General features: G+C 71.8%; 48 protein-coding genes (1 of these 48 running past the window's edge). 28 read left to right on the top strand and 20 right to left on the bottom strand.

Features of this window, described 5'->3' with window-relative positions:
- Both BM237_RS24600 and hisC read right to left on the bottom strand, forming a co-directional pair.
- On the bottom strand, window positions 1-1,422 hold the 5' portion of the coding sequence (locus tag BM237_RS24600; RefSeq protein ID WP_093851915.1) for a cytochrome ubiquinol oxidase subunit I. It extends 90 nt beyond the left edge of the window; only the first 1,422 of its 1,512 coding nucleotides appear in the window; its start codon is at window positions 1,420-1,422; its stop codon lies off the left edge, out of view.
- Window positions 1,423-1,591: 169 nt separating this feature from the next.
- Window positions 1,592-2,668, bottom strand: a complete 1,077-nt coding sequence (gene hisC, locus BM237_RS24595; protein WP_093851914.1) for a histidinol-phosphate transaminase — start codon at window positions 2,666-2,668, stop codon at window positions 1,592-1,594.
- Window positions 2,669-3,042: 374 nt separating this feature from the next.
- On the opposite strand from hisC, the gene BM237_RS24590 reads away from it, so the two are divergent.
- From BM237_RS24590 to BM237_RS24575, 4 genes are all read left to right on the top strand, one after another.
- Window positions 3,043-4,161, top strand: a complete 1,119-nt coding sequence (locus BM237_RS24590; RefSeq protein WP_093851913.1) for a LacI family DNA-binding transcriptional regulator — start codon at window positions 3,043-3,045, stop codon at window positions 4,159-4,161.
- A 190-nt stretch (window positions 4,162-4,351) separates the two neighbouring features.
- The gene (locus BM237_RS24585; RefSeq protein WP_093851959.1) at window positions 4,352-5,437 is read left to right on the top strand and encodes a metallophosphoesterase; all 1,086 of its coding nucleotides are present in this window, start codon (window positions 4,352-4,354) and stop codon (window positions 5,435-5,437) included.
- A gap of 207 nt (window positions 5,438-5,644) precedes the next feature.
- Window positions 5,645-6,637, top strand: a complete 993-nt coding sequence (locus tag BM237_RS24580; protein WP_342746256.1) for a hypothetical protein — start codon at window positions 5,645-5,647, stop codon at window positions 6,635-6,637.
- A 41-nt stretch (window positions 6,638-6,678) separates the two neighbouring features.
- Complete coding sequence (locus tag BM237_RS24575; protein WP_093851912.1) at window positions 6,679-7,491, top strand: Mut7-C RNAse domain-containing protein; 813 nt, start codon at window positions 6,679-6,681, stop codon at window positions 7,489-7,491.
- Between the two features lie 4 nt (window positions 7,492-7,495).
- On the opposite strand, the gene BM237_RS24570 is transcribed toward BM237_RS24575, so the two are convergent.
- Window positions 7,496-8,494 carry a helix-turn-helix transcriptional regulator gene (locus tag BM237_RS24570; protein ID WP_093851911.1) on the bottom strand — a complete coding sequence of 333 codons (999 nt, stop codon included), beginning with the start codon at window positions 8,492-8,494 and terminating at the stop codon, window positions 7,496-7,498.
- A gap of 273 nt (window positions 8,495-8,767) precedes the next feature.
- Here BM237_RS24570 and BM237_RS24565 point away from each other — a divergent pair, with 273 nt between their 5' ends.
- From BM237_RS24565 to BM237_RS24555, 3 genes are all read left to right on the top strand, one after another.
- Window positions 8,768-9,940, top strand: a complete 1,173-nt coding sequence (locus BM237_RS24565; RefSeq protein ID WP_093851910.1) for a S8 family peptidase — start codon at window positions 8,768-8,770, stop codon at window positions 9,938-9,940.
- A 230-nt stretch (window positions 9,941-10,170) separates the two neighbouring features.
- Window positions 10,171-11,118, top strand: coding sequence for an SCO4651 family lipoprotein (locus BM237_RS24560; RefSeq protein ID WP_093851909.1), 948 nt, complete (start codon window positions 10,171-10,173; stop codon window positions 11,116-11,118).
- Window positions 11,119-11,185: 67 nt separating this feature from the next.
- The gene (locus BM237_RS24555) at window positions 11,186-11,758 is read left to right on the top strand and encodes a tetratricopeptide repeat protein (protein ID WP_093851908.1); all 573 of its coding nucleotides are present in this window, start codon (window positions 11,186-11,188) and stop codon (window positions 11,756-11,758) included.
- A gap of 46 nt (window positions 11,759-11,804) precedes the next feature.
- Here the strand turns inward: BM237_RS24555 and thiC are convergent, their stop codons facing one another.
- Window positions 11,805-13,586 (bottom strand): phosphomethylpyrimidine synthase ThiC, encoded by a 1,782-nt coding sequence (thiC, locus tag BM237_RS24550; protein ID WP_093851907.1) that lies wholly within the window; start codon window positions 13,584-13,586, stop codon window positions 11,805-11,807.
- A 202-nt stretch (window positions 13,587-13,788) separates the two neighbouring features.
- Between thiC and BM237_RS24545 the strand changes: the two genes are divergently transcribed.
- Entirely contained in the window at window positions 13,789-15,342 is a 1,554-nt protein-coding gene (locus tag BM237_RS24545) for a YibE/F family protein (protein ID WP_425443738.1), read from the top strand.
- A gap of 42 nt (window positions 15,343-15,384) precedes the next feature.
- Here the strand turns inward: BM237_RS24545 and BM237_RS24540 are convergent, their stop codons facing one another.
- Together BM237_RS24540 and BM237_RS24530 are read right to left on the bottom strand one after the other, a co-directional pair.
- Complete coding sequence (locus tag BM237_RS24540; protein WP_093851906.1) at window positions 15,385-15,597, bottom strand: DUF5326 family protein; 213 nt, start codon at window positions 15,595-15,597, stop codon at window positions 15,385-15,387.
- Between the two features lie 230 nt (window positions 15,598-15,827).
- Window positions 15,828-16,145, bottom strand: coding sequence for a cupin domain-containing protein (locus BM237_RS24530; protein WP_093851904.1), 318 nt, complete (start codon window positions 16,143-16,145; stop codon window positions 15,828-15,830).
- A gap of 57 nt (window positions 16,146-16,202) precedes the next feature.
- On the opposite strand from BM237_RS24530, the gene BM237_RS24525 reads away from it, so the two are divergent.
- From BM237_RS24525 to BM237_RS24505, 5 genes are all read left to right on the top strand, one after another.
- On the top strand, window positions 16,203-16,580 hold the full coding sequence (locus BM237_RS24525) for a phage holin family protein (RefSeq protein WP_093851903.1): 378 nt from the start codon (window positions 16,203-16,205) through the stop codon (window positions 16,578-16,580).
- A gap of 69 nt (window positions 16,581-16,649) precedes the next feature.
- Window positions 16,650-17,282 (top strand): low molecular weight protein-tyrosine-phosphatase, encoded by a 633-nt coding sequence (locus BM237_RS24520; protein WP_483883300.1) that lies wholly within the window; start codon window positions 16,650-16,652, stop codon window positions 17,280-17,282.
- A 50-nt stretch (window positions 17,283-17,332) separates the two neighbouring features.
- On the top strand, window positions 17,333-18,274 hold the full coding sequence (locus BM237_RS24515; protein WP_245794013.1) for a fructosamine kinase family protein: 942 nt from the start codon (window positions 17,333-17,335) through the stop codon (window positions 18,272-18,274).
- Window positions 18,271-19,452, top strand: a complete 1,182-nt coding sequence (locus tag BM237_RS24510; RefSeq protein WP_093851901.1) for a cystathionine gamma-lyase — start codon at window positions 18,271-18,273, stop codon at window positions 19,450-19,452. Before BM237_RS24515 ends, BM237_RS24510 begins: the two co-directional genes overlap by 4 nt.
- A gap of 277 nt (window positions 19,453-19,729) precedes the next feature.
- Complete coding sequence (locus BM237_RS24505) at window positions 19,730-20,284, top strand: NUDIX domain-containing protein (protein ID WP_093851900.1); 555 nt, start codon at window positions 19,730-19,732, stop codon at window positions 20,282-20,284.
- Window positions 20,285-20,398: 114 nt separating this feature from the next.
- Here the strand turns inward: BM237_RS24505 and BM237_RS24500 are convergent, their stop codons facing one another.
- The 3 genes from BM237_RS24500 to BM237_RS24490 all read right to left on the bottom strand — a co-directional run bounded on the left by BM237_RS24500 (window position 20,399) and on the right by BM237_RS24490 (window position 24,966).
- Window positions 20,399-21,157, bottom strand: a complete 759-nt coding sequence (locus BM237_RS24500; RefSeq protein WP_093851956.1) for a pyridoxamine 5'-phosphate oxidase family protein — start codon at window positions 21,155-21,157, stop codon at window positions 20,399-20,401.
- A gap of 382 nt (window positions 21,158-21,539) precedes the next feature.
- Complete coding sequence (locus BM237_RS24495) at window positions 21,540-22,880, bottom strand: globin domain-containing protein (protein WP_245794011.1); 1,341 nt, start codon at window positions 22,878-22,880, stop codon at window positions 21,540-21,542.
- A gap of 646 nt (window positions 22,881-23,526) precedes the next feature.
- Complete coding sequence (locus tag BM237_RS24490; RefSeq protein WP_245794009.1) at window positions 23,527-24,966, bottom strand: serine hydrolase domain-containing protein; 1,440 nt, start codon at window positions 24,964-24,966, stop codon at window positions 23,527-23,529.
- A gap of 264 nt (window positions 24,967-25,230) precedes the next feature.
- Here BM237_RS24490 and BM237_RS24485 point away from each other — a divergent pair, with 264 nt between their 5' ends.
- Window positions 25,231-26,238, top strand: a complete 1,008-nt coding sequence (locus BM237_RS24485; protein ID WP_245794008.1) for a restriction endonuclease — start codon at window positions 25,231-25,233, stop codon at window positions 26,236-26,238.
- A 97-nt stretch (window positions 26,239-26,335) separates the two neighbouring features.
- On the opposite strand, the gene BM237_RS24480 is transcribed toward BM237_RS24485, so the two are convergent.
- Window positions 26,336-26,815, bottom strand: coding sequence for a GNAT family N-acetyltransferase (locus tag BM237_RS24480; RefSeq protein WP_093851954.1), 480 nt, complete (start codon window positions 26,813-26,815; stop codon window positions 26,336-26,338).
- Window positions 26,816-26,937: 122 nt separating this feature from the next.
- On the opposite strand from BM237_RS24480, the gene BM237_RS24475 reads away from it, so the two are divergent.
- Window positions 26,938-27,405, top strand: a complete 468-nt coding sequence (locus tag BM237_RS24475; RefSeq protein ID WP_093851897.1) for a VOC family protein — start codon at window positions 26,938-26,940, stop codon at window positions 27,403-27,405.
- Here BM237_RS24475 and BM237_RS24470 read toward each other — a convergent pair.
- The 3 genes from BM237_RS24470 to dnaB all read right to left on the bottom strand — a co-directional run bounded on the left by BM237_RS24470 (window position 27,360) and on the right by dnaB (window position 31,205).
- A complete protein-coding gene (locus tag BM237_RS24470) occupies window positions 27,360-28,079 on the bottom strand; it encodes a helix-turn-helix domain-containing protein (RefSeq protein WP_093851896.1) in 720 nt (239 codons plus the stop codon). The genes BM237_RS24475 and BM237_RS24470 overlap by 46 nt on opposite strands.
- 73 nt (window positions 28,080-28,152) lie before the next feature.
- Window positions 28,153-28,578: a YunG family protein gene (locus BM237_RS24465; RefSeq protein ID WP_093851953.1), complete on the bottom strand. Its 426-nt coding sequence runs from the start codon at window positions 28,576-28,578 to the stop codon at window positions 28,153-28,155.
- Window positions 28,579-28,652: 74 nt separating this feature from the next.
- Window positions 28,653-31,205, bottom strand: coding sequence for a replicative DNA helicase (gene dnaB / locus BM237_RS24460; protein WP_093851952.1), 2,553 nt, complete (start codon window positions 31,203-31,205; stop codon window positions 28,653-28,655).
- 644 nt (window positions 31,206-31,849) lie between these two features.
- Between dnaB and BM237_RS24455 the strand changes: the two genes are divergently transcribed.
- Window positions 31,850-33,196, top strand: a complete 1,347-nt coding sequence (locus tag BM237_RS24455) for an MATE family efflux transporter (protein ID WP_093851895.1) — start codon at window positions 31,850-31,852, stop codon at window positions 33,194-33,196.
- 100 nt (window positions 33,197-33,296) lie between these two features.
- On the opposite strand, the gene rplI is transcribed toward BM237_RS24455, so the two are convergent.
- The 4 genes from rplI to rpsF form a co-directional block, all read right to left on the bottom strand.
- Window positions 33,297-33,743: a 50S ribosomal protein L9 gene (rplI, locus tag BM237_RS24450; RefSeq protein WP_093851894.1), complete on the bottom strand. Its 447-nt coding sequence runs from the start codon at window positions 33,741-33,743 to the stop codon at window positions 33,297-33,299.
- A gap of 18 nt (window positions 33,744-33,761) precedes the next feature.
- Window positions 33,762-33,998 (bottom strand): 30S ribosomal protein S18, encoded by a 237-nt coding sequence (rpsR, locus tag BM237_RS24445; RefSeq protein WP_027765513.1) that lies wholly within the window; start codon window positions 33,996-33,998, stop codon window positions 33,762-33,764.
- Between the two features lie 71 nt (window positions 33,999-34,069).
- Window positions 34,070-34,645, bottom strand: coding sequence for a single-stranded DNA-binding protein (locus BM237_RS24440; RefSeq protein WP_093851893.1), 576 nt, complete (start codon window positions 34,643-34,645; stop codon window positions 34,070-34,072).
- Window positions 34,646-34,755: 110 nt separating this feature from the next.
- On the bottom strand, window positions 34,756-35,046 hold the full coding sequence (gene rpsF / locus BM237_RS24435; protein WP_093657167.1) for a 30S ribosomal protein S6: 291 nt from the start codon (window positions 35,044-35,046) through the stop codon (window positions 34,756-34,758).
- A gap of 342 nt (window positions 35,047-35,388) precedes the next feature.
- Between rpsF and BM237_RS24430 the strand changes: the two genes are divergently transcribed.
- The 3 genes from BM237_RS24430 to BM237_RS24420 all read left to right on the top strand — a co-directional run bounded on the left by BM237_RS24430 (window position 35,389) and on the right by BM237_RS24420 (window position 38,097).
- Window positions 35,389-35,691, top strand: coding sequence for a hypothetical protein (locus BM237_RS24430; protein ID WP_093851892.1), 303 nt, complete (start codon window positions 35,389-35,391; stop codon window positions 35,689-35,691).
- 162 nt (window positions 35,692-35,853) lie between these two features.
- Window positions 35,854-36,972 carry a lipid II:glycine glycyltransferase FemX gene (locus BM237_RS24425; RefSeq protein ID WP_093851891.1) on the top strand — a complete coding sequence of 373 codons (1,119 nt, stop codon included), beginning with the start codon at window positions 35,854-35,856 and terminating at the stop codon, window positions 36,970-36,972.
- Window positions 36,973-37,065: 93 nt separating this feature from the next.
- Window positions 37,066-38,097: an alanine racemase gene (locus BM237_RS24420; protein WP_093851890.1), complete on the top strand. Its 1,032-nt coding sequence runs from the start codon at window positions 37,066-37,068 to the stop codon at window positions 38,095-38,097.
- A gap of 210 nt (window positions 38,098-38,307) precedes the next feature.
- On the opposite strand, the gene BM237_RS24415 is transcribed toward BM237_RS24420, so the two are convergent.
- Together BM237_RS24415 and BM237_RS24410 are read right to left on the bottom strand one after the other, a co-directional pair.
- The gene (locus BM237_RS24415; protein ID WP_093851889.1) at window positions 38,308-39,390 is read right to left on the bottom strand and encodes an inositol-3-phosphate synthase; all 1,083 of its coding nucleotides are present in this window, start codon (window positions 39,388-39,390) and stop codon (window positions 38,308-38,310) included.
- Between the two features lie 75 nt (window positions 39,391-39,465).
- The gene (locus BM237_RS24410; RefSeq protein ID WP_093851888.1) at window positions 39,466-40,077 is read right to left on the bottom strand and encodes a PadR family transcriptional regulator; all 612 of its coding nucleotides are present in this window, start codon (window positions 40,075-40,077) and stop codon (window positions 39,466-39,468) included.
- Window positions 40,078-40,517: 440 nt separating this feature from the next.
- Between BM237_RS24410 and BM237_RS24405 the strand changes: the two genes are divergently transcribed.
- The 3 genes from BM237_RS24405 to BM237_RS24395 all read left to right on the top strand — a co-directional run bounded on the left by BM237_RS24405 (window position 40,518) and on the right by BM237_RS24395 (window position 46,387).
- Window positions 40,518-43,172: a transglycosylase domain-containing protein gene (locus BM237_RS24405; protein WP_093851887.1), complete on the top strand. Its 2,655-nt coding sequence runs from the start codon at window positions 40,518-40,520 to the stop codon at window positions 43,170-43,172.
- A 236-nt stretch (window positions 43,173-43,408) separates the two neighbouring features.
- Window positions 43,409-44,935, top strand: a complete 1,527-nt coding sequence (locus tag BM237_RS24400) for a glycosyltransferase family 87 protein (RefSeq protein WP_093851886.1) — start codon at window positions 43,409-43,411, stop codon at window positions 44,933-44,935.
- Between the two features lie 102 nt (window positions 44,936-45,037).
- Window positions 45,038-46,387, top strand: coding sequence for an MFS transporter (locus BM237_RS24395; protein ID WP_093851885.1), 1,350 nt, complete (start codon window positions 45,038-45,040; stop codon window positions 46,385-46,387).
- Here BM237_RS24395 and BM237_RS24390 read toward each other — a convergent pair.
- Window positions 46,359-47,843, bottom strand: a complete 1,485-nt coding sequence (locus tag BM237_RS24390; protein WP_425443737.1) for a CCA tRNA nucleotidyltransferase — start codon at window positions 47,841-47,843, stop codon at window positions 46,359-46,361. The two genes, BM237_RS24395 and BM237_RS24390, sit on opposite strands and share 29 nt — an antisense overlap.
- Before the next feature lie 287 nt (window positions 47,844-48,130).
- On the opposite strand from BM237_RS24390, the gene BM237_RS24385 reads away from it, so the two are divergent.
- The 6 genes from BM237_RS24385 to BM237_RS24360 all read left to right on the top strand — a co-directional run.
- Complete coding sequence (locus tag BM237_RS24385) at window positions 48,131-50,557, top strand: DUF6049 family protein (RefSeq protein WP_093851884.1); 2,427 nt, start codon at window positions 48,131-48,133, stop codon at window positions 50,555-50,557.
- A 55-nt stretch (window positions 50,558-50,612) separates the two neighbouring features.
- Window positions 50,613-52,874 (top strand): murein biosynthesis integral membrane protein MurJ, encoded by a 2,262-nt coding sequence (gene murJ, locus BM237_RS24380; RefSeq protein WP_093851883.1) that lies wholly within the window; start codon window positions 50,613-50,615, stop codon window positions 52,872-52,874.
- Window positions 52,875-53,004: 130 nt separating this feature from the next.
- Window positions 53,005-54,762: a protein kinase family protein gene (locus BM237_RS24375; RefSeq protein WP_093851882.1), complete on the top strand. Its 1,758-nt coding sequence runs from the start codon at window positions 53,005-53,007 to the stop codon at window positions 54,760-54,762.
- Window positions 54,763-54,817: 55 nt separating this feature from the next.
- Entirely contained in the window at window positions 54,818-55,549 is a 732-nt protein-coding gene (gene sigM / locus BM237_RS24370) for an RNA polymerase sigma factor SigM (protein ID WP_093851950.1), read from the top strand.
- Window positions 55,546-56,514, top strand: a complete 969-nt coding sequence (locus tag BM237_RS24365; RefSeq protein WP_342746255.1) for an anti-sigma factor family protein — start codon at window positions 55,546-55,548, stop codon at window positions 56,512-56,514. Before sigM ends, BM237_RS24365 begins: the two co-directional genes overlap by 4 nt.
- Window positions 56,515-56,646: 132 nt before the next feature.
- Window positions 56,647-56,963 (top strand): NAD(P)/FAD-dependent oxidoreductase (locus BM237_RS24360; RefSeq protein WP_139238166.1); only part of this gene is annotated, 317 nt, incomplete at its 3' end.

Genomic DNA, 56,963 nt, shown 5'->3' with positions numbered 1-56,963 from the left:
GGGCGGTCCGGCCTTTATGTACTTGGCCAGGAGCTTCACCTCGATCACGGCGAGGACTGCGTACAGGAGGGTGAAGACGGTCATCGAGATCAGCACCTCCAGCTGGGAGACGCCGGGGGAGACGGCGGAGGAGGTGCGCAGCAGGCCGTAGACGACCCAGGGCTGGCGGCCCATCTCGGTGAAGATCCAGCCCCAGGCGTTGGCGATGAGCGGGAAGCCGAGGGTGAGGAAGGCGAGCTGCCAGTAGCGGCGGCTGAGGGCGGGGCCCAGCAGGCGGGTGGGGGTGAGGGCGAGGTTGGGAACCTCGTTCTCGGTGGTGCGGTGGCCTTCGGCCAGGAGGAAGCGGCGGCGGGTGAGCCACAGGCCCAGGGCGCCCAGCGCGGTGGAGGCCATGCCGAATCCGATCATCCAGCGGAAGCCCCAGTAGGCGACGGGGATGTTGGGCTTGTAGTCGCCGGGACCGTACTGCTCCTGGAGGGCGGCGTTGGTGTCGTTGATGCCGGGGACGGGGGTGTCGAAGTCGCTGTGGGCGAGGAAGGAGAGCAGGCCGGGGATCTCGATGGCGACCTTGTTGTGGCCCTCGTCGACGTCGCCGTAGGCGAAGACGGAGAACGGGGCGGGGCCCTCGGTCTCCCACAGGGCCTCGGCGGCGGCCATCTTCATCGGCTGCTGCTCGTACATGATCTTGCCGAGGTGGTCGCCGCTGACGGCGGTGAGCGCGCCGGCCGCGACCAGGGTGACCAGGCCGAGGCGCAGCGAGGTGCGCATCACGGGGATGTGGCGGCGGCGCATCAGGTGGTAGGCGGCGATGCCGACCATGAAGGCGCCGCCGGTGAGGAAGGCGGCGGTCATGGTGTGGAAGAACTGCGCCACGGCGGTGTTCTGGGTGAGCACCGCGAGGAAGTCGGTGAGTTCGGCGCGGCCGGACTCGGGGTCGATCCGGTAGCCGACCGGGTGCTGCATCCAGGAGTTGGCGGCCAGGATGAAGTACGCGGACAGGACCGTGCCGATGGCCACCATCCAGATGGTGGCCAGGTGGATCCTCTTCGGCAGCTTGTCCCAGCCGAAGATCCACAGGCCGATGAAGGTGGACTCGAAGAAGAACGCGATCAGCGCCTCGAAGGCGAGGGGGGCGCCGAAGACGTCGCCGACGAAGCGGGAGTAGTCGGACCAGTTCATGCCGAACTGGAACTCCTGCACGATGCCGGTGACGACGCCCATCGCGATGTTGATCAGGAAGAGTTTGCCCCAGAACTTCGTCGCTCGCAGGTAGACCTCGCGGCCGGTGCGCACCCAGGCGGTCTGGAGGCCGGCGGTGAGGGCGGCGAGCGAGATGGTCAGGGGGACGAAGAGGAAGTGGTAGACGGTGGTGATCCCGAACTGCCACCGAGCCAGGGTCTCCGGGGCCAGAGCCAGTTCCACAGCACTCTCCCAAAGTGGACATGGTGTGACGTAGCACACGCGCTCGTGAATGCGTTCACATTCACAAGAAGTATGACTCGCTTATCTTCGTTCCCTCCCACCGGGGGGTGGGAGGGAACGAAAGTCCTGTTCGGAGGGCCGTTGGTCCCCGGTGGGCCAGGGGTGGGGGTCAGAGGTCCCGGCGGAAGTCCTGTGCGGCCTTGAGGAAGAGGTCGTTGGCCTCCGTCTCGCCGATCGTGACGCGGACCCCCTCGCCCGCGAACGGCCGCACCATCACGCCCGCCGCCTCGCAAGTCCCGGCGAAGTCGCCCGTGCGCTCCCCCAGCCGCAGCCAGACGAAGTTCGCCTGGGTCTCGGGAACCGTCCAGCCCTGCGCGGTCAGCTCGCGCACCACCCGCGTCCGCTCGGCGACCAGGGCGTCCACCCGCTCCAGCAGCGCGGCCTCGCCGCGCAGCGAGGCGACCGCCGCGTCCTGCGCGATCTGGCTCACGCCGAACGGCACCGCGGTCTTGCGCAGCGCCGCCGCCACCGGCTCGTGGGCGACGGCGAAGCCGACCCGCAGCCCGGCCAGGCCGTACGCCTTGGAGAAGGTGCGCAGCACGCAGACGTTCGGGCGGTCGCGGTACAGCTCGATGCCGTCCGGGATCTCCTCGTCGCGGACGAACTCGCGGTACGCCTCGTCCAGGACCACCAGCACGTCGCCGGGGACGCGGTCCAGGAAGCGCTCCAGTTCCGCGCGGCGGACGGCGGTGCCCGTGGGATTGTTGGGGTTGCAGACGAAGACCAGGCGCGTGCGCTCGGTGACGGCGTCGGCCATCGCGTCCAGGTCGTGCCTCTCGTCACCGTCCAGCGGCACCCGGACGGAGGCCGCGCCGGAGATCTGGGTGATGATCGGGTAGGCCTCGAAGGAGCGCCAGGCGTAGATCACCTCGTCGCCGGGGCCGGCGGTGGCCTGGAGGAGCTGCTGTGCGACGCCGACGGATCCGGTCCCGGTCGCGATGTGGCTCATCGGCACCCCGAAGCGGTGCGCCAGCTCCGACATCAGGAGGCCGCAGGCCATGTCCGGGTAGCGGTGGAAGGAACCGGCGGCGGCGGTGGCGGCCTCCAGGACCCCGGGCAGCGGCGGGTAGGGGTTCTCGTTGGAGGACAGCTTGTACGCCGTGGGGCCGTCGGCGGCAGGGCGGCCGGGCTTGTAGGTGGGGATCCCCTCCAGCACCGCGCGCAGTTTCGGGGCCATCTCCGTCATGCCAGGTCCTCCTCGACCCTTCGGGGCCAGTCGTGGGGCGGGCGTGCCGCCGCTCGTACCACCAATGCTGCACACCTTAGAAGGATTCCCCGGAACGGCGTAGGGGCCGGAAGAAGGGGGCGCGTTCGCAGAAGTGTGCGCTGGTGGCGCGCTCCGTGGCGCGCATCGCCCGTGAAGGTGAGTTGAGACAGCTTTGAGACATCCCCACTTCTGCTGCGGCAAGCGGTGAAACATCCGCAGGAACGATGAGGTAAAAGCTCAACTTCCCTTTTTTCCATGGTCGTTACCACAGAGCGGCTTGCAGAATCGTCTCTTCTCCCATTGTTCTGTACACCCCAGCAAACGACGCGGCGCGGCCCTAGTATCAGCACGCCATGACAGCAGCAGGGAAGCACCAGGTGAGCCGGGCTCACGGCCGTCGGCTGGGGCGGGCGGGCATCCGGGACGTGGCCGCGGCGGCCGGCGTCTCGATCACGACCGTCTCCGACGCGCTCAACGGCAAGGGCCGCCTGCCCGACGCCACCCGACGCCATGTCCGCGAAGTCGCCGACCGGCTCGGCTACCGCCCCTCCGCGGCGGCCCGCACACTCCGCACCGGCAAGTCGGGGCTGATCGGACTGACGGTCACGACCTACGGCGAGGAGCCCTTCACCTTCACCGAGTTCGCCTACTTCGCCGAGATGGCACGCGCCGCCTCCTCCGCCGCCCTGGCCCGCGGCTACGCCCTGGTGATCCTCCCCGGCAGCACCCGGCAGAGCCCCTACGACGTCTGGTCCAACGTCGCCCTCGACGGCACCGTCGTCATCGACCCCTCCGACCGCGACCCCGTCGTCACCGAGCTGGTCCGCCAGGGCGTCCCCGTGGTCTCCGACGGCCGCCCCTGCGGCGACCTGCCCGTCACCGCCTGGGTCGACAACGACCACGAGGCGGCCGTCACCGGCCTGCTCGACCACCTCGCCGCCGCCGGCGCCCGCCGTATCGGCCTGCTCACCGGCACCAGCACCGACACCTACACCCGTCTGTCCACCGAGGCCTACCTGGGCTGGTGCGAACGAGCCGGGCAGGACCCGGTGTACGAGGCCTACCCCGCCCACGACCCCTGCGCCGGCGCCGTCGCCGCCGACAGACTGCTGGCCCGGCCCGACCGCCCCGACGCCGTGTACGGACTCTTCGACCCCAACGGCACCGACCTGCTCGCCGCCGCCCGCCGCTACGGGCTGCGCGTCCCCGACGACCTGCTGCTGGTGTGCTGCAGCGAGTCCGCCGTCTACGCGGGCACCGAGCCGCCCATCACCACCCTGTCGCTGAAACCCGGGCGCATCGGCACCACCGTCGTCCAGCTTCTGATCGACGCCATCGAGGGCACCGGCGGCGGCCGCCCCGTCCAGCGGATCATGCCCACCGACCTGATCGTCCGCACGTCCTCGCAGCGCCGCCGGCGGCGGACGACGGTGAGCGCCCCCCGCTCCCCCGAACAGCGCGGGCAGGCGTAGGACCCGCTCATTCCGGGGCGAACCGGCCGCTGACCGACTCCCGTCCGGGCCCGGTCCGAATTGCCGTCCCCAGGTGCGTCACAAGGCGCGACCTGCGTTCCTATGATGGGCCCACGACACCGGGACCGGCTCTCGACACGGGGCGACCCGCGGGAGGCGGAGAGAGGTCCGGCAGGTGCAGGCGCGCGCGATGGTGGAGGGGCCGATGACTCAGGGGGCCGGTCGGGGATCCGACGTGTGGCACGGCGCGGGCGTGACGGGTTCGGGCCTGGTGAGTTGGGGCGCGACGGGCCTGGGTGCGACGGGCTCGGGCGCGACGGGCTCGGGCGCGATGGGCGACGCCGAACCGCGCCCGGACGGGTACACCCCCACCCAGCGCGATCTGCCCGTCATCGGCGCGGCTCCCGCCGCCCCCACCCCCACGCTGGTCGACACCCCCTCCCCCGCCGCCGACGGCGAGCAGGGACCGCTGTACGTCGTCGGCGACGTCCACGGCTATCTGGACGAGCTGCGCACGGCCCTGCTGAACCAGGGGCTCATCGACACCGGGGACCACTGGATCGCGGGCAACGCCCGGCTGTGGTTCCTGGGCGACTTCACCGACCGCGGCCCGGACGGCATCGGCGTCATCGACCTGGTGATGCAGCTCTCCGCCGAGGCCGCCGCCGCCGGCGGCTACTGCAAGGCGCTGATGGGCAACCACGAGCTGCTGCTGATCGGCGCCAAGCGCTTCGGCGACACCCCCGTCGGCTCCGGCGCGGGCACCGCCTCCTTCCAGGCGGCCTGGCTGCTCAACGGCGGGCAGCGCTCCGACATGGAGCGGCTCCAGGAGCACCACGTCCAGTGGATGTCCCGGCTGGACGCCATGGCCCTGGCCGACGACCACCTGCTGGTGCACTCCGACACCACCGCCTACCTGGAGTACGGCGACACCATCACCGACGTCAACGACGCCGTCACCGAGGCCCTCACCCACCACGACGCCGACGAGACCTGGGATCTGTTCCGCAAGTTCACCAAGCGCTTCGCCTTCCGCGACGACGCCGGCGCCACGGCGGCCCGCGAACTGCTGGACACCTACGGCGGACGGCGCGTCGTCCACGGCCACAGCCCGATCCCCTACCTGCTGGGCGAGGTCGGCTCCGAGGACGGCGAGGACGACGCGCCCCAGGTGCACGGGCCGCACGTCTACGCCGACTCACTCGCGGTCGCCATGGACGGCGGGGTGACCATGGCCGGAAAGCTACTGGTGTCCCGGCTCCCCCTCCCGGCCTGAACGTTGTCTCCCCCGGTGTCCGCTTGATCCTCCCCGTACGCGCCCGTACACACCGCCCCGAGGGTGAACACCACCCGGTAGTGGTGCGTGTTTTCCGGAAACACCCTGTCACCGCCGGAAGGAACCGCTCTACCATCGGGTCCCTGTCTCAAGCGAGCTCTCCTCCGTTTCCGGCCCCACGGCCCTACGGAGCACCGGGGGATGCACATGAACACCGCTCCGCACCTGCGTCCTGAGGACCGCCCCGAGTTCGAACGCGTCCTCGACGAGGCCCTGCGCGCCGTACGCGACCGCCCCGAACCGGCCGCCGGAAGACGGCTGAACACCGAGCAGCTGCGCACCGCCGCGATCGGCGCGGCCGCGGCGATCGCGGCCTGCGCGGCGGCGGAGTACGAGCACTTCGTGGCGCTCCGCGACGAGCTGCGCCTCCCCGGGCACGCCCCCTCCTCGCAGGGGTCGGCGCGGGCGGCCGCGGGCGCGCCCGGGGATTCCGGTTCCGGTCCGGGCGGCGCCGGGCTGTTCGCCACGCTCTCCGTCCTGGCGCCCGTACTGGCCGGGACCGCGGCGCTGATCTTCCTCCTGGCCGGCCATCTGCTGCGGGTGATGGATCCCGAGCCGTCCATCGCCGCGCAGATGCGCGACGCGGGCTGGGCCTTCGCCGCCCTGACCGCCGTCTCGCTGCTGGCCGCGTGTGTCGGACTGCTGGTCACCGCGGTGCGCCACGGCGCCGGCGCGATCCGGGCGGGCGGCCCCAGCGGGCAGAGCGCACTCGCCGACGAGGTGGCGCGGGCGCGCACGGCCTGGCGCACGGCGCTGCTGGAGCGCGGGGTGCTGCCCTTCCTCCACGAGGCGCTGGCCGTGCCGGCCGCGGAGGCCGCGCCCGCCTCCGAGGCCGCAGGCCCCCCGGGAACCTCCGGGGTCCGGGGGGCGGGGAAGCCCGAAGCGGGGAAGCCCGAAGCGGGGAAGCCCCGGCCGGAGAGCCGCCATCCCAGGCTGGGCTACACCCATCCGGGCTTCTCCAGCCCGGCCGCGAAGACGCCCCGCGACACGGGCGCCGGGGCCCGCTTCACCAGCCCGGACTTCACCAGCCCCGGCTTCGGGGGCCCGGACTCCGGGGGCCCCGAGCACCCCCTCGACCGGTACCCGGACCGGCCCCCGACTGAGCCACGGCCGGAGCCAGGGGCCGGGGCGGGCCCGTAAAGCGGTGGGACCGGCGCGCCCGCGCTGGCATCCTGGGGAGGGTGACGGACCGACCACAGCCCCCCGGCGGCACCCCACCGCCCCGCGAACTCCTCCTCCGCGTCTCCCCCGGACTGCGGATCTTCCTGCCCTCGCGCCACCGCGGCGCCGAACTCCTCCCCGTGCCCCACGACGGCGCATCCTCGCTCGTCCACGTCGTGCAGTCCTCGGGCGTCCCGCTGACGGAGGTGGGCGCGCTCGTCCTGGAGGACACCGCCGGAAGCGGCGGGGACGGGCGGCGGGTGGAGCCCTCCTACCGCCCCGAGGCGGGGCAGACGGTCCGCGTCGAGCCCGTCGTACGCCCGCAGCGGGTCCCTCACGGGCCGCCGCGCTTCCTGCTGGACGTCCACCTGGGCACGCTGGCCCGGCGGCTGCGGCTGGTGGCGGGCGCCGACACCGCCTACCACAACGACATGGACGACCCCGCCCTGGTCGAGCAGGCCAACGCCGAGCGGCGCGTCCTGCTGACCCAGGACCGCGGACTGCTGATGCGGCGGCAGCTGTGGATGGGCGCCTACGTGCGCGGCTCGCGCCCGGACGACCAGCTCGCCGACGTCCTGGACCGGTTCGACCTGCCGCTGGCGCCGTGGACGCGGTGCACGGCGTGCAACGGGCTCCTCGCCGAGGTGCCGAAGGCCGAGGTCGAGCATCTGCTCCGCCCCGGCACCCGCCGCACCTACGACACCTTCGCCCGCTGCCGCGACTGCGACCACGTCTACTGGCGCGGGGCCCACGGGGACCGGCTGGAGGCGCTGGTCGCGGAGGCCGCCGGGACGGCGGGCGACCGGCCGGAAGAGGGTCACGCCGCGCCGTAGGAGCTCAGTCGATCAGCCCCAGGCGCGCGGCGCGCGCCCCCGCCGCGAACCGGCTCCCGACCTCCAGCTTCTCGGTGATCCGGGTCATCATCCTTCGCAGCGTCCGCTCGGAACAGCCGAGCCGCCGAGCGATGCTCTCGTCCTTGGTGCCGGTCGCGAGCAGGGCGAGGATCTCGCGCTCCTGCTCGGTGTACTCGTCGGCCGGGCGGGGGCCCGCGGCGCGTCCGGTCCGGCCCGCGCCGCCGGGATAGGGGCGCGCCACGTCCCACTCGTGCTCGAAGACCTGCGCGAAGCACAGGGCGATCCGCGAGCTGCGCAGCAGCACGTCGCCGTCGCCGCCCAGGGGGTCGTCGCCGGCGGGCATCAGCGCGACCGTACGGTCCACGACGTGGAGGTAGAGGGGCAGGGCGGCGGCGACGCGCACCCGGGCGCCGGCCTCCCGCAGGGCATCGAGGTAGGCGGCCACCCCCGGCCCGCGCGTCGCGCCGACGGTGGCCAGCATCCTCATCTCGGTCCCCTGGGCCAGGAGCCGGCGATCGTGGCCGAGGCTGACCTCCAGCACCTCGGGGCCGGGGAAGGTGGTCCGCATGCACAGCACCTCCCGGCGCCCCACCGGCTCGAACTCGTCCAGCCGCCTGCGAAGCCGGTCGCGGTCCTCGATGAACTCCACCTCGACGCTCTCGTGCCCGGACCCCCGGAACTCCGGGAGAAGATCGAGGACGTCGTCGACAGCACGGAGATTGCGGCCCATGGCCTCGACCGCCGACCGCAGCCAGGCGCGCTGCTCGCCCAACAGCTCGCGCAGTGCCCTCTCCGGTGAGCTGACCCCATGGCACTCGGGACCGAGAAGCCTGCGCTCGGCGAGCCAGTTCCTGACCTCGTCGGACATCTCCCCCGGCTGCGGGGTCCCTGCCGCGCGTGAGCCCCTGAGCATTCCGGCCAGCTCCGTGTAGACCTGCCTGGCCTCGGTCCCGGTCTCGGATGCACCGTTGTCAGCGGACATGTCAAAAAGGTAGCCCGTGGAACCGGCCTCCTCCACAGGGCATCCGGTGCGGGATCCGTGCCCGGGGCCGACCGTGCCCGGGGCCGACCGGGTCCGGAGCCGACCGGGTCCGGACACGCCGGTTCCGGCCCGGTCCCCGGACCGGACCACCGGGCTTAACGTGGCGCCGCGGCGCCGGGAACCGGTGGCCGCCGCCGCGTCACGCGGTGTCCCCCCTCACTGTGCCGACGCGCACCCACAGCGCCGGCCGACCACCGGAAGGTGTGCACCCCCATGAGACGAACACACCTGGGCGCGCTGCTGCTCGCCATCCCCACCGCGCTGATACCCGCCGCCGCCTCCGCCGCCCCCGCCGCCGACTCCGCACGGGCCGAAGCGCCGCTGGTCCGGGTCGCGCAGGCTCCGGACGCACTGGCCGTCGAGGGAAGCTACATCGTCACCCTGAAACCCGGCGCCAGGGCTTCGAAGCTCGCCGGAGACAGGGGCATCAAGACCCGGCACGTCTACTCGGAGGCGCTCAACGGGTTCGCCGCGAAGCTGACGGACGGCCAGCTCAAGGCACTCCAGCGCCACTCCTCCGTCGCGGCGATCGAGGAGGACCAGAAGGTCACCGCCAGCGCCACCCAGTACAGCCCGCCCTGGGGCCTGGACCGGATCGACCAGCGCAACCTCCCCCTGGACGGCGCCTACACGTACAACCGCAACGGCGCCGGGGTGACGGCGTACATCATCGACACCGGCATCGACACCTCGCACCCCGACTTCGGCGGCCGGGCGCGCAACGTCTTCGACGCCTTCGGCGGCAACGGCCAGGACTGTCAGGGCCACGGCACCCATGTCGCCGGCACCGTCGGCGGCGCGACGTACGGCGTCGCCAAGGGCGTGGCGCTGCGCGGCGTCCGGGTGCTCAACTGCCAGGGCAGCGGCACCTACTCGGGTGTCATCGCCGGTTTCGACTGGGTCCGGCGGAACGCCGTCAGGCCCGCCGTGGCCAACGCCTCCCTGGGCGGCGGCTACTCGTCCGCGGTGAACACGGCCGCCACCAACCTGGCCGACTCGGGCGTCCACCTGTCCGTCGCCGCCGGCAACGAGAACCAGAACGCCTGCAACGTCTCCCCCGCCAGTGCCCCCGGCGTCCTCACCGTGGCCGCCTCGGACAGCTCCGACCGCAAGGCGTCCCCCAGCAACTGGGGCTCCTGCACCGACCTGTACGCCCCCGGGGTCTCCATCACCTCCGCCCGCATGGGCGGCGGCAGCATCACGCTGACCGGTACGTCGATGGCGTCCCCGCACGCCGCCGGGGTGGCCGCCCTGTACAAGTCCGCCTACGGCGACGCCTCGTCCTCAACCGTCGGCAACTGGCTGACCAGCAACGCCACCGCCAACGTGATCAGCGGCAACGTCAGCGGCACGCCCAACCTCCTGCTGTTCAAGAGCACGCTCTGACACACCCTCCGGCCGACGTGTTGCCACCGCGGCGGCAACACGTCGGCGGCAACACGTCGGCGGCGGAAGGGCCCGGACATCCGCCCGGGCCCTTCCGCGCGATCTCGCAGACTCCGCCCCCCGTAGGGCAATTGGCCTGAATCGATTGTTTCGGAGAGATTGCCGCAACCGTCCCGGGAAACGCGTACCGCATCGAACGACGGCCCCCTCAGGGAATCGGAGGAGACGCGATGGCGCGCGTGTCACGCAGGACCAGGACGGGTGTGGTGGCGGCGGCCGGACTGCTGGCCGGCACGACGCTGATCGGCGGCTGCGGCGAACAGGATCCCGGACCGGAGGCCAAGGCCGGCACCGAGGCCGAACGGGAGACCGGCGCCGAGGGCGGGGAAGGCGACGAGGCCGCCGCCGAGGTCGTACGGACCGCGCACGAGAAGACGGTCGCGGCCGAGACCGCGAAGATGACACTGAAGGTGCGCGCCGCCATGGGCGGGCAGCAGCAGACCCTCACCGGCGACGGCGCCGTGGACCTGTCCGACGGCACGAGCGATCTGACCGTCGAGGCGGGCAGCGGCGAGCGGATCGAGCAGCGGGTGGTGGACGAGACCCTCTACCAGCGGCTGCCGGGCCAGGCGCGGGAGCAGCTCGGGGTGGACAAGCCGTGGATCAGCGTCGACCTGCGGGAACTCGCCGGAAGCAACGGCAGCGTGGGCGGCATCCGGGTCAACGACCCCATCCGGGGCCTCGACTACACCCGGGCCCTGGACGACGACGCCACCCGCGTCGGCACCGAGGAGGTCGGCGGTGTGGAGACCACCCACTACCGCGTGAACGTCGACGTGGACGAACTCGCGGGCGAGGACACGGCCGAGGCCGAGCGCCTGCGGCAGCAGCTCGGCGACTCCCTGCCGATGCATCTGTGGCTCGACGACCAGGACCGCATCCGCCGCCAGCAGTTCGAGATCTCCCTCGACAGCGGGGCGGCACGGTCGAACTCCGGTTCCCAGGACCGGTCCCGGTCCCAGCCGCCGTCGCGGGAGGCGCAGGAGGCGAAGGTCCGCACCACCGTCGAGTTCAGCGACTTCGGCACCGAGGTCGAGGTCTCCCCGCCCCCGGCCGAGAAGACCGAGGACGTCACCGGCAAGCTCGCCCGGCAGACCGACCACTCCTCGAACGGGTGAATTCCCCGGCCGCCGACGAGTTCTGTCGGCGGCCGGAACGGCGGCGGAACTCTGGGATGCTGGGGCGATGACGGCCCAGGAAGCACGGTGGGAGCGGCGGCTCGAGAGTCTGTGGGCATCCTTCGACGACCACGGACCCGGCGATTTCCTGCGGCGGGTCGAATCGCTGGCCGCCGAGCTCCCGCCCGGCGACGCCGTCGCCCTGTACGAACTGGCCTCCGCCCATGACGCACTCGGCCGTGAGGAGGGGGCCGCCGCCCTCTACCGCCGGGCCCTCGCGGCCGGTCTGCCCGACGGGCGGCGTCGGCGCGCAGTGATCCAACTGGCCAGCACCCTGCGCAACCTGGGCCGGACGGAGGAGAGCATCGCACTGCTGACGGCCGAACGGGAACTGCGCTCCGACGAGTTGGACGACGCGGTCACCGCGTTCCTGTCCCTGGCTCTCGCCGACGCCGGACGGGAGCGGGAGGCGGCGGCCCTCGCCCTCACCGCCCTCGTCCCCCACCTGCCGGAGTACCGCCGCTCACTGACGTACTACGCCCGCGCTCTGACCACCGGGGACGGCGCCCGACCCGGCTCCGGCACGGCTGCCGTACCGGGGCCGCCGAGCGCACACACCCGGGCCGCCCCCGGCCCGTGATCCCACGGGCCGGGGGCGGCGGACGGTCCGCTGCGGACGGCCGGAGTCAGTCCGTCAGCGGCAGATAGACGCGGTTGCCGCTCGCCGCGAACTCCTCGGACTTCCGCCTCATGCCCTCCTCCGGATCCAGGGCGAGGTCGCCGCCGTGTTCGCGGCGGATGTCCTGGGAGATTTTCATCGAACAGAATTTCGGACCGCACATGGAGCAGAAGTGCGCCGTCTTCGCCGGTTCGGCCGGGAGCGTCTCGTCGTGGAAGGCGCGGGCCGTGTCCGGGTCGAGGGCCAGGTTGAACTGGTCCTCCCAGCGGAACTCGAAGCGGGCGTCGGACAGGGCGTCATCCCACTCCTGGGCGCCGGGGTGGCCCTTGGCCAGGTCGGCGGCGTGGGCGGCGATCTTGTACGTGATGACGCCCGTCTTCACGTCGTCGCGGTCCGGCAGGCCCAGGTGCTCCTTGGGCGTGACGTAGCAGAGCATCGCCGTGCCCCACCAGGCGATCATCGCCGCGCCGATGCCGGAGGTGATGTGGTCGTACGCCGGGGCGATGTCGGTGGTGAGCGGGCCGAGGGTGTAGAAGGGCGCCTCGTCGCAGATCTCCTGCTGGAGGTCGACGTTCTCCTTGATCTTGTGCATCGGGACGTGCCCGGGGCCCTCGATCATCGTCTGCACGTCGTGGGACTTGGCGATCCGGTTCAGCTCGCCCAGCGTGCGCAGTTCGGCGAACTGCGCCTCGTCGTTGGCGTCCGCGATCGAGCCGGGCCGCAGTCCGTCGCCGAGGGAGAAGGTGACGTCGTAGGCGCGCAGGATCTCGCAGAGCTCCTCGAAGTGGGTGTAGAGGAAGCTCTCCTTGTGGTGGGCCAGGCACCAGGCCGCCATGATCGAGCCGCCGCGCGAGACGATGCCCGTCTTGCGGCGGGCGGTCAGCGGGACGTAGCGCAGCAGGACGCCGGCGTGGACGGTCATGTAGTCCACGCCCTGCTCGCACTGCTCGATGACGGTGTCCTTGTAGATCTCCCAGGTCAGCTCCTCGGCCTTGCCGTCGACCTTCTCCAGCGCCTGGTAGAGGGGGACGGTGCCGATGGGGACGGGGGAGTTGCGCAGCACCCACTCGCGGGTGGTGTGGATGTTGCGGCCGGTGGAGAGGTCCATGACGGTGTCGGCGCCCCAGCGGGTGGCCCACGTCATCTTCTCCACCTCCTCCTCGATGGAGGAGGTGACGGCGGAGTTGCCGATGTTGGCGTTGACCTTCACCAGGAAGTTCTTGCCGATGATCATCGGCTCGGTCTCCGGGTGGTTGACGTTCGCCGGGAGGACGGCGCGGCCCGCGGCGATCTCGTCGCGCACGTGCTCCGGCGAGCAGCCCTCGCGGACGGCCACGAACTCCATCTCCGGGGTGATCTCGCCCCGCTTGGCGTACGCGAGTTGCGTGACGGCGGTGGCGCCGCCGCGGCCCCGGCGCGGCAGGCGGGGGCGGCCGGGGAAGACGGCGTCCAGGTTGCGCAGCCCGCCGCGCGGCGAGGTGTGCTTGAGGCCGTCGTCCTCGGGCCGCACCTCGCGGCCCGGATACTCCTCGGTGTCTCCTCGGGCGATGATCCAGTTCTCCCGCAGCGGCGCCAGGCCGCGGCGGACGTCGGTGTCGATGTTCGGATCGGTGTACGGGCCGGACGTGTCGTACAGCGTCACGTCGCGGCCATTGGTGAGGTGCACTCTGCGGACGGGCACCCGGATATCGGGGCGCGAGCCGCTCAGATAGCCCTTGTGCCAGCCGATCGCGCGCTCCTCGGCGCTCCCGGAGGCGTTTTCGGGCGTGCGTGCGTCCTGCGTGGTCATGAGACCCAACTCCCTACGCCGGCATTACCCGGTAACAGGTTCGGCGGTCGACGCAGCCGTCTCCGTGGAGGTGTCCACGGAGGTCAGCGTCCTCTCAGCCCCGTGCTCGGAGCTCCCGCGATGTGCAAAAGCGCCTCCACGCTAACGGCTGACACCGGGCACGCGCCAGGGCGCCCCCTGCCGCGCCTGCGATGATCGGGCCGTGGACTCCTCCTCCCCGCCTCCCCCGCCGTCCCGTCCGCCGGTGCCGCCGGTGCCGCCTTCCACCCCGCCGCCCCGGTCCGGCCGGCCCCCCTCACCCGCTCAGGGGCCCGGTCAGGGGCCCGGTCGGCAGCCCGGTCAGGGGCCCGGTCGGGAGCAGGCGCCGCACGGGCACGGGCATGCGCCGCACGGGCACTCGCACGGTCACCACCACGGGTCGCCCGCCCCCGCCTCGGCGCGGCTGCGCAGGGTGGTCGCGGCGGTGCTGATCCCGTTCGCCGTCGCGGTGTTCGCCGGGCTGGTCGTGCTGTGGCCGGGCGGTGCGCCCGAGGGTGAGGGCTCATCCAGCGGTGTCGGCTTCGACCGGCAGACGCTCGGTGCGCGGGTCACCGCGGTCGAGGAGGTCGACTGCGCGGAGGTGGGCGCCGCCCGGTCGCCCGGCGGCCCGGGGGGCGCCGACGGAGGTGGCGGGGGTGCCGGAGGCGCGCGGGGCGGCGGAAGCGGCGGTCCGGGCGAGGGCGGTTCGGGCGTCCTCCCGGAGGGCTCCGCGAAGGACTCCAAAGAGGGTGCCTGTCTGCGGGCGACCGTCGAGGTCGCCGAGGGGAAGGACGCGGGCCACACCTTCCCGGAGATCGTCACCCCGGACGCCACGCGCCGGCTGAGCACCGGTCAGGACGTGGTGGTGGCGTACGCGCCCGACGCGCCGCGCGAGTTCCAGTACAGCGTGGTGGACGTGGCGCGCGGGGTGCCCATGGTGGTGCTGGCGGGCGTCTTCGCGCTGGCGGTGGTGGTCGTCGGGCGGCTGCGCGGGGTACTGGCGCTGGCCGGGCTGGTGGTCAGCTTCGGAGTGCTGACGCTGTTCATCCTGCCCGCGATCCTCCAGGGTTCCAACCCGCTGCTGGTGGCGGTGGTGGGCGGCAGCGCGATCATGCTGGCCACGCTGTACCTGTGCCACGGCGTCAACGCCCGTACCTCGGTCGCCGTCCTGGGCACCCTGGTGTCGCTGCTGCTGATCGGCCTGCTGGGCTCGGCGTTCATCGGGTGGGCCGCGCTGACGGGCAACACCGACGACCAGACCGGGCTGGTGCACGGCCTCTACCCGGACATCGAGATCCGCGGGCTGCTGCTGGCCGGTGTGCTGATCGGCTCGCTGGGCGTGCTGGACGATGTGACGGTGACGCAGACCTCGGCGGTGTGGGAACTGCGGCAGGCCGACCCGTCGGCCGGGTGGCGCAGGCTCTACGGCGCGGCGATGCGCATCGGGCGCGACCACATCGCGTCGGTGGTGAACACGCTGGTGCTGGCGTACGCGGGGGCCGCGCTGCCGCTGCTGCTGCTGTTCTCGATAGCGGAGAGCGGGATGGGCCAGGTGGCCACCAGCGAGCTGGTGGCACAGGAGATCGTGCGGACGCTGATCGGCTCGATCGGCCTGGTCGCCTCGGTCCCGGTGACCACGGCGCTGGCGGCCCTGGTGGCGGTCGCCGACCGCGAGGGGACGTCCGGCGGGCCGGGGCGCGCCCGGGGCCGGGGAGGCAGGCGGCGGGCGCGGCGCTGAGCCGCGCCCGGGGCCGGGGCCGGGGCGCCCCGGCGGGAGGCGTCAGTCTCCCGAGGAACCGGAGGAGGTGAACTTCCGCACCAGATAGACCAGCGCGCCGACCAGTGCCACGAACAGCAGGACCTTGAACAGCAGCTTCACGACGAAGCCGACGACGGCGAAGATCAGGCCGCCGAAGACGAAGAGCGCGATGAGCGGGATCGCGACCCACTTCACCCACCACGGCAGCGCCGCGAACGTCTCCTTGAGATCCATGGCCGTTACCCGCTTCCTGAAGTCTCCGGTCACCGGGCGGACCCGGCGGCCGGGTGCGTCCGGTGCTTCCGCCTCCGATGCTAGGCGGGCGGGCCGCGCGCCGGGACGCCGCGGGCCCGGGTCCTTCCCTGACCGGACCCCTAAGGAGGGGCGGGGCGGCGGCCCGGAGGGTCCGGGGGGTCCGGGGGGTCCGGGTGGTCCGGGTGGTCCGGAAGGTCCGGGTGGTCCGGTCAGCCCTCGGGGGGAGAGAAGACCACCAGAACCCGCAGGTCCTCGGTGATGTGGTGGAACCTGTGCGGCACCCCGGCCGGCACGTAGACCACGCTGCCGCGCGCGACCGGGGTGGTCTCGTCCCCCACGGTGATCAGCGCCCGGCCGCTGGCGACGAAGTACACCTCGTCCTGCCGGTGCGGCTGCTGCGGGTCGAGCGCGCCCCGGTCCAGGGCGTACAGGCCGACGGACATGTTCCTCTCGCGCAGGAACTGCAGGTACGCGCCGTCGTTGGCGGCCCGCTCCGCCTCCAGTTCCTCCAGCCGGAACGCCTTCATGACTCCTCGACCCCTCACCGGTAGGCGACCGTCCCCGTTTCTGGAACGATCTCGGACATGGTGAATTTCCTTGTCAGAACGATCGCCAACGCGGTGGCCCTGGCCGTCGCCGTCTGGCTGCTGGACGACATCACGCTCACGGGTGACGACACCGCGGGCAAGACCTTCACGCTGGTTCTCGTCGCGCTGATCTTCGGCGTCGTCAACGCCGTGGTCAAGCCGATCACGAAACTGCTGTCCCTGCCGCTGCTGGTCCTCACGCTCGGCCTGTTCACCCTGGTGATCAACGCGCTGATGCTGCTGCTCACCTCCTGGCTGGCCGAGCAGTTCGACCTGGCCTTCCGTGTGGAGGGCTTCTGGACGGCGGTGCTCGGCGCCCTGGTGATCTCCATCGTGTCGTGGGCGGTGAGCATGGTGCTGCCCGACGGCGACTGACCGCCGTGCGCGGAAGGACGCAGAACGGAGAACGAAGGACGGGGCCGGGGGGCCGGGGCGTCGCCGATGATGGAGGGCATGCGCACCTCTGACCCAGGCACCCCCGGCACCCCCGACGCCCCCCGCGTCTCCGGAGCCCCCGGCGGCGTCCGTACGCCGTACCGCGTCTGCTTCGTCTGCACCGGCAACATCTGCCGCTCCCCCATGGCCGAGGCCGTCTTCCGCGACCATGCGGCGCGGGCCGGCCTGGCGGAGCTGGTGGAGACGAGCAGCGCGGGGACGGGCGGCTGGCACGAGGGCGACGGCGCCGACTCGCGCACCGTCGCGGTGCTGACGGCCGCCGGATACGTGCACGAACACGTGGCGCGGCAGTTCCGGCGCGACTGGTTCGAGCGGCTGGATCTGGTGATCGCCCTGGACGAGGGGCATCTGCGGGATCTGCGGAGACTGGCGCCCGGCCCCGGACACGCACGCAAGGTCCGGCTGCTGCGCTCGTACGCCCCCGGCGCCGGCGAGGGCCTGTGCGAACTGGACGTGCCCGACCCGTACTACGGCGGCCCGGAGGGCTTCGAGGAGTGCCTGGCCCTGGTCGAGGAGGCCGTGCCGGGCCTGCTGGAGGAGGTACGGGCCGCCCTCGGCCGGTCGGCCGGTGACGGCGGGACCGGTGACGGCGGGACCGGCGGCGGGGCGGCGGTGCTGTGACGGGTGCGACGGGCGGGCCCGGAAGGCCTGGTCAGGGCGTCGCCGGGCGGGTGGCAGCCCTGACCGGCTCGGCCGCCGGGCAGGCGCGGCCCGTGGGCGGCGGCGACATCTGCGACGCGTACCGGATCGCCCTCGCGGGGGGCCGTACCGTCTTCGCCAAGACCCTGGCCGGCGCTCCCCGTGACTTCTTCGCAGCCGAGGCCGCCGGTCTGGAACTGCTGCGCTCCACCGGCGCGGTGGCCGTGCCGGAGGTGATCGGCGCCGAGCCGGACGTACTGGTGCTGGAGTGGGTCGAGCCGGGCGCGGCGAGCGCCGGGCAGGCCGAGCGGCTGGGCCGCGAGCTGGCCGCCCTGCACTCGGCGCCGGCCCCGGTCTGGGGCGGCACGGACCCAGCCCTCCCCGTCCATCTGGGCTCGGTGCCCCTGCCCTCGCCGCCCAAGCCGCCCTCCGGGGCGGAGGACTGGCCGGCCTTCCACGCCGAGTGGCGGCTGCTGCCCCTGCTGCGTCGGGCGGTGGACGGCGGCGGGATCGGGGCGGGGGACGCCCGGGACGTGGAACGGCTGTGCGATGCGCTGGCCTCGGGCGGGCCGGCGGGCGGCGGGTTGGCCGGCCCCGCGCAGCCGCCCGCCGTCGTCCACGGCGATCTGTGGTCGGGCAACGTCCTGTGGTCCGCCGACGGCCGCGCCCGGCTGATCGACCCGGCCGCACAGGGCGGCCACCCCGAGACGGACCTGGCGGTGCTGGAGCTGTTCGGCTGCCCGCACCTGGAGCGGCTGCTGGCGGCGTACGAGGAGGTCCGCCCGCTGCCCGGCCGGAGCGGGCGTGTGCCGCTGCACCAGCTCCAGCATCTGCTGGTGCACGCCGTCCTCTTCGGCCCCGGCTACGGCGCCCGCTGCGGTGCGGCGGCCCGGGCGGCGCTCGGCCGGCCGGCGCACGTACGCTCGAAGGCGCCGGACGGGCTGGCGGGGGAGAGCGACGAGGAGCGGGCATGACGCGCGAGCGGAACGGGCAGGACGAGCGGAACGGGCAGGACGGGCCGTCGCCGCGCGGCGACGGGACGCGGGTGGTGCGGGCCGGGCTGCCGGAGGAGGAGCCGTACGCGCCGCCGCTGCCGGGCCCGGTGCTGGCCGCCCACTTCCACCTGCCCGGCGACCCGGCGCAAGCCCCCTACTCCTACGGCCGCGACGGCAACCCCACCTGGACGGGCCTGGAGACCGCCATCGGCGAACTGGAGGCCCCCGGCGACGAGACGGCGCGCACGACCGTCTTCGCCTCCGGCATGGCCGCGATCTCCGCGGTGCTGCTGTCGCGGACGCGGCCCGGCGACGTGGTGGTGCTGCCCTCGGACGGCTACAACCTGCTCGTTCCGATGCGCGAGCGGCTGGAGGGCTGGGGGGTGGAGGTGCGCACCGCGCCCACCGGCGGCGACGCGCAGCTCGACGCCCTGGACGGGGCGGCGCTGCTGTGGATCGAGTCCCCCTCCAACCCCGGTCTGGACGTGTGCGACATCCGCCGCCTGGCCGACGCCGCCCACGAGCGCGGCGCGCTGGTCGCCGTGGACAACACTCTGGCCACCCCGCTGGGCCAGCGCCCGCTGGAGCTGGGCGCCGACTACGCGGTGGCCAGCGGCACCAAGGCGCTGACCGGCCACGGTGACGTGCTGCTGGGCTATGTGACGTGCCGGGATCCGGAGCTGACGGCGTCGGTGCGGCTGTGGCGCAAGACGGTCGGGGCGATCCCCGGGCCGGTGGAGGCGTGGCTGGCGCACCGCTCCCTGGCCACCCTGGAACTGCGCACCGGGCGGCAGGCCGCGAACGCGCTCGCCGTCGCCGAGGCGCTGCGCGAACGGCCGGAGGTGAGCGGCGTACGGCACCCGGGGCTGGCGGACGACCCGGCGCACCCGGTGGCGGCGCGGCAGATGCGGCGCTTCGGCTGCGTGGTCTCCTTCACCCTGCCGGACAAGGGGTTCGCCGAGCGGTTCCTGGGCGCGCTGCGGCTGGTGGACGACGCGACGAGCTTCGGCGGGGTGCGCTCCACGGCCGAGCGGCGCGGCCGGTGGGGCGGGGACGCGGTGCCGGAGGGCTTCGTGCGGATGTCGGTGGGTGTGGAGGACGCGGCCGATCTGGTCGCCGACATCCGGGCGGCGCTGGACGAAGCCGGGCGCGGCTGACGTACGGGCCGGCGCGAAGGGGTGTGAAGGGGTGTGAAGGGGTGTGAAGGCGCGCTGATGGGCTCCGTGGGATGCGGTGGGCGCGGGGCGGCTTGAAGCTCCCCCCTCATGCCTCAAGCCGCCCCGCGCGACGCGCGTAAACAGCGCATGGTCAAGGGTAGTTGACTGAGCGTTATTGTCCAGTCGTCATACCGGTGCCCGCCCGCCGGGCCGGGAGCCGTCCCGCCCTCCGGGCCCGGAAGGTTTCACCGGCCCCCGAGCGGGCCAGATCTCCCCCATGACCGCCGACGCGCGCCCCGTGGTCAAACGCACCGCCCGGGCCATCCTGCTCGATGACGACGAGATGATCCTGATCAAGCGGACCAAGCCCGGCCGCGAGCCGTACTGGATCACTCCGGGCGGCGGCGTCGAGACCGGGGACGCCACCGTCGTCGACGCCCTCCACCGCGAGCTGGACGAGGAGCTGGGGGCGAAGGTGACCGATGTGGTCCCCGCCTTCGTCGACACCGTCCCCTACGACCCGGCCGAGGACGCGGGCAGCGGCACGGCGGTCGTCGCGCCGCGGGCCCCGGAGGGGGCAGACGCGGCGGAGGGCGCCGCGGGGGACGCGGTGAAGGTGCAGTTCTTCTTCGTCTGCCGGCTGGCCTCGATGGATCTGTCGCGCCGGCACGGCCCGGAGGTCGAGGAGCCGCGCGGCGAGTACGAGGTCGTCCGCGTCCCCTTCACCCGCGCTGGCATCGCCTCGGTGGAGGTGGTGCCGCCCTCGCTGCGCGCCTACCTCGACGCCAACATCGAGGGCGTACGCGCCCTGCTGGGCCCGGACCTGGGCTGACACCGTCCGGCTGGTATCCGGCTGACGTCCGCAGGGGCCGGCCCGGTCTCCGGTCCGGTCTCCGGTCCCGGAAGGCCGGAGGAAGCCGGGAGAGCCGGGAGAGCCGGGGTCCGCTCAGCCGAACCAGCCCCGGAACGGCGTCCGTTCGCCCTCCGCCCGGCGCCGCCGGGCCTTGTCGAGCAACTGCTCGGCGTGGGCGCGCCAGGCCGCCGGATCGTCGGAGGGCGGCACATGCCCGGCGGGTCCGCCGGGCACGCCCGGGCGATCACGCTCGCGCGGCGGCCGTACGGCGGGGCCGCCGCGCCGCCGCGCCGCCTGTGCCGTCCCGAAGAAGTCCCCGCCCTTGCGCCGCTGGTCGTCCGTGCCCCAGTCGCGCGGGGTCCCCTTGGGCGCCCGCTGCAGATGCGGGATGTGCTTGGCGCAGTGGATGTACGCCTCCTCCACCGTCACCCGCACCCACACCAGTGCCCGCCGGCCGGGCACGGAGTCGGACGGCAGGTCCGGATGGGCCTGGCGCAGCTCGGCGTCCTCGACGATCTCGGCGCGGCCGTTGACGTGCAGACCGATCCGGGCCTGGAAGAAGTCGACCAGCAGGATGCCCAGATGCGGGTTCTCCTGGATGTTGCCGAGGCTGGCGTGCACGCCGTTGCCCCGGTACTCGGGATAGACCAGGGTCCGCTCGTCGATCACGTGCAGGAAGCCGGGCGGACCGGCGCGGAAGGAGTTGTCGCACTCGCCGTGCCGGTCGGCGGTGGCCAGGAAGAACATCTCCTGCCGGCCGATGAACTCCCGCATCTGCTCGTTGAGGTGGTCGAGCATCTGCTCGCCGTAGAAGCGGTCGGCGCGCTCGGTCGTGCCCAGTCGCTGCTGCATCGCGTGCTCGCCGTCGCTGCCGGGGCGTACGGGCTCAGGACCGGGACCGGGGTCGAGGCCGGGAGCCGGCTCGGGGGCGGGTGCGGGGACCGTGGCGGGGAAGGGGGCGGGTGCCGGGGCGAAGCCGGCCGGCGCCGTGTCCTCCGACTCGTCCACAGCCCATGCCGGGCGTGCCGGGCGTGCCGGGCGTGCCGGTCCCGTACGGTCCGGCACGGGCGCCGTGCGGGCCGGGCGCGCCGTCCTGAGCGTCATGGTGGCGTCGACCGCTTCCGTCGCGTCCACGTCGTGGTTCACGTGGTGGTTCCGTCCTGTCTCGCTGTCGCGTCCGCTTCGTCCGTCCGCCGCTTCCGGCCCCCGCGGGAAGCCGCGGGCCCCGCGGGCCTCAACTCCGCAGGGCGACCAGCCCGCCGAGGGAGTCGTGCCGTATCCGGTCGGAGGGGATCCCCACCCCCACCAGCGCGTCCAGCCCGCTGCGGATCATCCCCGGCGGACCGGACAGGTAGCCGTCGAAGGCGTGCCACGGCCCGCCCTGTCGTACCACGTCCGGGAGCCGGCCGGTGATCCCGCCCGACGGCCCCTCGACCACCGGACGGACCGACAGCCACGACAGCCTCCGCTCCATCTCGCGCAGGGTGTCCAGGTCGTACAGGTCCAGGTCGCTGCGGGCGCCGTAGAACACCTCCACCGGGCGGGCGCGGCCGTGCCCGGCGACGTCCTCGACCAGCGCCTTGATGGGCGCTATGCCCGTGCTGCCGCCCAGGCAGAGCAGGCCGTTGCCACAGGAGTGGTCCACCGTCATCGAACCGGCGGGCCCGCCCAGCCGCAGCACGTCGCCGGGGCGGGCCCGGTGGACGAGCGCGCGCGAGACCCAGCCCGCGGACACCGCCTTGACGTGGAAGACCAGCAGCCCGTCCGAGCGCGGGGCGCAGGCCAGGGAGTACTGCCGCCACACCTTCGGCCACCAGGGCGTCTCGACACTGGCGTACTGGCCGGCCAGGAAAGGATAGGGCTGGTCGGGCCGGACGGTGATGACGGCGATGTCGGAGGTGCGCATCTCGTGCGAGACCACCTCGGCCTGCCACAGCGCCGGCGCCTTGCGCGCGTCCTCGGCCGCGGCGTCGATCATGATCTGCGAGATGGCGGTGTAGGCGCGCACCCAGGCGGCCTCCGCCTCCTGGCCCCAGGTGCGCGGGGCGTAGCGGGCCAGCGCGTCGATCAGGCACTCGCCGACGGCGGGGTAGTGCCCGGGCTCGGTGCCGTACTTGCGGTGGCCGCGGCCGAGGTGGGATAGGTACCCCACCAGCGCGCGGCGCTCGTCGATCAGCCCGGCGGCGGTGAGCAGCGCCTTGAACAACCGGTCGCGCTGGGCGTCCATGGCGGCGGGGAACAGCGCGCGCACACCCGGGTTCCGGGTGAACAGCAGGGCGTAGAAGTACGAGGTGAGGGCTTGCGACACCGGCTCCACCTCGTCCAGGACACGGCGTATCAGCTCCGCGTCGCGGGAGGGTTCGAACCGCCCGTAGCCGGGGTTGGCGGTGAACTCCGGGACCGGGCCGGGCGCGGAGGGCGCGGGCCCCGGTGCGGGGCCGGGCCGGGACGGCGGTGCCGTGCGCTCCTCCCCGTGCTTCGGAGCGAACCAGCCCCGGTCACCGCCTCCACCGACGGTGGGCGGTCCACCGGCCGCGCGCTGGGGGGTTCCGTTGCCCGCCGACGTAGTGGCCATGGTCTGTCTCGCCTCGTACATCTTCCGATCGGTCCGGTCACTTACAGAGCGGAAACCACCTGGGCAGAGCCCCCGTTTCATCGGCCGCAGATATGCGTGAGCGGCGATACACGGTCTCGACCATACCGGTGCGCGATCGATACACAAGCCCCGGCAGGGACTCCACCGAATTCCGCGAGCTCCGTCATCCCGCTGAATTGTGCTGCGCCCGCTCCCGGCTCCGAGTCCCCGTTCAGAACGGCCGGAAGAAGCCTTACCCACGCTCCCAGCAGGGACGATTACCGTGCCACACCCGTCGGCCATGGCACGGGAGGCGCGACCGGAGGCCTCTCCGCGCGGAGTCGACCGCCCCGAACCCGGCACATTCCCCATACGTTATCTTCACTTCTCCGGCCATGATTACGGAAAGCAGCGGAGAGTGATCTGTCCGCAGTTTTCCAGAGCGCCCCGCTCCCTTTCCAACCGGCTTGCGGATTCCGGCCGGACGCGCCCGGAAAAGCGGCGAAAGCGTATACCCGGAAGTTTCCGGGATATGCATCGCGCCCACGGCGGCCGGTACGCGGCGGCCCGGGCCGGGGCGCGGTCCGGGCCGTGGCGCCTGCCCGGGGCGCGGTCCGGGCCGTGGCGCCTGCCCGGGGCGCGGAGTTCACCCCGCACGCCACCCCTGCGGGTCCACACCACCCGGAACGGGCGCCTTCGGATCGTAGGGGGCCCGGGTGAGGACGAACGTGCCCAGATCCAGATGGCTCACCGCACCGTCCGCACCGTCCGTCCCGCGCACCACCCGCAGCGTCTCGCCCGCGTAGTAGCCGTCCAGCCCCGTCCAGGTGCCGTCCGCCTCCGGCCGGAAGCGCGAGGCCCGCCCGATGCCGCCGACCGGGACCAGCTCCAGCGCCCGCCCCTCGCACACCCGCAGCGCGAACGCCGACGGCCCCCAGTACCACGGCCCCGTCAGCGCCAGCAGTTCCGGATCGTCCTGCGAGCGCGGACGCCACGGCTCGGGGAAGGACGGCTCGCGCTCGGCGACGATCCCCAGCAGATCGGCCGCCAGACCGCCCACCGACAGCCCCGAGGTCGCGTTGACCAGCGCCACACTCGCCAGCCGCTCCCCGGGCGCGGTCCACACCGCCGCGAGGAAACCCGGCATGGAACCGGTGTGCCCGGCCAGCAACCGCCCGCCGGAACGCACCAGTTGCATCCCCAGCCCGTACGCCTGGTCCCAGGACTCCGCCTCCGGCGCCACCGCCGGTGTCCGCATCCGCGCCAGGCTCTCCACGCCCAGCACCCGGTCGTCGCCCGCCGCCAGGAACGCCGCGAAGCGGCACAGGTCCCCGGCCGTGGACCACAGCTGCCCGGCCGGCGCCATCAGCCCGGTGTCCGCGAGCGGTTCGGGCAGCACCGCGTCCGCCCACGGATGCACGGCCCACCCCCGGGCGTACGGCTCCCGCGGCAGCGGCGTCGTACGGTCCATGCCCAGCGGGCCGAGCACCTCCTCGCGCAGCACGTCGTACCAGGGCGCGCCGCGCAGCCGCTCCACCAGGGAGCCCAGCAGCGCGTAGCCGAGGTTGGAGTAGTGGTGCCGCCGCCCGGCCGGATGCCGCACGGGCCGCTCACCGAACAGGTCGGCCGGTCCGGGGCGCAGCTCACCGGACGTCCGCTCCCACCAGGGGCCGCGCGGCTCGGCGGCCAGCCCGGCCGAATGGGACAGCAACTGGGCGACCGTCGCCCGGGCCACCTCCTCCCCGGCCTCGGCGGGCACCTCCAGATGCTCGCCGAGCGGGTCGGACAGGTCCAGCAGCCCCTCGTCGCACAGCCGCATCACCAGCACGGCGACGAAGGTCTTGGTGATCGAACCGATCCGGTACCGGGTGTCCGCGGTCGGCACGCCCTCCTTCTCCCCCGCCGCGCCGGGCGGGCCGACCGCTCCGCCGCGCACCCCCGTCCACACCGTCCGCCCGCCTCGCACCACGGCCCCGACCGCCGACGGCACCCGGCCCTCGGCCTGGGCCACGGCCAGCCTGTGGAGGAGTGCTCGACGGGTCTCCGGCAGCAGTTCGCCGTCCATGTCCGCACTGGAATCGATCATGCGCTCACTCTCCCCGGCCGCGTCGGCCGAGGCCAGCGTTTTCCACCACTGCCGCCCGCCGCCGCGGGCGGCAGTGGTGTGGACAACTCCAGCCGGCGGCTTGGAACAGAACTCCTTGAAGGAGGCTTGTTCCAAGCGACCCGCACCGGCGCGAAGGTTCGCACGCTTTCATGCCATTCGATCGTGTCTTCACATGTTTCGCCTCGTTCTTCAGATGAGGGGCTGCGCCATCGGGGTGACGCCCGGACGGAGGAGACGGTGACGGTGAACGAGGAAGTCCTGCTGGAGTCGAGGACACTGCGCGAGAGCGTGGCCGAACACACGGGCGCGCTGGACAAGGTGAAGGCGCTCGCCGTCCTGCCGGACGGGATGCATGTCACAACGCGGATGGTGGCTGATTACTTCGAGGTGGGGGAGACCGTCATCCGTGCCGTCGTCCACGACCACCGCGACGAGTTGGAGGCCAACGGCTACCGCGTCCTGACCGGTCCGGAACTGAGTTGCTTCAAGCAACTCTGTGGACTCCCCCCGCGCACCCGCTCCGTCGCCGTCTTCTCCCGGCGCACCGTCCTCAACGTCGCGATGCTGCTGCGCGACAGCATCGTCGCACGTCAGGTGCGTGCCTACCTGCTGGACGCCGAGCGGAACACCCGCCCCCACCCTGTGGATAACCTTTTCCACATCGACCTCGACGCCCTGGACGAGCGCATCACACGCATCAGCACGCAGACCGCGGGCCGGCTCATCGGACAGACCATCGTCCCCGTGCTGAACCACCTCATCCACGCCTCCGGCGAGCAGCGCCGGGAGCTGACCGCGATCCGCGAGGACCTCGAACGCGTCAAGCGGACCCTCCAGGGTCGGGAACTCACAGGAGCGGCGGCGGCAGCCGCGGCGGCCGTGGACGCGATGGGACGGCGCGAGTTCGAGGACCACGTCGCCGGGCTCTGCCGCCGCGACGGATGCACCGTGGCGAACACCGGCTCCGACAGCGGCCCGAGCGCCGCTCTCGTCGGGCGCACCGCAGACGGGCGGCGACTGGTGGTGCGGTGCGAGCACTCCGCGACGCACCGGGCCGTGGAGAGCGGAACGATGTGGGAGTTCGCCGGGATGGCGAAGCTCGAACACGAGGCGGAGGGGGCCCTGTTCGTCACCAACTCCACGTTCACCACCGCCGCGCTCGGCCTCGCGGCCCGACACGGCATCACCGCCGTGCACCGCGCGCTGCTGGAGGCGTGGAGCACGGGGACGGCGCTCCAGGTGCTGCGCTGACGACCGGCACGGCCGACAACGACCGGTGTGTGCTGCACGACCGCGCCCAAAGGCCCGAAGTCGCAAGCGGAAGTTGCGGCTTCGGGCCTCCCGCAGTCTAGCGCCGGAAGGAGTCGGCGGGGGATCGGAGCGCCAGCTTGAACCCCACGTGCGAGGCCGTGAAACCCAGCCGCTCGTAGAAGCGGTGGGCCTCCGTGCGGGTGGCGTCGGAGGTGAGCTGGACCAGGGCGCAGCCCAGACCGCGCGCCTCCTCGATCGCCCACTCGATCAGCCGGGTGCCCAGGCCCCCGCCGCGCTCGCCGGAGTGGACGCGTACGGCCTCGACGATCGCACGGCTCGCGCCGCGCCGCGACAGCCCGGGGACGACGGTGAGCTGGAGCGTGCCGACGACCCGGCCGTCGCGGACCGCGACGACCAGGTGCTGGTGCGGGTCGGCGGCGATCTCCGCGAACGCCTCCCGGTAGGGGGCGAGGTCGCCGGGCGACTCGCGGCGGGCGCCCAGCGGGTCGTCGGCGAGCATGTCCACGATGGCACCCAGGTCATCCGCCGTCGCGGGACGTATGTCGAAGTCGCTCATGACCGGCACCCTATGCCGCCCCGCACGGCGGCACCGACCCGTTTCCGTCCGCACCGGCCCGCCCGCCGGACACGTCCGATTCCTTCAAGACCTCCGGCCCGGCCAAGCCCCAGCATGACCGTATGGCACCTCGTATCGATCTCGTCGGCCTGGTCACCTCCGACATGGCCGCCTCGCTCGCGTTCTACCGCCGCCTCGGCCTCGACATCCCCGCAGGCGCCGAAGAGCAGCCCCATGTGGAGGCCCCGCTGCCCGGCGGGCTGCGCATCGCCTGGGACACCGTCGAGACCATCCGCTCCTTCGATCCCGGCTGGACCCCGCCCAGCGGCGGCGGCCGCGTCGAACTCGCCTTCGTCTGCGACGATCCGGCCGACGTCGACCGGCAGTACGCCGAACTGGAACGCGCCGGGTACACCGGGCACAAGGCGCCCTGGGACGCCTTCTGGGGCCAGCGGTACGCCGTCGTCCTCGACCCCGACGGCAACGGGGTCTCCCTCTTCGCCCCGCTGCCGGACGGCGCGCCCGGCGAGCAGTCCTCCGGTGGTCAGCCCTCCGGCGACCGGCCGTCCGACAGCAGCACCGAGAGCTGAACCCCGGCCAGCGCCCTGACCTCACGCGACAGGTGCGCCTGGTCCGCGTACCCGGCTTCGGCCGCGGCCGAAGCCGGCGGCACGCCGCCGCGGACCAGGCGCAGAGCCCGCCGGAACCGCAGCACCCGGGCCAGCGTCTTGGGGCCGTAGCCGAAGGCCGCCAGCGAGCGGCGGTGAAGCTGCCGCTCGCCCAGCCCGACCCCGCGCGCCACCCCGGCGACGCTCCCGCCGGCCCGCAGCCCGGCGGCCACCGCCGCCGTCAGCGGGTCGCCCGGTGTCCGCCGCAGCCGTACCGCCGCGGCCTCCTCCAGCACCGCGGCCCCGCTCCGGGCCTCCGCCATCCGCTCGGCCATCCGCTCGGCCAGCTCCCGCGCCTCGCGCTCCGGCCAGACCGCCTCCAGCGGCACCCGTGCGTCACGCAGCTCGTGCGCCGGTACGCCCAGGACGCGCGGCCCGGTGCCGGGTGGAAACCGCAGCCCCACATAGCCGGTCCCCGGCGGGTCGTCGGTCAGCTGGGCCCTGGTGTCCGGCCCGGCCACCAGCAGCCCGCCTGCCGTCCGGATCAGGTCCATGCACCCGTCCGGCAGCACCCGCGCCCGCTGCGGCCGCGCGAGGGCCTCCCGGCGCCACACCACCGCGCCGGCCACCCACCGCGATCCCCGCTCCTCGTACACCTCACCGGCCTCCCACCCGTGCCCGTGCCCGTACCCGTGCCCATGTCCGCGCGCCGCCCGGCGGACGGGCGCCTCACAGACCCGGCACCGGCGGCAGCGGGCCGAGACGACCCTCGACACGGCCGCGCAGCACCAGATACTCCTCCCAGCGGCGGCGCGTCCGCCCGGCGGGCCGCTCCACCGCCCGCCCCTCGGTGACCGTCTCGCCCCTGACGAACTGCTCGCGCGTCAGGTCGAGTTCGATTCCGCTCGGCAGCCGGTTCCACCAGTGGTATCCCTCCCGCTCACCACCGTGGAACACCTCTCCGAGCACCAGCTCGCCGCCCAGTAGATCGTTGACGACCAGGGAGATGATGTCGCAGTGCCCCCAGGCCGGGTTGTCCGGGCTCCACGCGATACGGGTGCCGTCGGACGGACAGCAGGTGTCGGCGGACCAGCTCGCGCGCAGGGCACGGTCGATGTCCTGCAGCGTCCACGGCGTCCGCGGCGTCGGGGTCATGCCGGCCAGCATGGCAGGCCCCACCGACACCGGGGCCCGAGGCGGGCGCCGCACCCGGTCGGGTCAGCTCACGGTCAGGTCTGGGCCATGTCCACGAAGCGCGAGTAGTGCCCCTGGAAGGCCACGGTGATCGTCGCCGTCGGGCCGTTGCGGTGCTTGGCCACGATCAGGTCCGCCTCGCCCGCCCGCGGCGACTCCTTCTCGTAGGCGTCCTCACGGTGCAGCAGGATGACCATATCGGCATCTTGTTCGATGGAACCCGATTCACGCAGGTCCGAGACCATCGGCTTCTTGTCGGTGCGCTGCTCGGGGCCGCGGTTGAGCTGGGAGAGCGCGATCACCGGCACCTCAAGCTCCTTGGCCAGCAGCTTGAGGTTCCGGGACATCTCCGAGACCTCCTGCTGACGGCTCTCGGGACGGCGCGAGCCGCCCGACTGCATCAGCTGGAGGTAGTCGATGACGACCAGCCGCAGGTCGTTGCGCTGCTTGAGGCGGCGGCACTTGGCCCGGATCTCCATCATCGTCAGGTTCGGCGAGTCGTCGATGTACAGGGGCGCGCCCGTGACGTCAGGCATCTGGCGCGCCAGCCGGTTCCAGTCCTCGTCCGTCATGCTGCCCGACCGCATGTGGTGCAGCGCCACCCGCGCCTCGGCGGACAGCAGCCGCATCGCGATCTCGTTGCGGCCCATCTCCAGCGAGAAGATCACGCTGGGCAGGTTGTTCCTGATCGAGCAGGCCCGGGCGAAGTCCAGGGCGAGGGTGCTGTTGTGCGTAGGGACCATGGACCGGCTGCACAGGTACAGGTGGGCCGGGTTGTCGACCTGGACGCACCGCACCGGAACGGATTCGATCTCCTCCACGCTCGTGATGAACCGCTGCCCCGGCTTCGGCGTGGACGGGCGGAGGCGGTCCCGGTGCGCCTGCTGCTTGCGGCCCAGCCGGAACACCTCGTCGTCGGTGGTGAAGGTGACCGTGTAGCAGGTCGAGGACTCCTCCGATCCGCCCTTGACGCGCTTGGTCGCCATCCCGCACCGGTAACCGAGGCTCATGACCAGCTCCCGGAACCCTTCGGCGAGAGCGTGATCGGTGACGGCGAACTGCACGGAGCCGGTGCGGGACACGGTGCCGTGGGTGTCGAGAAGCCCCGCCAGCAGTGCTCTCCGCTGGGCAACGGACCCTCGCAGGTACTCGGTGGGAATGTGCTTGTTCCCCAGCACGCCCAGCTCCCGTAGAAGGACGAGGAAGCTGCCGTGCCGCCCGGTGCACGGGGCGCACCGGGGCTCGGTGAAGGGAGAGAAGCACGTGGCCCCGCAGTCGACGCAGGTGGCGTGTGGTACCGGGGCGGAAGCGGCACGCGCCCGGCCACCGCAGGATCGGCCGCAGGTACGGACATGCGCCGGCCTGGGGACGAACTCCGTGCCGCACACGGCGCAGGACCGCTTGAGGCGTTCCGGTGCGTCCACCGTCGGAGACAGAGCGTAGGTGACTTCCGTGTTGCCGACCGGGCGGGTGGTGATGCCGTCCTTCTGGACGTACTCCAGGATCTCAGGGTCCACGGTGGTCAGGCTTGCGGCGGTGCTCGAGCCGTCTCCGAGCCAGACTCCCAGGGTGTAGGGCGGGATCGGGAGCGCCCGTTCGGGCAGGTCGAGCGGAGCGGTGTTGCGCACGGAGTGGTTCGTGCGCCGGTCGGCGGTCAGGCACCGTACCGTCTCCGCGATCTCCTTCGTGGTCTTCACCGTCGCGGCTCGGTGGGCGTAGCGCCGGGAGGAGCGGGTGTCGGTGAGCCACTGGTGCTCGGCATCCGCGACAACCGTGGTTCCGTCATCGAAGGTGATCCGGTAGCACGGGCGGCCGTGCATGACGTCGGTCGCGGCGACCACGCGGGTGGGGCGCCCGTCGGCGTCGAGGAGGTCATCCCCTTCTCGGACGTCGCCCATGGTGGTCCACCCGTCAGGGGTGGGCAGCGGGGTATCGAGCCCCAGCGCCTTGCCCATCGCCGGCCTGGCCGCGATGACGATCATCTGGCCCGGGTGGAGGCCGTTGGTCAGGGAGTCCAGGTCGGTGAAGCCCGTCGGCACGCCCGACATCTGGCCGCTGCGCGAGCCGATCGCCTCGATCTCGTCGAGCGCGCCCTCCATGATGTCGGCGAGCGGGAGGTAGTCCTCCGAGGTGCGCTGCTCGGTGACGGCGTAGATCTCGGCCTGGGCCGAGTTGACGATCTCGTCCACGTCGCCGTCGGCCGCGTACCCCATCTGCGTGATGCGGGTGCCCGCCTCCACCAGGCGGCGCAGGACGGCGCGTTCGTGGACGATCTCCGCGTAGTACTGGGCGTTGGCCGCGGTGGGGACGGCCTGGACCAGGGAGTGCAGATAGCCGGGGCCGCCGACCTTGGAGATCTCGCCGCGTCTGGTCAGCTCGGCGGCGACGGTGATGGGGTCGGCCGGCTCGCCCTTGGCGTAGAGGTCGAGGACGGCCTGGTAGATCGTCTCGTGGGCCGGGCGGTAGAAGTCCTGGCCCTGGAGGGTCTCCACCACGTCCGCGATGGCGTCCTTGGACAGCAGCATGCCGCCGAGGACGGACTTCTCGGCGTCGAGGTCCTGTGGGGGGAGGCGGTCGAAGCCGCCCATCGGGCTCGAGGGCCAGGTGTCGGCGCCGCGGTCGTGACGCTCGCCGTCGAAGGCCGCGTCGCGGCTGCGGCGGGAGACGGGGAGGTGGTCTCCCGGACCGGGCCCTCCCGGACCGGGGGCCCCGGTGGCGTATCCGGGTGCCGGGCTGTCGACGTGCTCGGACTGCGTCACCCCGCCACCTCCTCCCGTTCCTTGCGACCCGCGCCCGTCTTTCCTACGGCACGGCTCTGACACTGGGCTCGCCCGCTCCCCGGTCGCGGTTCCGGTCCGCCTCCGGTCGCGACAGGGCCGCGGGCCGGGCGAAGAGGAGGGGAACAGCAGGCGGGCGCCGGACAACGGTAGAGCTACGGAGGCCTCCAGCCAATCCAGTTATCCACAGGGTGTGTGGATGAACGACCGCATCCTGTGGAGAACTCGGCGATTCCTGTGCACGGGGCGGGGGACGGACCTGTGGAGAAGTCGGTCGGTCGACTTTTACACAGGGCTTGACCTGCCGTTTTTCCATCCACCGGCTGTGCAGGGGAAAAACTTCGCGGCTCGCGTCAAGATCGCGACAAACGGCGCAGAGGATCTCACCCCAGGTGAGGAATGGTAATGGTCACACATCTATTGCAACTATTACTTGTGGATGTTTGGATCGGATCATGACACACGCTCCCCCGCCGGCCGGACGCACCGCGGCACGCGGCCACGACCGCGAGATCATCGCGCTGGCGCTCCCCGCCTTCGGCGCGCTCGTCGCGGAGCCCCTGTTCGTCATGGCCGACAGCGCGATCGTGGGCCACCTGGGCACCCCTCAGCTCGCCGGCCTCGGTGTCGCGGCCACCCTGCTGACGACCGGGGTGAACGTCTTCGTCTTCCTCGCCTACGCCACCACCGCCGCCGTCGCGCGCCGCGTCGGGGCCGGTGACCTGCCCTCCGCCATCCGGCAGGGCATGGACGGGATCTGGCTGGCGCTGCTGCTCGGCGCGGCGGTGGTGGCCGCCGTGCTGCCCACCGCGCCCGCACTCGTCGACCTGTTCGGGACGTCCGCGACCGCGGCGCCGCACGCGGTGACGTATCTGCGGATCAGCGCGCTGGGCATTCCCGCCATGCTCGTGGTCCTGGCCGCCACCGGTGTGCTGCGCGGGCTGCAGGACACCCGGACCCCGCTGTACGTGGCCGTCGGCGGCTTCTCCGCCAACGTCGTGCTCAACTTCGCCCTGGTGTACGGCGCCGGGCTGGGCATCGCCGGCTCGGCCTGGGGCACGGTGATCGCGCAGTGCGCGATGGCGGCCGTCTATCTGGTGGTGGTGGTCAGGGGCGCCCGGCGGCACGGCGCCTCGCTGCGGCCGGACGCCGCCGGGATCCGGGCCAGCGGCCGGGCCGGGGCGCCGCTGCTGGTCCGCACCCTGTCGCTGCGCGCCGTGCTGGTGCTGGCGACCGCCGTCGCGGCACGGCTGGGGGATGTCGAGGTGGCCGCGCACCAGATCACGCTGACCGTCTGGTCCCTGCTGGCCTTCGCGCTGGACGCCATCGCCATCGCCGGGCAGGCGATCATCGGCCGCTACCTGGGCGCGGGGGACGCGGCGGGAGCGCGGGCCGCGTGCCGGCGGATGGTGCGGTGGGGGGTCGCCTCCGGGATGGTGCTGGGAGTACTGGTGGTCGCGGCGCGTCCGCTGCTGCTGCCGCTGTTCACCCCGGACACCGCCGTGCACGACCGGCTGACGCCCGCGCTGCTGGTGGTGGCGGTGACCTCACCGGTCGCGGGGGTGGTCTTCGTGCTGGACGGAGTGCTGATGGGCGCGGGCGATGGGCCGTATCTGGCGTGGGCGGCGCTGGCGACGCTGGTGGTGTTCGCCCCGGCGGCGCTGGCGGTCCCGGCGCTGGGCGGGGGGTTGACCGCGCTGTGGTGGGCGGTCGCCGGCCTGATGATGGGGATGCGGCTGGTCACCCTGTGGCTGCGGGCCCGCTCGGGCCGCTGGGTCGTCACCGGGGCGGTGCGCGTCTGAGCGGACCGCCGGGCACAGAGCAGAAAGCACGGAGCACGGCGAAGGGCCGCGGCCCCCTCACGGGGACCGCGGCCCTTCGGCTGTGTGCCGGGGGGTGCCGTCAGGCGGCGCCGACCTCGACGCCGATCCTGGCGGTGACCTCGGGGTGCAGACGCACCGAGACCCGGTGCGAGCCCAGGGTCTTGATCGGGGCTTCCAGTTCGATGCGGCGCTTGTCGACGTCCGGTCCGCCCGCGGTCTTCACCGCCGCGGCGACGTCGGCCGGGGTGACGGAGCCGAACAGACGGCCCTGGTCGCCGGCGCGGACCTTCAGGCGCACGGTGACGCCCTCCAGCTTGCCCTTGATCTCGTTGGCCTGCTCGATCGTCGCGATCTCGTGGATCTTGCGGGCGCGGCGGATCTGCTCGACGTCCTTCTCCCCGCCCTTGGTCCAGCGGATGGCGAATCCGCGGGGGAGCAGGTAGTTGCGGGCGTACCCGTCCTTCACCTCGACGATGTCGCCGGCGTTGCCGAGACCCGAGACCTCGTTGGTCAGGATGATCTTCATGAGTCGGTCATCCTTCCCTTATCGAGCGGTCGAGGTGTAGGGCAGCAGCGCCATCTCACGGCTGTTCTTCACGGCCGTGGCGACGTCACGCTGGTGCTGGGTGCAGTTGCCGGTCACACGACGGGCACGGATCTTGCCGCGGTCGGAGATGAACTTCCGCAGCAGGTTCGTGTCCTTGTAGTCGACGTACTTGATCTTTTCCTTGCAGAACACGCAAACCTTCTTCTTCGGCTTGCGAGCAGGCGGCTTCGCCATTGTCTCTCTCCGTTTGGTTCAAGAAGTCTGTGCCTGTGAGCGCAGCCCCTCCCGGAACCCCTGGGGGTCCCTCAGAAGGGGGGCTCGTCCGAGTAGCCGCCGCCGGAACCGCCGGAGCCACCGCCCCAGCCGCCACCGCCGCCGCCCTGCTGGCCGCCGGCCGGAGCGCCGGTCGCCCACGGGTCGCCCGCGGGTGCGCCGCCGCCCTGCTGGCCACCGCCGGGGCCACCGCCGGGGCCGCCGCCCCAGCCGCCGCCACCGCCCTGCTGGCCGCCGCCGCGGCCGGTGGTCTTGGTGACCTTGGCCGTGGCGTTGCGCAGGCTGGCGCCGACCTCGTCGACGTCCAGCTCGTAGACCGTGCGCTTGATGCCCTCGCGGTCCTCGTACGAGCGCTGCTTGAGCCGGCCCTGCACGATGACGCGGGTGCCCCGGGTGAGGGACTCGGCGACGTTCTCCGCCGCCTGCCGCCACACCGAGCAGGTCAGGAACAGGCTCTCGCCGTCCTTCCACTCGTTGGTCTGGCGGTCGAAGGTGCGGGGGGTGGACGCGACACGGAACTTCGCGACCGCCGCACCGGAGGGGGTGAAGCGCAGCTCGGGGTCGTCGACCAGATTGCCGACGACCGTGATGACGGTCTCGCCTGCCATGGGTGAACCTCTCGGCGGGGTGCTGCTGGCTGCTGGTGATGCTGTGGTGCCGGTGCTTCCGGAGTGCCGGAGGCGCTACCGGTTGCCGGGGATCCGCTGAGCGGGAGCGCTCAGTGGGTCTCGGGGCGGAGGACCTTGGTCCGCAGAACCGACTCGTTCAGGTTCATCTGACGGTCGAGCTCCTTGACGACCGCGGGCTCGGCCCGCAGGTCGATGACCGAGTAGATGCCCTCGGGCTTCTTCTTGATCTCGTACGAGAGACGACGACGGCCCCAGGTGTCGACCTTCTCGACCTTCCCCTCGCCCTCGCGGACGACGGAAAGGAAGCTCTCGATCAGCGGGGAGACAGCGCGCTCCTCGAGATCGGGGTCGAGGATGACCATCACCTCGTAGTGACGCATGTGGAACCCACCTCCTCTGGACTCGGCGGCCACGGTCGTTCCGTGGCAGGAGGGTCGTGATGCGTGAGCAACGGTATCGGCCGGCACTGACAGTCCCGGTCCGTTCCCCCGGAAAACACCCGGTCCGTTCCCGGATCCGGTCGCCGCCGGGGCAGACACCGCGCAGACGGTACAGAGTACCCGCACCGCCACTCGGTTTGAAATCCGGTGCCCGATCCCCGCAATCTGGACACAGGGGACGTGATACGCGTCACCCGTCGCACCCTCGCAAGTCCGGCGGATGCGGCTCGTCCGCCCTGTCCGGGGGTCCGGCCTTCCGGACGGCCCCGCAGGAGGTTCCCCATGGCACAGGCGGTACGGAGGAGCCCGGTCTCCTTCCTCCTCAACACCGACGGCCGGCGGCACCCGGTCGAGAACCGGCTCGTCGCCGTGACCGCGGTGCTCGGTGTGGTCGCGTTCATCACCGGCTTCTTCTCCGGCCTCAGCCTGATCGCGTCCTGGGCCGGGCTGCTGGGAATCGTGTCCGGCGGCTGGGGGCAGATGATCTCCGCCACCACCGGCGAGCGGTTCGCGCTGGTCGTCGGCATGGGAGCGGCGGCGGTCGGCTTCTACCTGGGAATGTCGAACGGCGGGCTGTTCGGCTGACCTCCCGGCCACCGGCCCGGCACGGCGGGGCGGGCCGGTGGGGCGGGGCGGGCCAGCCCGGCTTCGGCTCGCCACGGCCCCGTACTGGCACGTCCGGGGCGCGTGCCTGCGCAGTAGGCTTCCGGCCAGACCCTGCGAAGTACGCCGGAGGAGCGCCCCGTAATGAGCCTGACCCTGAGGACGATCAGTCGCGAGCAGCACCTGGCGTATATCCGGAGCCTGCCATCGGCCAGCCACATGCAGGTCCCCGCGTGGGCGGATGTGAAGGCCGAGTGGGGGTCGGAGAACCTGGGCTGGTTCGACGCGAGCGGCGAGCTGGTCGGGGCGGGTCTGGTGCTGTACCGCCAGCTACCGAAGGTCAAGCGCTATCTGGCCTATCTGCCCGAGGGGCCGGTGATCAACTGGTTCGCGCCGAACCTGGAGGAGTGGCTGCGCCCGATGCTGGCGCATCTGAAGGCCAAGGGCGCGTTCTCGGTGAAGATGGGCCCGCCCGTGGTGATCCGGCGCTGGGACGCCCCCGCGATCAAGACCGGCATCCAGAACCCGGACGTGAAGCGGCTGCGCGATGTCGAGGCCACCCACATCGAGCCGCGCGCCTTCGAGGTGGCCGACCGGCTGCGGCGGATGGGCTGGCAGCAGGGCGAGGACGGCGGCGCCGGCTTCGGTGACGTCCAGCCGCGCTACGTCTTCCAGGTGCCGCTGGAGAACCGCTCGCTGGACGAGGTGCACAAGGGCTTCAACCAGCTGTGGCGGCGCAACATCAAGAAGGCCGAGAAGGCCGGCGTCGAGGTCGTGCAGGGCGGCTACGACGATCTGCCGGTGTGGCAGGAGCTGTACGAGGTCACGGCCGAGCGCGACCGCTTCCGGCCGCGTCCCCTGGGCTACTTCCAGCGGATGTGGACGGCGCTGAACGCCGAGGACCCCAACCGGATGCGGCTGTACTTCGCCAAGCACGAGGGCGAGCCGGTGGCCGCGGCCACCATGCTGATCGTGGGCGGGCACGTGTGGTACTCCTACGGCGCCTCGGCCAACCACAAGCGCGAGGTGCGCCCCTCCAACGCCATGCAGTGGCGGATGCTGCAGGACGCGTACGCGCTCGGGGCGAGCGTGTACGACCTGCGCGGCATCAGCGACTCCCTGGACGACTCCGACCACCTCTTCGGTCTGATCCAGTTCAAGGTGGGCACCGGCGGCCAGGCCGCCGAGTATCTCGGCGAGTGGGACTTTCCGCTCAATAAGCTGCTGCACAAGGCGCTCGACATCTACATGTCGCGCCGCTGACGCCCTGCTCCACGCACGTCCGGCGAGAGCCGGCGGGACGGAAGACGGCCCGCCGGCGCACGCCGGGACCGATGAGAAAGGTTCCGTACGGCCATGGCGCTCTCCCTCTACGTCGACACCGAACGCTGGCGGGCGCACCAGCAGACGGTGCTGAAGCAGTTCCCGGGGCTGGTCCCGGTCTGCAAGGGCAACGGATACGGCTTCGGCCACGAGCGGCTGGCCGAGGAGGTGACCCGCTCCGGCTCGGACGTCATCGCCGTGGGCACCACGTACGAGGCCGCCCGGATGAAGGACTGGTTCAGCGGGGACCTGCTGGTGCTCACCCCGTTCCGCCGCGGTGAGGAGCCGGTGCCGCTGCCGGACCGGGCGATCCGTTCGGTCTCCTCGGTCGACGGGGTGAACGCGCTGGTCGGAGCCCGTGTCGTCATTGAGGTGATGAGCTCGATGAAGCGGCACGGGGTGGTGGAGGAGGACCTGGGCAAGCTGCGCGCCTCCATCGAGGACGTGCGGCTGGAGGGCTTCGCGATCCATCTGCCGCTGGACCGCACCGACGGTACGGACGCGGTGGACGAGGTCATCGGCTGGATGGACCGGCTGCGGGCGGCCCGCCTGCCGCTGGAGACGATGTTCGTCAGCCATCTGAAGCCTCAGGAGTTCGCGCTGCTCCAGCAGCAGTTCCCGCAGACCCGTTTCCGGGCGCGGATCGGCACGCGGCTGTGGCTGGGCGACCACGAGGCGACCCGGTACCGGGGCTCGGTGCTGGACGTCACACGGGTGGTGCGGGGCGACCGCTTCGGCTACCGCCAGCAGAAGGCGGCGGGCGACGGCTGGCTGGTGGTCGTGGCCGGCGGCACCTCGCACGGGGTGGGCCTGGAGGCGCCGAAGGCCATGCACGGGATGACCTCGCGGGCCAAGGGCGTGGCGCGGGCCGGGCTGGCGACGGTGAACCGCAACCTCTCGCCCTTCGTCTGGGACGGCAAGCAGCGCTGGTTCGCCGAGCCGCCGCACATGCAGGTGTCGATCCTGTTCGTGCCGGAGGAGGCCGCGGAGCCGAAGGTGGGCGACGAGCTGACGGCGATCCTGCGGCACACGACGACGCAGTACGACCGGCTGGTCGACAACTGAGCGGCCGCGCGCGGCGGCGGGGCGCCGTACGACGGCGAGGGGCCCGGACACGAAACCGTGTCCGGGCCCCTCGCCATGCTGCGCCGCCGGATGCGCCACCGGCTTCCGGCGCGGTGTTCTCGGTGTTTCCGCTGTTTCTGCTGTTTCTGCTGTTTCCGCTGTGCCCCCCGGGTTCTCCCGGGCGACACCCGGGGATCCCCGGGGTGCTTCCTAGCGCTCCACCTCGCCGTTGATGAACTTCTCCACGTTCTCCCGGGCCTGGTCGTCGAAGTACTGGACCGGCGGGGACTTCATGAAGTAGGAGGAGGCCGACAGGATCGGGCCGCCGACACCGCGGTCCTTCGCGATCTTCGCGGCGCGCAGGGCGTCGATGATGACACCGGCGGAGTTCGGGGAGTCCCAGACCTCCAGCTTGTACTCCAGGTTCAGCGGGACGTCGCCGAACGCGCGGCCCTCCAGGCGGACGTAGGCCCACTTGCGGTCGTCCAGCCAGGCCACGTAGTCCGACGGGCCGATGTGGACGTTGTCCTCGCCCATGTCCCGGTCGGGGATCTGGGAGGTGACGGCCTGGGTCTTGGAGATCTTCTTGGACTCCAGGCGCTCGCGCTCGAGCATGTTCTTGAAGTCCATGTTGCCGCCGACGTTGAGCTGCATCGTGCGGTCGAGGATGACACCGCGGTCCTCGAAGAGCTTGGCCAGCACACGGTGCGTGATGGTCGCGCCCACCTGGGACTTGATGTCGTCGCCGACGATCGGGACACCGGCCTCGGCGAACTTGTTCGCCCACTCCTCGGTACCGGCGATGAAGACCGGCAGGGCGTTGACGAATGCGACACGCGCGTCGATGGCGCACTGCGCGTAGTACTTCGCGGCGTCCTCGGAGCCCACCGGGAGGTAGCAGACCAGGACGTCGACCTCGCGGTCCTTGAGGACCTTCACGATGTCGACCGGCTCCTCGGCCGACTCCTCGATGGTCTGGCGGTAGTACTTGCCCAGGCCGTCGAGGGTGTGGCCGCGCTGGACGGTCACGCCGGTGGCGGGCACGTCGCAGATCTTGATGGTGTTGTTCTCACTGGCGCCGATGGCGTCGGCGAGGTCCAGGCCCACCTTCTTGGCGTCCACGTCGAACGCGGCCACGAACTCGATGTCCGAGATGTGGTAGTCGCCGAACTGCACGTGCATCAGACCCGGCACACGGCTCTTCGGGTCGGCGTCCTTGTAGTACTCGACGCCCTGCACCAGCGAGGCGGCGCAGTTGCCCACGCCGACGATGGCTACGCGAACCGAACCCATTGGCGGTTGCTCCCTGTGTTTGTTCCGTGTCGTTTCCGACGGTGGTGTTGGTGCCGGCCCGCTCGGTGCGGACCTTCACGCGGTGTCATCGGACGGATCGGGCGGGGTCTGCCCCCGGTGCTGATCACGCCCCGCCCGCTCGCTCTCGATGAGTTCGTTGAGCCAGCGGACCTCGCGCTCCACGGACTCCATGCCGTGTCGCTGCAGTTCGAGGGTGTAGTCGTCCAGCCGCTCCCGGGTGCGGGCCAGGGCCGTGCGCATCTTGGCGAGGCGCTCCTCCAGGCGGCTGCGGCGGCCTTCCAGCACCCGCATCCGCACATCGCGCGAGGTCTGGCCGAAGAAGGCGAAGCGGACGCCGAACCCCTCGTCCTCCCAGGTGTCCGGCCCGGTCTGGGAGAGGAGCTCCTCGAAGCGCTCCTTCCCCTCGGCCGTGAGCCGGTAGACGATCTTGGCCCGGCGTCCGGCGAGCGGCGCCGCGAGGGAGTCCTCGGGCTCGTCGCCGGGCTCCTCGGCCAACCATCCGCGCTGGACCAGCGTCTTCAGGCAGGGGTAGAGGGAGCCGTAGCTGAAGGCCCGGAAGACGCCCAGCGAGGTGTTGAGCCGTTTGCGCAGCTCGTAACCGTGCATGGGTGACTCGCGGAGCAGTCCGAGGACGGCGAACTCCAGGATTCCCGAGCGTCTGCCCATCGCCGTCACTCCTTCCACCGGTGTCCGCCGGCCGGCCCGTCCACGGGCGGCCGCCTCGGGCTCACGCCCCGTCGTCCTGTGCCATTGTCTCTCACCGATGTATCGACTCGATACATCGGGGTGATAGCGAAGACGATAGAGCGCCTCCACAGGCGCGACAAGGGGGGATGGGCGCGGGGGAGAGTGAGCGGTTTCACATCGCTCCTTCACTACAGCTCGGTAGCCCCTCTTTCTCCTGAATGCCGGAGATGGGGTTTTCGTACCTGCGTAGTCTGTCCGCTGTGCAGAAGGCCACCGGGAACCAACGAGGCGTCGGACGCGTCCTCGTCCCGGGTGCAGTGCGGCCAGTTCTGGGAACGTGGGCGGGCCGCACTTCGGGGGACTGGAAGTACACTGCCGCCTTCAGGCGCGAGCGCCTGCCCGAGGAGTAGCTGTTCCACATGAGCGAGCACCGTCGTAAGCCACCGCAGTCGCGTGGCCGGCGCGCCGCACAGCCGCCGTCAGGCGGTCGGCGTGCCGCACAGTCGTATGGCTCCACCGCTTCCCACGGCATGCCCTCGGACCGCCCCCACGGCGGCCGGGCCGAGGCACGGCGCGCTGCGCAGCGCGCCGGCGGCGGGGGCGGGGGCGGCAGACGCCGGGCGGCCGAGACCGCCGGGGACGTCACGGTCGTCGGCCGCAGGCGGGGGCGCTACGAGCCCGAGAAGAAGCGCTTCATCGACTACCCCAGGTCCGGCAAGTACGGCTGGCGGCGCTGGATGCCGTCCTGGAAGCTGGTCACCGGCCTGGCCCTGGCCTTCATGGGGATGCTGATCGGCCTCGGCGGACTGGCGCTGGCCATGGTGGAGGTGCCGGACGAGAAGAACGCCCTGGCGCTCCAGCAGAACAACGTCTACTACTGGTCCGACGACACCGTCATGGCCAGGGCCGGCAAGACCAACCGGCAGAACATCAAGATAGAAGATGTTCCCCAGTCGATGCAGAAGGCGGTCGTCGCCGCCGAGAACGCCACCTTCTGGGAGGACAAGGGCGTCGACCCGATCGGCATCGGCCGGGCGGTGTTCAACATGGCCACGGGCGGTGACACCCAGGGCGGCTCGACCATCACCCAGCAGTTCGTCAAGAACACCTATCTGAGCCAGGACCAGACCATCGCCCGCAAGGCGCGGGAGCTGTTCATCTCCATCAAGGTCAACGCCAAGATGGACAAGGACGAGATCCTCCAGGGCTACCTGAACACCAGCTACTACGGGCGCGGCGCACACGGCCTCCAGGCCGCCTCCCAGGCGTACTTCGAGAAGGACGCCAAGGAGCTCACGCCCTCCGAGAGCGCACTGCTCACCACCGTCCTCAAGGGCGCCGACCTGTACGACCCGGCCGGCGGCGAGGGCCCCAACTCCTCCCCCGAGGAGAACCGGAAGCGGGCCGTGAAGCGCTGGAACTGGGTGATGGACCGGCAGGTCGACTTGAAGCTGATGAGCCAGAGCGAGCGGGACAAGTACAAGTTCCCCAAGATCGCCCCACGCAAGGCCCAGGCCGGGCTCAACGGGCAGACCGGCTATCTGGCCTCCCTCGCCGAGAACGAGGTCAAGAAGACCCTGGGCATCAGCAAGCAGAAGTTCGACCAGGGCGGCTACCAGATCTACACGACCTTCGACAAGAAGAAGACCGCCGCGATGGAGAAGGCGGTCAACAAGGTCACCAAGCAGTACATCGACCCCGAGGGAAGCCCTGACACGGACAAGTTCGTCCAGTTCGGCGCCGCCTCGGTGGAGCCGGGCACGGGCAAGGTCGTGGCCATCTACGGCGGCCCGGGCTTCGACAAGGGGCACTTCACCAACAACGCGGACACCCTGGGCGTCCCGGTGGGTTCGACGTGGAAGCCGTTCGTGCTGGCCGCGGCCATGGAGCACGGCACCTACAAGAGCAACGGTGTGGGCGTCGCACCGAGCAGCGAGTACAACGGCGACAACAAGCTGAAGGTCAAGCAGCAGGACGGCACCGACTACCTGGACAAGGAGGGCAATCCCTTCTACCAGGTGAACGACGGCGACAAGGACCACGGGTACGTCACCCTGCGCCGGGCCATGGAGGTCTCCGCCAACACCCCGTTCGTCCAGCTCGGCATGGACGTGGGCATGGACAAGGTCAAGGCCATGGCGGAGAGCGCGGGCATCGAGAAGGACAGCTTCGACCCGAACCTCAACCCGTCCTTCGCGCTGGGCACCTCCACCCCGGGCGCCATCGAGATGGCCAACTCCTATGCGACCTTCGCCGCCTCGGGAACCCAGGTCGACACCTACACGGTGCGGAGGGTGACGCACAACGGCGACGAGGAGCCCGGTTTCGAGAAGCCCCAGAAGGAGACGGCGATGGACTCCGACATCGCCGACAACATCACCGACGTACTGCGCGGCGTCGTCGAGAAGCAGCACGGCACGGGCACCAGGGCCCAAGGGCTGGGCCGCCCCGTGGCGGGCAAGACCGGTACGACCGACAAGAACAAGTCCGCCTGGTGGGTCGGGTACACCCCGCAGCTGTCCACCGCGGTCACCCTGTTCCGTACGGACCCGGAGAAGCGCACCCTGCTGTCGATGAACGGCACGGGTGGTTTCGATTCCATCCACGGTGGCCGGCTGCCCACCGAGGTGTGGACGGCGTACATGAAGAGCGCCCTCAAGGGGGAGCCGGCGAAGGACTTCCCCGAGCCCGGCCCGGTCGGCAAGAAGATCGACCAGGTCGGCGCTCCGTCGCCGTCGCCATCGCCGTCGGAGAGCGAGGAGCCCGAGCCGTCGCCGTCGGAGAGTGAGGAGCCCGAGCCCAGCACGGAGCCGTCTCCGTCCCAGGAGACGCCGTCCGGTCCTCCGTCGAGCACCTGCCGTCCCAACGACTGGTTCTGTGACGACACCGGGGGCACGGACACCGGCGGAACCGACACCGGGGGCACAGACACCGGCGGAACCGACACCGGGGGCACAGACACCGGCGGAACCGACACCGGAGGGACCGACACCGGCGGAACCGACACCGGAGGGAACGGCAACGGAGGAAACGGCGGCAACAGCGGCGGCATCTGGGGCCAGGACGGTTCCTGAGAAGGCCTCGGGGCAGTGACCGCCCCCTGCCGGGACTTTCGGCGGGGAGCGCTGAGAAGGACACGGGAAGCGGCGTCGGAAACGGCGCCGCTTCCGGCTTCTCCGGGCCCGGCCGTCTCGGCCTGGCCGGCCCGCCGGGCAGCCGGGGCAGCCGGGACCGGCGGGACCGGCGGGACCGGCGGGCCACCATCTCGCGTACCGCATGCCCGGATCCGCCATACGGCAGGATGTGGCCCATGACGAGCGCGCACCAGGAGCAGCAGGCACCGGTACGGCCCACCGTCCAGGACGAGGTCTCCGCCGCGGGCAGCGAGCTGATCGGCGGGCCGATCGGCAGGCGTGCGCTGACCGGACGGTCCTGGTGGACGCCGGTACGGGTCGTGCTGCTGGTGATGCTGGGGATGTTCGCGCTCGGCATGGTGCAGAAAGCGCCCTGCTACGAGAGCGGCTGGTTCCGCGGGGCGACCAGCCAGTATGTGCACGCCTGCTACTCCGACATCCCGCACCTCTACACCGGTCGCGGCTTCGCCGCCGATCTCACGCCGTACTTCGACCGCATCCCCCAGGAGATCTCCGGCGGGATGGAGTACCTGGAGTACCCGGTGCTGACCGGGGTGTTCATGGAGGTGGCGTCCTGGCTCACACCGCAGGGCGGCGAGATGATGCAGCGGCAGCAGATCTACTGGATGGTCAACGCCGGGATGCTGATGATCTGCGCCGCCGTCCTGGTGGTGTGCGTCGCCCGCACCCACCGGCGGCGCCCATGGGACGCGCTGCTGGTCGCACTCGCCCCGGCCCTCGCGCTCACCGCGACGATCAACTGGGACCTGCTGGCGGTGTCCCTGACCGCCGCCTCGATGCTGATGTGGGCGCGCGGCCGCCCGTTCGCCTCGGGGGTGCTGCTGGGGCTGGCGACCGCCGCCAAGTTCTATCCGTTCCTACTGCTGGGGCCGCTGCTGGTGCTCTGCTGGCGTGCGGGGCGCCGGAGGGCGTTCGGCGTGGCACTGGGCGGAGCCGTGGCCTCCTGGCTGGCGGTGAACCTGCCCGTCATGCTGCTCGCCCCGGAGGGCTGGGGAAAGTTCTACTCCTTCAGCCAGGAACGGAACATCGACTTCGGTTCGTTCTGGCTGATCATCTCGCAGCGCACCGGCAATCCGCTGGAACACGCCAACACCTACGCCACGCTGCTGGTGCTGCTGGGCTGTGCGGCGATCGCCCTGCTCACCCTGCGCGCGCCGCGCCGTCCGCGCTTCGCGCAGCTCGCCTTCCTCGTGGTCGCCCTGTTCATCGTGACCAACAAGGTCTACTCGCCGCAGTACGTGCTGTGGCTGATCCCGCTGGCCGCCCTGGCCCGGCCGCGGTGGCGCGACTTCCTGATCTGGCAGGCGTGCGAGGTGATGTACTACCTCGGCATCTGGTTCTACCTGGCCTACACCGGCAGCGGTGACGACCACCACGGGCTCCCCACCGAGGGCTACCAGTTCGCGATCGTGCTCCATCTACTGGGCACGCTGTATCTGTGTGCCGTGGTGGTACGGGACATCCTGCTGCCGGACCGGGATGTGGTCCGCCGGGACGGCTCCGACGACCCCTCCGGGGGCGTCCTCGACCACGCACCCGATGTCTTCGTCCTCGGCTCCCGAGGGCATCGTCCCCTGGCTCTTCCCGGCCCTCAGAATCCTCAGAACCCTCAAAGCCATCAGAACTCTCAGCTCCCTGAGGACCGGACGGCACGCCGGGAACCCAGCATCGGCGGGGAATGACGCTCGCCCGTCCCTGTGGTGTTTCACGTGAAACACCACAGGGACCGACCGCGCCCGGGGGCGCTGCGCCTCCCTGCCGGGCAGGTGTGTGAGGCTGACCGCATGGCTGTTGTGCGTGATCTGCGCGTGCTCCTGCGCTTCTCCGGCTTCCGCCGGCTGCTGGCGGTACGACTGCTGTCCCAGTCGGCCGACGGAGTCTTCCAGGTCGCGCTCGCCGCCTATGTGGTCTTCTCTCCCGAGCAGCAGACCTCCCCCGCCGCCATCGCCTCCGCTATGGCCGTCCTGCTGCTGCCGTACTCACTGCTCGGCCCCTTCGCCGGGGTACTGCTCGACCGGTGGCAGCGACGGCAGGTGCTGCTGTTCGGCAATCTGCTGCGCGCCGTGCTGGCGACCGCCACCGCGGCACTGGTGCTGACCTCGGCGCCACTGTGGCTGTTCTACCTCGCCGCGCTCTCGGTCACCGCCGTCAACCGCTTCGTACTCGCCGGGCTCTCCGCCGCGCTGCCGCATGTGGTGGACGGCGAACGGCTGGTGATGGCGAACTCCCTGTCCCCCACCGCAGGCACCCTGGCGGCCACCGCGGGAGGCGGGCTCGCCTTCCTCGTACGGATCCCCGCCCCGGACGGCGCGGGCGCGGACGCCATGGTCGTGGCTCTCGGTGCCGGCCTCTATCTACTGGGAGCCCTGGCATCACTCCGGATCGGCCGTGGAACGCTCGGGCCGGACACGATCATCCGGGCCCGGCTGAGCATCGCGCTGACCGATGTCGCGCGCGGACTGGTCGCCGGACTGCGCCATCTGGGGGAGCGGCGCAGAGCCGCCCAGTCACTCGCCTCGATGGCGGTGCTGCGCTTCTGTTACGGCGCGCTGACGGTGATGGTGCTGATGCTGAGCCGGTATGCCTGGGACGGTGGCGACGGGGGAGGCAATGGCGACGCTGGAGGCACTCTGGGCGGGATGGCGCTTCTGGGGCTGGCCGTGGGCGTCTCCGGACTGGGCTTCTTCACCGCGGCCGTCATCACCCCCTGGGCCGTACAGCGCGTCGGCCGGTTCGGCTGGATCGCGCTGTGTGCCGCGGGGGCTGCGGTACTGGTGCCCGCGTTGGCGCTGCCCTTCCGGCCCGTTCCCGTACTGGGCGCCGCCTTCGTGGTGGGGCTGGCCACTCAGGGCGCGAAGATCACCACGGACACGGTCGTGCAGTCATCGGTGGACGATGTCTACCGCGGGAGGGTCTTCTCCCTGTACGACATGCTCTTCAACGTCGCCTTCGTCGGCGCCGCCGGGGTGGCCGCCCTGATACTCCCCCCGGACGGCCGTTCGCCGACTCTGGTGATGACGGTGACGGCGCTGTACGCAGCGGTGGCCGTTGCGGTGTTTCACGTGAAACGCCGAAACGGCCACCGCGATGAGAGCAGCGATACGGTCAGTCCCGACCGGCCCACCACTGCCTGAGGGCCTCGGTCGCGGCCTCACGCCCCATCGGGCCGTGCTCCAGCCGCAACTCCAGTAGGTGCCGGTAGGCCTCGCCCACCTCGGGGCCGGGGTGCAGCCCGAGGGTCTCCATGATCTCGTTGCCGTTGAGATCCGGGCGGATGGAGTCCAGTTCCTCCTGCTCCTTCAGCCGCGCGATGCGCTCCTCAAGACCGTCGTACGCACGCGACAGGGCGTTGGCCTTGCGCTTGTTGCGCGTGGTGCAGTCCGACCTCGTCAGCTTGTGCAGCCGCTCCAGCAGCGGGCCGGCGTCGCGGACATAGCGCCGCACCGCCGAGTCGGTCCACTCCCCGGTGCCATAGCCGTGGAAGCGCAGATGCAGCTCGACCAGACGCGAGACGTCCTTCACCATCTCGCCCGGGTACTTGAGCTTGGTCATCCGGGACTTGGTCATCTTCGCCCCCACCACCTCGTGGTGGTGGAAGGAGACACGTCCGTCCTTCTCGAACCGGCGTGTCTTCGGTTTGCCGATGTCGTGCAGCAGGGCCGCCAGCCGCAGAGTGAGATCCGGGCCGTCCTCCTCCAGGTCGATGGCCTGCTCCAGCACGGTCAGGGTGTGCTCGTAGACATCCTTGTGCCGGTGGTGCTCATCCCGCTCCAGGCGCAGCGCGGGCAGCTCGGGCAGGACCCGGTCGGCCAGCCCCGTCGTCACCAGCAGCTCCAGGCCACGACGGGGCTGGTCGGCGAGGATCAGTTTGTTCAGCTCGTCCCGCACCCTCTCGGCCGAGACGATCCCGATCCGTTCGGACATCGCCGTCATCGCGGCGACGACCTCGTCCTCCACCTCGAAACCGAGCTGGGCGGCGAAGCGGGCGGCCCGCATCATCCGCAGCGGGTCGTCGGAGAAGGATTCCTCGGGGGTGCCGGGCGTACGCAGCACCCGGCGTGCCAGGTCCTCCAGGCCCCGGTGCGGGTCGACGAAGGTCTTCTCGGGCAGCACGACCGCCATCGCGTTGACGGTGAAGTCCCGGCGGACCAGGTCCTCCTCGATCGAGTCGCCGTAGGAGACCTCGGGCTTGCGCGAGGTCCGGTCGTACGACTCCGACCGGTACGTGGTGACCTCGATCTGGTAGTCGTCCTTGCGGCAGCCCACCGTGCCGAAGGCGATACCCACCTCCCACACCGCGTCTGCCCACGGCCGGACCAGGGCCAGGATGTCCTGCGGCCGGGCATCGGTGGTGAAGTCCAGATCGTTGCCGAGCCTGCCCAGCAGCGCGTCGCGCACGGAACCACCGACCAGGGCCAGGGTGAATCCGGCATCCTTGAAGCGGCGGGCCAGGTCGTCGGCGACGGGGGACACCCGCAGCAGCTCGCTCACGGCTCTGCGCTGGGCTTCCCCCAGCACCGCCGGAGGAGCCTCTCGGGTGGGCCCGTGGGCCTGCTGCTGGGGATGGCTGTCAGTGTTGGCGTTCGGCACAGCAGAACAGGGTACGTGGCCCGTCTCCCGCCGGTCCTCCCCGTTGCTCTCCCGGCCCGTCGGCCGGGCCCGGCCCGTGACCGACGCCATGGTCGGCTCCATGGTCGACGCCATGACCGACGCCGTGGTCGGCTCCGCGGCACTCACGGTCGGCGGGGATCGTTAGCATCTGAGTGCGTCACAGCAGCGGCAGACCAGCAGCAGGCCAGCGGCAGACCACTAGCAGACCATTGGCAGATCGGCAGCGCACCGGTACGGACGACCGGCGGACAGGATGGACGAGGCACGTGGCCGAGGCGGCACAGACCCCAGGGACCCCCATCGCTCCTGCCCGCCGCCGATGGGCGGTGCGCTGCACGGCCGTGCTGGCCGCCTCCCTGCCGCTGCTGACGGGAGTGGCCGCCCAGTCCCCCGCCGAGGCCGCCGTCGCTCTCTCGGCCCCCTCGACCCCCTCTGCGCTCTCAGTCCCTTCCACCCAGGCGGTGCCGGCAGCCCCCACCGCCGACGAGTCCCGCACCGCCTCGGTCTCCATCACCGGGCTCACCCCCTCGGCTCCGGGCAAGGGCGACACGGTCACCGTCTCCGGCCGCGTCAGCAACAGAACCTCCTCCGACATCACCGAGGCCAAGGTCGCGCTGCGCCCCGGCGCCCGGCTGACCACACGCAGCGCGATCGACCGCGCCGACTCGCGCACCGCCTACGTGCCCGGGATCGACGGAGAGGAGATCGGCGGCAAGGGCACCGTGAAGATCGGTGACCTCCCCCCGGGAGCCAGCTTCTCCTTCACCCTGAGCGTGCCGGCCGACAAGCTCCCCTTCGACGAGCCCGGCGTGTACCAGCTCGGTGTGTCGCTGTCGGGCCGGATGGCCGACGAGGCGTACGGACGCGTCCTGGGCATCGAGCGGGCCCTCCTGCCATGGCAGCCGTCCGCGCCCGAGCAGGCCACACAGCTGACCTTCCTGTGGCCGCTGATCTCCTCCACCCACGTCACAGCCCGCACCGAGTCCGGGGACCAGCGGCGGATGCCGGTGTTCGAGGACGACGACCTCGAAGCCGAGATCGCCCCCGGTGGACGGCTCCAGCAGATGGTCGCCCTGGGCAGCAAGCTTCCGGTCACCTGGGTGGTCGACCCGGATCTGCTCGCCTCCGTGGAGGCGATGACCAACAACTACAAGGTGCTGACCGAGGACGGCCGGGAGGTCGCCGGGAAGGGCCAGGCCGACGCCCGGCGATGGCTGCACGAACTGCGGCAGGCGGTGGAGGACGGGGAGGTCGTGGCCCTGCCCTTCGGCGACCCGGATCTCGCCTCCCTCGCCCACCGGGGCAAGAAGGTCTCCGGCGCGCTCAGCCATCTGGGACCGGCCACCGAGCTGGGCCGGATGACGGTGGAGACCACCCTGCTCACCGAGCCCAGCACCGACTTCGCCTGGCCGGTGGAGGGCGCCGTCGACCCCTCCATCGTCTCCGTGGCCACCTCGGCGGGCGCCCACAACGTCATCGCCCGCAGCGACAGCATGCGCGAACCCGCCTCTCTGAACCACACCCCCACCGCCGCCCGGCCGATCGGCGGCGGCACCACCGCGATCGTGGCGGACGCCCGGCTGTCGAAGCTGTTCCAGGGGGACATGACCCGGGCCGACGACTCCACACGGGCCGTACAGCGGTTCCTGGCCCACACCCAGTCGATCACCGCGCAGCAGCCGGGCCGGCAACGCAGCATCGTGGTGGCACCCCGGCGGATGCCCACCGTCAGCCAGGCCCAGGCGATGGCCGACGCACTCGACACACTCCAACTCGACGGACGCTGGGCGGAGTTCGTGAGCCTGTCCGAGGCCGCGGAAGCCGATCCGGACCCACGGGCCGGCCGGAAGGTGCCGGGGCAGGGCTCCTACCCGGACTCGCTGCGCAAGCGGGAGCTGCGGACCGAGTCCTTCGAGAAGATCCGCGCCATCCGGAACACCCTGGACGACTTCAAGAGCATCCTGTCCGAGCCGGCCCGGGTGGAGACGCCCTTCAACACCGCGATCCACCGCTCGATGTCCGTCTCCTGGCGCGGTGACCGCGAGGCCGCGGCGGAGTACCGGGAGTCGGTGGGCGGCTATCTGGAGGAGCTGACGGGCGGTGTCCGGCTGATCGAGAAGTCGGACATGAAGCTGTCCGGCCGCAGCGCCACCATTCCGGTGACCGTGCAGAACAAGCTCCTCCAGGACGTGGAGAACCTGGAGCTGCGGCTGGTCTCCGGGCGCCGGATCGGCCTGGACGTCGGCGAGGCGCAGCCGGTCACGGTGGAGGGCGGGCACAGCCAGTCGGTGAAGGTCCCCACCACCGCCAAGGCCAACGGCCGCACCTGGGTCGAGGCCCGGCTCTACACCGAGGACGGCGATCCCTGGGGCGAGGCGATGAGGTTCCAGGTGGAGGTCACCGAGATCACCTCCGCGGTGATGCTGGTGATCTCCGGCGGAGTCCTGCTCGTGGTGCTGGCCGGGGTCCGGATGTACACCCAGCGCAAGCGCCTCGGCGAACGGCCGGACCCGGACGCCCCCCTGGTGCGGCACGCGGACGGACCGGAGGAGCAGGGGGAGCCGGAGGAGGCCGCGGAGGCCGACGGAAAGCCTGCCGCGGAGGCCGGGGACGGGCAGGCGGGTGACCCCGCCGGGAACACCGGAGCCGGACGTCGCGACCCCTCCGGTGCGGGTGAGAAGGTGGAGCGTTGAGCGAGCTGTCGGGGCCGGGGAAGACGGCCGCGGACGATGAGGTGGGGTTGCAGCGATGAACGCGCCGTACGACCGTGACCGCGGTGATGCGCCCGGCGGTGGGGAGCCGACCGCTCCGGGCGGCCAGGACGCGCAGGAGCGGTACCCCTACCGGCAGTACCCGTACGGTCGGAACACCTCCCAGCCCGCACCTCAGGGCACCCACGGGCAGCCGGGGCGGGGCGGCGACTCGGCGACCGTGCGCTTCACAGGTGTGGACGACATGCTGGAGGCAGGGGCGCGGGAGAGTGGGGGCCGCGCCCGCGACGACGCCTTCGCCCACCTCTTCCACGACCAGCAGGCGTCCCCGTCCCAGGAGCACCGGCAGTACCCGCCGGCCGGGCAGCCGACCGGACAGCAGGAAGAGCCGTACGAGCAGGGAGAGCCGTACGAGCAGCACCAGCCCTCGGGGCCGTACGCGCCGCAGGATCCGTACGCGCCACAAGCGGCTCCCGGAGCCCAGAGCCCCTACGGCCACCGGGAGTCCTACGGGCGGCCCCCGCGGCCCGGCCCACAGCAGCCTCCGTCCCCCGCCGTCTCCGGGCCACAGTCCCCACCGCCGCCACCGCCGCCCCAGGCGGCACCGGAAGCGGAAGGCACCCCCACGGACCCGCCTCCCGCGGCGGCGGGCAGGTCCGCCCGCCGGGGCGGCGGCATACTGAAGTCCAGCGCCATCATGGCCGCGGGCACGATGGTCTCCCGGCTCACGGGCTTCGTCCGCACCCTGGTGATCACCGCCGCACTCGGCGCCGCACTGCTCGGCGACGCCTACACCGTGGCGTACACGCTGCCGACGATGATCTACATCCTGTCCATCGGCGGCGGCCTGAACTCCGTCTTCGTGCCGCAGCTCGTACGCGCCATGAAGAACGACGAGGACGGCGGTGAGGCTTACGCCAACCGTCTCCTCACCCTGGTCATGGTCGTCCTCGGCGGGCTGGTCGCCCTCACGGTGCTGGGTGCGCCGCTGCTGGTGCGGGCACTGTCCGTGCAGATCGCCGACGACCCGGCCGCCAACAACGTGGCGGTCACCTTCGCCCGCTACTGCCTGCCCACGATCTTCTTCATGGGTGTCCACGTCGTCATGGGCCAGATCCTCAACGCCCGGGGCCGCTTCGGCGCGATGATGTGGACCCCCGTCCTGAACAACGTCGTCATCATCACCACATTCGGCCTCTTCATCTGGGTGTACGGCACGGCCCGCACTTCCGGGATGAGTGTGGAGACGATCCCGCCGGAGGGCGTCCGGCTGCTCGGCGTCGGCACCCTGCTGGGGCTGGTCGTCCAGGCCCTGGCGATGATCCCCTACCTGCGCGCCACCGGCTTCCGTGTCCGTCCGCGCTTCGACTGGCGCGGCCACGGCCTGGGCAAGGCGGCCCGGCTCGCCAAATGGACGTTCCTGTTCGTCCTGGCCAACCAGGCGGGCGTCCTGGTCGTCACCCAGCTCGCCACCTGGGCCGGTAAGGCCGCCGACGCCGAGGGACATCCCGGTACGGGCATCCTCGGCTACAGCAACGCCCAGCTGATCTGGCAGATGCCGCAGGCCATCATCACCGTCTCGGTGATGGCCGCCCTGCTGCCGAGGATCTCCCGCGCCGCCCACGACGGCGATCCGGCCGCCGTCCGCGACGACATCTCGCACGGACTGCGCACCTCGGCCGTCGCCATCGTGCCGGTGTCCTTCGCCTTCGTGGCCCTCGGTGTACCGATGTGCCTGCTGATGTACTTCTCCGCGGGCATCGACGCGGCCACCTCGATGGGCTACATCCTGATGGCCTTCGGCCTCGGACTGATCCCCTACTCCGTGCAGTACGTGGTCCTGCGCGGCTTCTACGCCTACGAGGACACCCGCACCCCCTTCTACAACACGGTGATCGTGGCCGCCTGCAACGCGGCGGGCTCCGCTCTGGCCTTCCTGCTGCTGCCCAGCCGGTGGGCGGTCGTCGGCATGGCCGCCGCCTACGGCCTCGCCTACGCCGTGGGCGTAGGCGTCGCCTGGAAGCGGCTGAGCAGGAAGCTGGGCGGCGATCTGGACGGCCCCCGCATCGTGCGCGCCTACGCCAGGCTCTGCGGCGCCGGCACCCCGGCCGCACTGGCCGGTGGCGCGGTCGCCTACGCCGTCGTCCGGGCCCTCGGCCCCGGCGTCGTCAGCGGTGCCGCGGCCCTGGCCGCGGGCGGTCTGGTGCTGGGCGCGGTCTTCGTTCTGACAGCCCGGCGTATGCGGGTGGAGGAGCTGACCGCCATGATGGGCATGGTCCGCGCGAAGCTCGGCCGCTGACGGCCTTCCGAGGCCGGTCGCACAACCTTCGGCCCCACCCGTGTGTCGTGCACAGCGGCGGACTGTGGGCACAATTGTCTCTGGCTGTGTCGGGAAACAGGCTGTAACGAATGGGGAGGCGGGAGCGACGGTGGCGGAACGGAGCACGGCTGCCGTCGACGTGGCCGGCGAAAGCGGCGGGACGGACGGCGGGAACAAGCCGCCGACCACCGCTGTCGAGCGGGCCACGGCCGACGGTTCCACGGACCACGACGGCGATGACAGCGCAACGGCGGAAGCCTCCGGCGCCCCTGATACCGCCGACGCGGTGACATCGGCCTCCGAGCCCTCCCGGACCCCGCAGCCGCCCGAGCTGCACAGCGGTCACAAGCTCGCCCGGCGCTACCGTCTGGAGGAGTGCATCACCCGTCTGGACGGGTTCAGCAGTTGGCGAGCCGTCGACGAGAAACTGCGCCGCGCCGTCGGCGTCCATCTCCTCGCAGCCGACCACCCCCGCGCCCGGCCGGTCCTGGCCGCCGCCCGCTCCGCAGCCCTCCTCGGCGATCCCCGCTTCGTGCAGGTACTGGACGCGGTCGAGGAGAACGACCTCGTCTACGTCGTCCACGAGTGGCTCCCGGACGCCACCCCTCTCACAGCCCTTCTCGCCTCCGGTCCGCTGCCCACCCACGAGGCCTATCAGCTCGTCAGCCAGATCACCCAGGCGATGGCCGCCGCCCACCGCGAGGGCCTGGCTCATCTGCGGCTGACCCCCGGCTGCGTCCTGCGCACCGCCGCCGGCCAGTACCGCATCCGCGGCCTCGCCGTGAACGCCGCCCTGCGCGGTATCACCTCCGATCACCCCCAGCGCACCGACACCGAGGCGATCGGCGCTCTTCTGTATGCCTCCCTCGCCCACCGCTGGCCGTACGGCGAGGACGCCTACGGCCTCGGCGGCATGGCCGAGCTGACCGGCGACTCCCTCATCCCCCCGGACCAGGTACGCGCCGGGGTGCACCGCGGGCTCTCCGAGCTGGCCATGCGCGCGATGGTCAACGACGGTGCCACCGCCTCCCGCCAGGAACAGCCCTGCACCACCCCCGAGGAGCTGGCCAAGGCGATCGCCGCGCTGCCGCGCATCCGGCCGCCCGAGCCCGAGTTCACCGCTCCGCCGCCGTACCAGGGCCCCGGTTACCGGCAGGGGGCCTACGGCGGTCCCGTGCCCCGTCCTCCCGCGGGGCCCGCAGGCGCGCCCACCGTGACGACGGCGCCGGCGCCTCCCGCACTGCCCGGCCGCGCCGGCAGGCTGCTGAAGTGGGGCGTCTCCGCTCTGCTCATCGCCGCACTGGGACTGGGAAGCTGGCAACTGGCCGACACTCTCCTGAAGGGCGGCGAGCCCCCGGCGCCGGACCCGGGGCAGAGCGAGATCGAGCAGCAGAAGCAGCCGGAGACCGCTCCCACGGGCAGGCCGGTCGAGATCTCCCTCGCCAAGGACTTCGACCCGTTCGGTGGTGATCCCACCGAGAACAGCGGCCAGGTGGGCAGAGCGATCGACGGCGACGCCGGCACCTTCTGGCAGACCATGTACTACAACAGCGCGAAGTTCGGGAACCTCAAGGACGGCGTGGGTCTGATCCTCGACCTGGGCGAGGCCCGGCAGATCAGCACTGTCAAGGTCGGTTTCAGGGGCAGCACCTCCGTCGACTTCCTGGCCACGGACGAGGACACCGCGCAGATGCCCGGCTCGTTGAACGGCTTCAGCAAGGTCAGCAGCGGCTCCGGAACCGAAGTGGAGCTCAAGGCCAAGAAGCCGATCAGGACGCGCTACGTCCTGGTGTGGCTCACCGAACTCCCCCTGACGGAGGAAGGCAACTACCGTGGCCGCATCACGGAGGTCGAGGTCCTCAGCTGACCTGCCGCCCGTGGACACAGCGGACTGAGGAGGGGACCGGCTGGTGGGCGACGAGGTGACGGGTGGCGCCGTCGACGGTGCCGGGGACACGAGCGGCCCCGATGACGCGGACAGAGTCGACGACCGGGAGCTCCTCGCCCGCCATGTCGCCGGCGATCCACAGGCCTTCGGTGAGATCGTGCGCCGCCATCGCGACCGGCTCTGGGCCGTGGCTCTGCGTGTTCTGAGGGATCGTGAGGAAGCCGCCGACGCCGTCCAGGACGCCTTTGTCTCCGCTTACCGAAGCGCCCACACCTTCCAGGGGCGGTCCGCGGTCACCACCTGGCTGCACCGCATCACTGTGAACGCCTGCCTGGACCGCGCACGCAAGGCGGCCAGCCGCCGCACCTCGCCCATCGCCGAGCCCGAGCGTCTGGAACGACTCCTGGAGCCGCACGAGTCCGCCGCCGTGCCCGCCGAGCGCCAGGACCTTCATCGCCAGCTCATCGCCGCGCTCTCCCAGTTGCCGCCGGAGCAGCGGGCGGCGCTCGTCCTCGTCGATATGCAGGGCTATCCGGTCGCCGAGGCGGCCCGCATCCTCAATGTCGCCGTCGGGACCGTCAAGAGCCGCTGTGCCCGCGGCAGAGCCCGGCTGCTGCCGTTGGTCGGCCATCTACGCTCTGAGGGTCCGGCTGCGGGAACCCGGGCGGGCGCCGGCAGAAGGAACCGGACACAGGGGGCGTCCGTCCCACCGGCAAGAGGGAAACCAGGCACCGGGGCCGTGAAGGGCGGAGGTGAGCACGCATGACATCCATGTCTTCCGCGTCGTTCGGCGCTGACGGGCACCCCGAGGTCGACGAGATCTCCGACTTCACCGAGGGGCTGCTCCCCCCGGAACGCTCGGCCGGTCTACGCGCCCATCTGTCGGGCTGCGCGCTGTGCGCAGACGTACGGGCCTCCCTGGAGGAGATCCGCAACACGCTGGGCACCCTTCCGGAGCCGACCCCGATGCCGTCCGATGTGGCAGGCCGTATCGACGCCGCGCTGGCCGCCGAGGCCCTGCTCAGCGCCTCCACTCTCTTCGGCGATGAGATCCGGGGTACTTCCCCCTCGGCCTCTCCGGCGGATACGCCAACCGCTGTTTCACGTGAAACGGCCCGCTCCAGTCGGCCCACGGGCCGGTCTGCCGGCCGGCCCGCAGGGCGACCACGAGGCGCCGGAGGCCCGGGCAGGGCCGGCAGCGGGCGACCGCGCCGCTGGGGCACCGCCTTGCTCGGCACCGCGGGTGCGGCAGCCCTTCTCGCTCTCGGCGCGGTCTTCCTTCCAGGCGTGGGAGCAGACTTCTCCGGGGGCACGGACAAGGGTGTGGCCGCGGACGCCGGTGCGGAGAGCGACCGGAGCGATCAGGCACTGGAGGCACGCGTACGGTCCCTACTGGCCGGCAGCGAATCAGGGAAGCGGGAGCAGGAGAGTCAAGGGAGCCTGAAGAAGACGGACCCCGGTTCTCCCGACTTCAGCCTCAAGGCAAGCCCCGGGTCCCCGGGCACGTCCACGACCACCATGCCGCTGTGCGTTCGTGAGGGCGTCGACCGTGACGAGACACCTCTGGCCATCGGCATGAGTGACTACGAGGGACGACAGGCGTACATCGTGGTCCTACCGCATGAGGCCGACGGTTCCCGGGTGGATGCCTATGTGATCGACGCCGACTGCGTCGGCAAGGAGCCTCCCGCCGCCGGCACGGTGCTGACCACCCGTACCTATCCGCGCTGAGCGTCCCGCCCACGCAATACCACGGCCGGGAATGCCTGGCTCCTAGGATTCGTTGGGTCGGGTAAGCCTCCCCAAGGCGATGCTCCCGACAGGCATCCATCGGTAAACCCATCGGCAGACAAGGAAGACTCCGTGAGCGACGTCCGCAACGTGATCATCATCGGCTCCGGGCCGGCGGGATACACCGCAGCGCTCTACACCGCCCGCGCCGCCCTGAAGCCGCTGGTCTTCGAAGGCTCGGTGACCGCCGGCGGCGCGCTGATGAACACCACCGAGGTGGAGAACTTCCCCGGCTTCCGCGACGGCGTCATGGGCCCGGACCTGATGGACGACATGCGCGCCCAGGCCGAGCGGTTCGGCGCCGAACTGATCGCCGACGACATCACCGCCGTCGACCTCGAGGGCGAGATCAAGACCGTGACCGACTCGGCCGGCACCACCCACCGGGC

This window comes from Streptomyces mangrovi (assembly GCF_900114215.1).
GTDB lineage: Bacteria > Actinomycetota > Actinomycetes > Streptomycetales > Streptomycetaceae > Streptomyces > Streptomyces barkulensis.
The sequence above is the reverse complement of the archived record's forward strand: the minus strand, read 5'-3'. Positions and strand labels throughout refer to the sequence as shown.

Bases quoted from the DNA above. Each gene is read 5' to 3' on its own strand.
- BM237_RS24480 (WP_093851954.1), bottom strand. From the start codon at position 26,815: ATGAGCGACTTCGACATACGTCCCGCGACGGCGGATGACCTGGGTGCC.
- murJ (WP_093851883.1), top strand. From the start codon at position 50,613: ATGAACGCGCCGTACGACCGTGACCGCGGTGATGCGCCCGGCGGTGGG.
- BM237_RS24510 (WP_093851901.1), top strand. From the start codon at position 18,271: ATGACGCGCGAGCGGAACGGGCAGGACGAGCGGAACGGGCAGGACGGG.
- BM237_RS24440 (WP_093851893.1), bottom strand. From the start codon at position 34,645: ATGGCAGGCGAGACCGTCATCACGGTCGTCGGCAATCTGGTCGACGAC.
- BM237_RS24505 (WP_093851900.1), top strand. From the start codon at position 19,730: ATGACCGCCGACGCGCGCCCCGTGGTCAAACGCACCGCCCGGGCCATC.
- BM237_RS24400 (WP_093851886.1), top strand. From the start codon at position 43,409: ATGACGAGCGCGCACCAGGAGCAGCAGGCACCGGTACGGCCCACCGTC.
- BM237_RS24425 (WP_093851891.1), top strand. From the start codon at position 35,854: ATGAGCCTGACCCTGAGGACGATCAGTCGCGAGCAGCACCTGGCGTAT.
- rpsF (WP_093657167.1), bottom strand. From the start codon at position 35,046: ATGCGTCACTACGAGGTGATGGTCATCCTCGACCCCGATCTCGAGGAG.
- BM237_RS24420 (WP_093851890.1), top strand. From the start codon at position 37,066: ATGGCGCTCTCCCTCTACGTCGACACCGAACGCTGGCGGGCGCACCAG.
- hisC (WP_093851914.1), bottom strand. From the start codon at position 2,668: ATGACGGAGATGGCCCCGAAACTGCGCGCGGTGCTGGAGGGGATCCCC.
- BM237_RS24395 (WP_093851885.1), top strand. From the start codon at position 45,038: ATGGCTGTTGTGCGTGATCTGCGCGTGCTCCTGCGCTTCTCCGGCTTC.
- BM237_RS24580 (WP_342746256.1), top strand. From the start codon at position 5,645: ATGAACACCGCTCCGCACCTGCGTCCTGAGGACCGCCCCGAGTTCGAA.
- BM237_RS24585 (WP_093851959.1), top strand. From the start codon at position 4,352: ATGGTGGAGGGGCCGATGACTCAGGGGGCCGGTCGGGGATCCGACGTG.
- BM237_RS24520 (WP_483883300.1), top strand. From the start codon at position 16,650: ATGGAGGGCATGCGCACCTCTGACCCAGGCACCCCCGGCACCCCCGAC.
- BM237_RS24475 (WP_093851897.1), top strand. From the start codon at position 26,938: ATGGCACCTCGTATCGATCTCGTCGGCCTGGTCACCTCCGACATGGCC.
- BM237_RS24560 (WP_093851909.1), top strand. From the start codon at position 10,171: ATGGCGCGCGTGTCACGCAGGACCAGGACGGGTGTGGTGGCGGCGGCC.
- BM237_RS24570 (WP_093851911.1), bottom strand. From the start codon at position 8,494: ATGTCCGCTGACAACGGTGCATCCGAGACCGGGACCGAGGCCAGGCAG.
- thiC (WP_093851907.1), bottom strand. From the start codon at position 13,586: ATGACCACGCAGGACGCACGCACGCCCGAAAACGCCTCCGGGAGCGCC.
- rpsR (WP_027765513.1), bottom strand. From the start codon at position 33,998: ATGGCGAAGCCGCCTGCTCGCAAGCCGAAGAAGAAGGTTTGCGTGTTC.
- BM237_RS24455 (WP_093851895.1), top strand. From the start codon at position 31,850: ATGACACACGCTCCCCCGCCGGCCGGACGCACCGCGGCACGCGGCCAC.
- dnaB (WP_093851952.1), bottom strand. From the start codon at position 31,205: ATGGGCGGCTTCGACCGCCTCCCCCCACAGGACCTCGACGCCGAGAAG.
- BM237_RS24465 (WP_093851953.1), bottom strand. From the start codon at position 28,578: ATGACCCCGACGCCGCGGACGCCGTGGACGCTGCAGGACATCGACCGT.
- BM237_RS24410 (WP_093851888.1), bottom strand. From the start codon at position 40,077: ATGGGCAGACGCTCGGGAATCCTGGAGTTCGCCGTCCTCGGACTGCTC.
- rplI (WP_093851894.1), bottom strand. From the start codon at position 33,743: ATGAAGATCATCCTGACCAACGAGGTCTCGGGTCTCGGCAACGCCGGC.
- BM237_RS24525 (WP_093851903.1), top strand. From the start codon at position 16,203: ATGGTGAATTTCCTTGTCAGAACGATCGCCAACGCGGTGGCCCTGGCC.
- BM237_RS24555 (WP_093851908.1), top strand. From the start codon at position 11,186: ATGACGGCCCAGGAAGCACGGTGGGAGCGGCGGCTCGAGAGTCTGTGG.
- BM237_RS24405 (WP_093851887.1), top strand. From the start codon at position 40,518: ATGAGCGAGCACCGTCGTAAGCCACCGCAGTCGCGTGGCCGGCGCGCC.
- BM237_RS24490 (WP_245794009.1), bottom strand. From the start codon at position 24,966: ATGATCGATTCCAGTGCGGACATGGACGGCGAACTGCTGCCGGAGACC.
- BM237_RS24365 (WP_342746255.1), top strand. From the start codon at position 55,546: ATGACATCCATGTCTTCCGCGTCGTTCGGCGCTGACGGGCACCCCGAG.
- BM237_RS24590 (WP_093851913.1), top strand. From the start codon at position 3,043: ATGACAGCAGCAGGGAAGCACCAGGTGAGCCGGGCTCACGGCCGTCGG.
- BM237_RS24540 (WP_093851906.1), bottom strand. From the start codon at position 15,597: ATGGATCTCAAGGAGACGTTCGCGGCGCTGCCGTGGTGGGTGAAGTGG.
- BM237_RS24500 (WP_093851956.1), bottom strand. From the start codon at position 21,157: ATGCAGCAGCGACTGGGCACGACCGAGCGCGCCGACCGCTTCTACGGC.
- BM237_RS24430 (WP_093851892.1), top strand. From the start codon at position 35,389: ATGGCACAGGCGGTACGGAGGAGCCCGGTCTCCTTCCTCCTCAACACC.
- BM237_RS24495 (WP_245794011.1), bottom strand. From the start codon at position 22,880: ATGGCCACTACGTCGGCGGGCAACGGAACCCCCCAGCGCGCGGCCGGT.
- BM237_RS24530 (WP_093851904.1), bottom strand. From the start codon at position 16,145: ATGAAGGCGTTCCGGCTGGAGGAACTGGAGGCGGAGCGGGCCGCCAAC.
- BM237_RS24415 (WP_093851889.1), bottom strand. From the start codon at position 39,390: ATGGGTTCGGTTCGCGTAGCCATCGTCGGCGTGGGCAACTGCGCCGCC.
- BM237_RS24565 (WP_093851910.1), top strand. From the start codon at position 8,768: ATGAGACGAACACACCTGGGCGCGCTGCTGCTCGCCATCCCCACCGCG.